The organism is Carboxylicivirga litoralis, assembly GCF_025499605.1.
Classification (GTDB): Bacteria; Bacteroidota; Bacteroidia; order Bacteroidales; family Marinilabiliaceae; genus Carboxylicivirga; species Carboxylicivirga litoralis.
The window spans coordinates 1-57,671 of the sequence record NZ_JAFMVC010000007.1; the positions used below are offsets into that span (position 1 = coordinate 1).

At 39.3% G+C, this 57,671-nt stretch carries 44 protein-coding genes (1 of these 44 running past the window's edge); 27 read left to right on the forward strand and 17 right to left on the reverse strand.

Features of this window, described 5'->3' with window-relative positions; translation table 11 throughout:
• Positions 1-142: 142 nt before the first annotated feature.
• Together J1N10_RS08540 and J1N10_RS08545 are read right to left on the reverse strand one after the other, a co-directional pair.
• Positions 143-1,375 carry an MFS transporter gene (locus tag J1N10_RS08540; RefSeq protein ID WP_262326277.1) on the reverse strand — a complete coding sequence of 411 codons (1,233 nt, stop codon included), beginning with the start codon at positions 1,373-1,375 and terminating at the stop codon, positions 143-145.
• 368 nt (positions 1,376-1,743) lie between these two features.
• On the reverse strand, positions 1,744-3,186 hold the full coding sequence (locus tag J1N10_RS08545) for a DUF3078 domain-containing protein (protein WP_262326278.1): 1,443 nt from the start codon (positions 3,184-3,186) through the stop codon (positions 1,744-1,746).
• 571 nt (positions 3,187-3,757) lie between these two features.
• Here J1N10_RS08545 and J1N10_RS08550 point away from each other — a divergent pair.
• Positions 3,758-5,149, forward strand: a complete 1,392-nt coding sequence (locus tag J1N10_RS08550) for a tryptophanase (protein ID WP_262326279.1) — start codon at positions 3,758-3,760, stop codon at positions 5,147-5,149.
• Between the two features lie 343 nt (positions 5,150-5,492).
• Positions 5,493-6,830, forward strand: coding sequence for an MATE family efflux transporter (locus J1N10_RS08555; RefSeq protein ID WP_262326280.1), 1,338 nt, complete (start codon positions 5,493-5,495; stop codon positions 6,828-6,830).
• 2 nt (positions 6,831-6,832) lie between these two features.
• Here J1N10_RS08555 and J1N10_RS08560 read toward each other — a convergent pair whose 3' ends face one another.
• Entirely contained in the window at positions 6,833-7,717 is an 885-nt protein-coding gene (locus tag J1N10_RS08560) for a MerR family transcriptional regulator (RefSeq protein WP_262326281.1), read from the reverse strand.
• A gap of 258 nt (positions 7,718-7,975) precedes the next feature.
• Positions 7,976-9,355 (reverse strand): fasciclin domain-containing protein, encoded by a 1,380-nt coding sequence (locus J1N10_RS08565; protein WP_262326282.1) that lies wholly within the window; start codon positions 9,353-9,355, stop codon positions 7,976-7,978.
• Between the two features lie 245 nt (positions 9,356-9,600).
• Between J1N10_RS08565 and J1N10_RS08570 the strand changes: the two genes are divergently transcribed.
• The 3 genes from J1N10_RS08570 (at position 9,601) to nadD (ending at position 11,904) form a co-directional block, all read left to right on the forward strand.
• Positions 9,601-10,476 (forward strand): YicC/YloC family endoribonuclease, encoded by an 876-nt coding sequence (locus tag J1N10_RS08570; RefSeq protein WP_262326283.1) that lies wholly within the window; start codon positions 9,601-9,603, stop codon positions 10,474-10,476.
• Positions 10,477-10,713: 237 nt separating this feature from the next.
• Positions 10,714-11,322 carry a guanylate kinase gene (gene gmk / locus J1N10_RS08575; RefSeq protein ID WP_262326284.1) on the forward strand — a complete coding sequence of 203 codons (609 nt, stop codon included), beginning with the start codon at positions 10,714-10,716 and terminating at the stop codon, positions 11,320-11,322.
• 6 nt (positions 11,323-11,328) lie between these two features.
• Positions 11,329-11,904, forward strand: a complete 576-nt coding sequence (gene nadD / locus J1N10_RS08580) for a nicotinate (nicotinamide) nucleotide adenylyltransferase (protein ID WP_262326285.1) — start codon at positions 11,329-11,331, stop codon at positions 11,902-11,904.
• Between the two features lie 82 nt (positions 11,905-11,986).
• On the opposite strand, the gene J1N10_RS08585 is transcribed toward nadD, so the two are convergent.
• Complete coding sequence (locus tag J1N10_RS08585; protein ID WP_262326286.1) at positions 11,987-13,033, reverse strand: endonuclease/exonuclease/phosphatase family protein; 1,047 nt, start codon at positions 13,031-13,033, stop codon at positions 11,987-11,989.
• 305 nt (positions 13,034-13,338) lie between these two features.
• Between J1N10_RS08585 and J1N10_RS08590 the strand changes: the two genes are divergently transcribed.
• The 3 genes from J1N10_RS08590 to nspC all read left to right on the forward strand — a co-directional run bounded on the left by J1N10_RS08590 (position 13,339) and on the right by nspC (position 17,786).
• Positions 13,339-14,532, forward strand: a complete 1,194-nt coding sequence (locus J1N10_RS08590) for a saccharopine dehydrogenase family protein (protein WP_262326287.1) — start codon at positions 13,339-13,341, stop codon at positions 14,530-14,532.
• 413 nt (positions 14,533-14,945) lie between these two features.
• Complete coding sequence (gene asnB / locus J1N10_RS08595; protein ID WP_262326288.1) at positions 14,946-16,532, forward strand: asparagine synthase B; 1,587 nt, start codon at positions 14,946-14,948, stop codon at positions 16,530-16,532.
• 111 nt (positions 16,533-16,643) lie between these two features.
• A complete protein-coding gene (gene nspC, locus J1N10_RS08600) occupies positions 16,644-17,786 on the forward strand; it encodes a carboxynorspermidine decarboxylase (RefSeq protein WP_262326289.1) in 1,143 nt (380 codons plus the stop codon).
• A 54-nt stretch (positions 17,787-17,840) separates the two neighbouring features.
• On the opposite strand, the gene J1N10_RS08605 is transcribed toward nspC, so the two are convergent.
• Complete coding sequence (locus J1N10_RS08605) at positions 17,841-18,359, reverse strand: DUF4136 domain-containing protein (protein ID WP_262326290.1); 519 nt, start codon at positions 18,357-18,359, stop codon at positions 17,841-17,843.
• Between the two features lie 36 nt (positions 18,360-18,395).
• Positions 18,396-19,904, reverse strand: coding sequence for a DUF3300 domain-containing protein (locus J1N10_RS08610; protein WP_262326291.1), 1,509 nt, complete (start codon positions 19,902-19,904; stop codon positions 18,396-18,398).
• A 229-nt stretch (positions 19,905-20,133) separates the two neighbouring features.
• On the opposite strand from J1N10_RS08610, the gene J1N10_RS08615 reads away from it, so the two are divergent.
• Positions 20,134-20,988 carry an SDR family NAD(P)-dependent oxidoreductase gene (locus J1N10_RS08615; protein ID WP_262326292.1) on the forward strand — a complete coding sequence of 285 codons (855 nt, stop codon included), beginning with the start codon at positions 20,134-20,136 and terminating at the stop codon, positions 20,986-20,988.
• A 38-nt stretch (positions 20,989-21,026) separates the two neighbouring features.
• Here the strand turns inward: J1N10_RS08615 and rlmD are convergent, their stop codons facing one another.
• Positions 21,027-22,436 carry a 23S rRNA (uracil(1939)-C(5))-methyltransferase RlmD gene (rlmD, locus tag J1N10_RS08620; RefSeq protein WP_262326293.1) on the reverse strand — a complete coding sequence of 470 codons (1,410 nt, stop codon included), beginning with the start codon at positions 22,434-22,436 and terminating at the stop codon, positions 21,027-21,029.
• Positions 22,437-22,816: 380 nt separating this feature from the next.
• Between rlmD and queF the strand changes: the two genes are divergently transcribed.
• Positions 22,817-23,257, forward strand: coding sequence for a preQ(1) synthase (gene queF / locus J1N10_RS08625; RefSeq protein ID WP_262326294.1), 441 nt, complete (start codon positions 22,817-22,819; stop codon positions 23,255-23,257).
• Between the two features lie 95 nt (positions 23,258-23,352).
• Here queF and J1N10_RS08630 read toward each other — a convergent pair whose 3' ends face one another.
• The 5 genes from J1N10_RS08630 to J1N10_RS08650 form a co-directional block, all read right to left on the reverse strand.
• Positions 23,353-23,550 carry a hypothetical protein gene (locus tag J1N10_RS08630; RefSeq protein WP_262326295.1) on the reverse strand — a complete coding sequence of 66 codons (198 nt, stop codon included), beginning with the start codon at positions 23,548-23,550 and terminating at the stop codon, positions 23,353-23,355.
• Positions 23,551-23,586: 36 nt separating this feature from the next.
• Positions 23,587-26,946, reverse strand: coding sequence for an Ig-like domain-containing domain (locus J1N10_RS08635; RefSeq protein WP_262326296.1), 3,360 nt, complete (start codon positions 26,944-26,946; stop codon positions 23,587-23,589).
• A gap of 138 nt (positions 26,947-27,084) precedes the next feature.
• Positions 27,085-27,807 (reverse strand): class I SAM-dependent methyltransferase, encoded by a 723-nt coding sequence (locus J1N10_RS08640; RefSeq protein WP_262326297.1) that lies wholly within the window; start codon positions 27,805-27,807, stop codon positions 27,085-27,087.
• A gap of 637 nt (positions 27,808-28,444) precedes the next feature.
• The gene (gene rpe, locus J1N10_RS08645; protein WP_262326298.1) at positions 28,445-29,101 is read right to left on the reverse strand and encodes a ribulose-phosphate 3-epimerase; all 657 of its coding nucleotides are present in this window, start codon (positions 29,099-29,101) and stop codon (positions 28,445-28,447) included.
• Between the two features lie 88 nt (positions 29,102-29,189).
• On the reverse strand, positions 29,190-30,056 hold the full coding sequence (locus J1N10_RS08650; protein WP_262326299.1) for a sigma-70 family RNA polymerase sigma factor: 867 nt from the start codon (positions 30,054-30,056) through the stop codon (positions 29,190-29,192).
• 303 nt (positions 30,057-30,359) lie between these two features.
• Here J1N10_RS08650 and rho point away from each other — a divergent pair, with 303 nt between their 5' ends.
• From rho to J1N10_RS08720, 14 genes are all read left to right on the forward strand, one after another.
• Positions 30,360-32,096, forward strand: a complete 1,737-nt coding sequence (gene rho / locus J1N10_RS08655; RefSeq protein WP_262326300.1) for a transcription termination factor Rho — start codon at positions 30,360-30,362, stop codon at positions 32,094-32,096.
• A 431-nt stretch (positions 32,097-32,527) separates the two neighbouring features.
• Entirely contained in the window at positions 32,528-33,076 is a 549-nt protein-coding gene (locus J1N10_RS08660) for a DJ-1 family glyoxalase III (RefSeq protein WP_262326301.1), read from the forward strand.
• Positions 33,077-33,266: 190 nt separating this feature from the next.
• The gene (locus J1N10_RS08665) at positions 33,267-36,488 is read left to right on the forward strand and encodes a sensor histidine kinase (RefSeq protein WP_262326302.1); all 3,222 of its coding nucleotides are present in this window, start codon (positions 33,267-33,269) and stop codon (positions 36,486-36,488) included.
• Positions 36,489-36,635: 147 nt separating this feature from the next.
• Positions 36,636-37,121, forward strand: a complete 486-nt coding sequence (locus J1N10_RS08670) for a porin family protein (RefSeq protein ID WP_262326303.1) — start codon at positions 36,636-36,638, stop codon at positions 37,119-37,121.
• A gap of 94 nt (positions 37,122-37,215) precedes the next feature.
• Complete coding sequence (locus J1N10_RS08675) at positions 37,216-37,797, forward strand: RNA polymerase sigma-70 factor (RefSeq protein WP_262326304.1); 582 nt, start codon at positions 37,216-37,218, stop codon at positions 37,795-37,797.
• A gap of 203 nt (positions 37,798-38,000) precedes the next feature.
• Complete coding sequence (locus tag J1N10_RS08680; protein ID WP_262326305.1) at positions 38,001-38,945, forward strand: FecR family protein; 945 nt, start codon at positions 38,001-38,003, stop codon at positions 38,943-38,945.
• Positions 38,942-40,513, forward strand: coding sequence for a carboxypeptidase-like regulatory domain-containing protein (locus tag J1N10_RS08685; RefSeq protein WP_262326306.1), 1,572 nt, complete (start codon positions 38,942-38,944; stop codon positions 40,511-40,513). The genes J1N10_RS08680 and J1N10_RS08685 overlap by 4 nt, the downstream gene beginning before the upstream one ends.
• Entirely contained in the window at positions 40,500-41,195 is a 696-nt protein-coding gene (locus J1N10_RS08690; RefSeq protein WP_262326307.1) for an ATP-binding cassette domain-containing protein, read from the forward strand. The genes J1N10_RS08685 and J1N10_RS08690 overlap by 14 nt, the downstream gene beginning before the upstream one ends.
• 1 nt (position 41,196) lies before the next feature.
• Complete coding sequence (locus J1N10_RS08695) at positions 41,197-41,922, forward strand: hypothetical protein (protein WP_262326308.1); 726 nt, start codon at positions 41,197-41,199, stop codon at positions 41,920-41,922.
• A 180-nt stretch (positions 41,923-42,102) separates the two neighbouring features.
• Positions 42,103-42,657: a TlpA disulfide reductase family protein gene (locus J1N10_RS08700; protein WP_262326309.1), complete on the forward strand. Its 555-nt coding sequence runs from the start codon at positions 42,103-42,105 to the stop codon at positions 42,655-42,657.
• A 382-nt stretch (positions 42,658-43,039) separates the two neighbouring features.
• A complete protein-coding gene (locus J1N10_RS08705) occupies positions 43,040-45,304 on the forward strand; it encodes a S9 family peptidase (protein ID WP_262326310.1) in 2,265 nt (754 codons plus the stop codon).
• Between the two features lie 19 nt (positions 45,305-45,323).
• Positions 45,324-46,715 carry an aminopeptidase P family protein gene (locus J1N10_RS08710; RefSeq protein ID WP_262326311.1) on the forward strand — a complete coding sequence of 464 codons (1,392 nt, stop codon included), beginning with the start codon at positions 45,324-45,326 and terminating at the stop codon, positions 46,713-46,715.
• A 9-nt stretch (positions 46,716-46,724) separates the two neighbouring features.
• Positions 46,725-47,687 carry an ornithine cyclodeaminase family protein gene (locus J1N10_RS08715; protein WP_262326312.1) on the forward strand — a complete coding sequence of 321 codons (963 nt, stop codon included), beginning with the start codon at positions 46,725-46,727 and terminating at the stop codon, positions 47,685-47,687.
• Positions 47,688-47,897: 210 nt separating this feature from the next.
• Entirely contained in the window at positions 47,898-48,938 is a 1,041-nt protein-coding gene (locus tag J1N10_RS08720; RefSeq protein WP_262326313.1) for a proline racemase family protein, read from the forward strand.
• Positions 48,939-48,954: 16 nt separating this feature from the next.
• Here J1N10_RS08720 and J1N10_RS08725 read toward each other — a convergent pair whose 3' ends face one another.
• The 4 genes from J1N10_RS08725 to J1N10_RS08740 all read right to left on the reverse strand — a co-directional run bounded on the left by J1N10_RS08725 (position 48,955) and on the right by J1N10_RS08740 (position 54,158).
• Entirely contained in the window at positions 48,955-50,136 is a 1,182-nt protein-coding gene (locus tag J1N10_RS08725) for an exo-alpha-sialidase (protein ID WP_262326314.1), read from the reverse strand.
• A gap of 96 nt (positions 50,137-50,232) precedes the next feature.
• A complete protein-coding gene (locus J1N10_RS08730; protein ID WP_262326315.1) occupies positions 50,233-51,054 on the reverse strand; it encodes an FKBP-type peptidyl-prolyl cis-trans isomerase in 822 nt (273 codons plus the stop codon).
• 32 nt (positions 51,055-51,086) lie between these two features.
• Positions 51,087-51,671, reverse strand: coding sequence for an FKBP-type peptidyl-prolyl cis-trans isomerase (locus J1N10_RS08735; protein WP_262326316.1), 585 nt, complete (start codon positions 51,669-51,671; stop codon positions 51,087-51,089).
• A gap of 180 nt (positions 51,672-51,851) precedes the next feature.
• Positions 51,852-54,158 (reverse strand): family 20 glycosylhydrolase, encoded by a 2,307-nt coding sequence (locus J1N10_RS08740; protein WP_262326317.1) that lies wholly within the window; start codon positions 54,156-54,158, stop codon positions 51,852-51,854.
• A 189-nt stretch (positions 54,159-54,347) separates the two neighbouring features.
• On the opposite strand from J1N10_RS08740, the gene era reads away from it, so the two are divergent.
• The 3 genes from era to J1N10_RS08755 all read left to right on the forward strand — a co-directional run.
• Entirely contained in the window at positions 54,348-55,232 is an 885-nt protein-coding gene (era, locus tag J1N10_RS08745; protein WP_262326318.1) for a GTPase Era, read from the forward strand.
• A gap of 132 nt (positions 55,233-55,364) precedes the next feature.
• Entirely contained in the window at positions 55,365-56,669 is a 1,305-nt protein-coding gene (gene der / locus J1N10_RS08750; RefSeq protein ID WP_316044922.1) for a ribosome biogenesis GTPase Der, read from the forward strand.
• Positions 56,670-56,843: 174 nt separating this feature from the next.
• Positions 56,844-57,671 carry the 5' portion of a putative porin gene (locus tag J1N10_RS08755; RefSeq protein ID WP_262326319.1) on the forward strand. The gene runs 1,197 nt beyond the window's last position, so only the first 828 of its 2,025 coding nucleotides appear in the window; its start codon is at positions 56,844-56,846; its stop codon lies off the right edge, out of view.

The following is a 57,671-nucleotide window of genomic DNA, read 5'->3' on the forward strand; positions in this document are numbered from 1 at the left end:
TTTTGTAAGATACTGAATATCAAGGTTTTAAGCAAGCAATTTAACTACTTAATTAATTGATTTTCAATTAATTATACTTTTGTCATGTACTGAACTAAAAGCCATAAACTATTTTTCATCATACATTACGTTTTTAAGTAATCTAAACCTTTATCCATCGAAAAGCAATCGACACGATTATTAATAATACAGACAAACAGGCGATTCCCCACCCCAATCCAATAACATCGACTAAAATTCCTAATAAAAATGCCAAAATAGAAGCAAAAAGTGTTTCGCTCTGACTTTCTACTGACATAACACTAGCCATTATCTTTTCGTCAAACTGGGTAGTAATATACTTGACTGCTAATGGTCTTCGTAAGTTTTGAATAATCAGAATAGTGGAAAACAACAACAAGGCTGAAACGACATTGTCCATCATGAACAACACACCTGCTGCCAGACCAAAAACATAACCTGAAATTTGCAGCCAGCCCAGACGGCTTGTTGCCTGTGTAAAAAAAGTTTCTAGACGATAAGCATTCCGCGAGGCGTATGAAGTAATTAAATAAATGACAAAATAAATAAAACCAATATAGATAGACGTATTTTGCTCTTTAGTAAACGAATCAGACAACACATATGCAGTTGCCAATGTTGTAATTATTATCTGAATATAATCACGTATAGCTTTATAATAACCTGTAAATCCACTGGTTAACACAATAGCTTTTAAGGCCGAACGATTAACAATGGCCTTGACCAGCTTGCCCATATGCAATCTAAACCCTTGAACAACCGATCGTAATGTCCCACTTGTATCTCCATTTAAATAAGAAGGGTAGGAACTTAAGAGCAATAAATCGAATAAATATGGAATAGTTGTCATCAAAAACATTAATGCATAATCTCCAGTATACAACACCAAAGCTGCGCTAATTAATGACGATATTGCGGAACCTTTCTGCGACCACGATCGGGTCATGCCGTAATAACGTGTTTTTTCGGCCTGCCAATTGTTTTTAACCAGGTAAGCATGAATCATGGCCTTATGTGTGCCCGTTCGAAAAGCATCTCCTATTCCATAAAAGAAAAAAGCCAGCAAAAATCCCCAAAAACCAGAAAATAAATAAAAGAGAACAAAACTTAGCAAATAACTAGTAAAGGCACTCACCATAGCCCTCTTACGACCTAGGACATCTGCAATCACACCAGAAACTACCTCAAGCAAATTGACTACTAACTCACGAAAAGCATACAAAACACCAATCTCAGAGTATGAAATTCCACTTTCGACGAAAAACAACAACAGAAAGGGATCGAAGAGTTTAAGGTTCTTGAAAAAACCGTAGAAGCTAAATTTATAATACTGCTTGTCCTTTTTAAAACTCAATTCAAGATTATTGAAGAATAACTAATAAAACAACAAGCTAATTTAAGAATTGGTTCTTAACAAATCATATAAAAAAGAAAGCCGCCTTAAAGCATTCTTTAAGACGACTTTCAACTTTTAACCAAACCTAACCCTAAACTATGAGAAAACTTACTCAATATCTTTATTGGCACTTAGTGCCTTAATTTCAACTTCTATTACGCAAGAAAAATAAAATGGTTACAAATCTTTTCCCTAAACTCTATTTGTTTTTCCCTTATTCTTACACTGCAAATTTAAAGCGTTTTATCACTAACACATAATAACTAAAGTTAAAAGAAGTTAAAACGAATGTTAGCTATATATTAACACTTGACTTTCAGCTATTTTTAAAAATTATAACTAAAAGTAATGTTAAAACTTTCGCGTATTTGTACCCTATTCGATTCGTTGGTAAAGTAACGCAAATGAGCCAATATTCGAGTTGTCAAAAAACGATTAATACGCATATCGGCAATAACCTCCCAGTCTATTTGAACCTGACGCTCTTCTCCTTCTCTTACTTTACCTAAATATTGGTAAAAAGCATCTAACATTGACGATAGTTTTACCTCTTTTGATACTTGATAGGCAAGGTTATTGACAATAGAGATACCATTAACCACATTGGTTTTTTCACCTTCGGCAATACCATAATCTGTTTCGTCAAATTTGTCAATATCATTAACAAGCGTAACACGTGTGGTAATAGGAGACAACAGCAATGTATATTTACTACTCGGCTTAAAGTCCATACCAATGGCAAACGACATATAGGCCGGAGCTAAAAAGCCGGAGATTGGAGTTTCTTTATCAACGTCATCCTTATTATAACCATAAAAAAACTGCGTTTTAAAATTATACAAGAAACTGTAATACCATTTTTCTGAAGCTTTATGACCATACTTAGTGTTGAGTTCAATCAAATCAGTATTAACCCGCCCCGGATCATTTTCGGTCGAAACAACGCCTATTTTATGAATTATATAGTTATCCCATTCATGCTTTCCTTTTTTATAGTTGGCAATTAGGCGCAAGTCACTACCAAGACTAATACTACTTTCTCCCCCTTTCACCCAGTTTTCAACATATCCCTGCGATAGCAGAATATTCTCTGTTCCTTTTAATGTCCACGGCCCTGAAGAAAATTTTATTTTTTCTAAACTTGGGTGCGTATCATAGGCATTATCCCGCAAAAGCAAGTTAATACCGTCACGAGCCGAGCGCCGTTTTAAAAAACCACCTCGCCCAAGTCTTGGAGGCTCAGGAATTGAATCCCATGAATGCATTATATTTTCAGGATGTGTAAATACGTAATTATCACGCGCCTCTGATATAAAAAACCGTTCACTAAACTTCTCTTTGTGTTTATTGGATAAAGCTGTCGACCGCATTAACTCTTCATATTCGCGCAACTCTTTTTTTGTGTAAAACTGCGGTTGATACCATATATCAGGCAGAATTGGCATCCTGAATTTGGGCTCAAACTTATAAGTTTCAATGCTGTACTTTTTTAACGGAGGAAACAGGTAACTTTCAAATTCCTTTTGCTCTTCAACTTGCTGTCCAATGTATTCGGCAATGTAAAGTTGATTGAATTGAGGGTACCTATCTACATCCTGATATTTAAATAACCTGCGTTGCCATGGTCGATGCAAAGATGGCTCTTCGGACCAATAACGCCAATCAAAACCAACCCCTTGCCATTGTGCTTTTATTAAAGTGGACAATCCAAAGCAGAAAACCAGCAAGATAATAACTAACCTTTTATTTGTAACTGAAGAAATACTCATAAAACTGATGCATGTATTGATGTGCAGGCTATTTTATTGGGCAAAAATAACAGGATTATCCGTAAACCCGAAGCAATAAAGTATTCAAAATGGTATAATTTTAGTATTAACATGTTCATAAAAACACGGTATATCCATAGAATAATTAATAAACTACAACTTTCAGTCCCATAGAAGCTTTCATTTTAAATCTCCTCTTTAAAAATCATAAAACACTAAGTAAATGTCAATTAATCAGAAGTTGCTTAATATGTAAATATGATTTTCAGCATAAACCTTACAATTTAACACCACTTTTTTTTGTCAGTTATTTTAGTTTTTTACATTTGCATCAATTAATAGATGAAAATGGTGAATAACTATATACAATCTGCATTGTCGAATCGGGTTTTTATAAACATTAAAAACCGCGACGAATTCACCTATTAATGGCCGTTAACAAACGGCACTCTCTACCTTAATATTTCAATACTATTTTATCAATACGAATTGCACTGTTGTTGTAGCATGCAATTTGATTTGTTAGTTATTGGCACCTGCTATTTCTAAAAAAACTAAAAATACATATACAATGGAATTACCTTTTTCAGAATCTTTTAAGATTAAGATGGTTGAACCCATCCGTAAAAGTACACGTGAAGAAAGAGAAGCGTGGATCAAAGATGCTAAATACAATTTATTTAACCTTCGTAGCGACCAAGTTTTCATCGACTTATTAACCGATAGTGGAACCGGTGCTATGAGCGATCGTCAGTGGGCTGCAATGATGTTAGGCGATGAAAGCTACGCTGGTGCTTCATCGTATTACAACCTTAAAAATGCTATTAAAAACATCCTTGGTTTCGATTACTTTTTACCAACTCACCAAGGGCGTGCAGCCGAGAATGTATTATTCTCTGCTTTAGTTAAAGAAGGTAATGTTGTTCCGGGAAACTCACACTTTGACACAACCAAAGGCCATATCGAATTCAGAAAAGCCAGCGCTATTGACTGCACCATCGATGAGGCTTTTGATACAACAGTTGATCATCCATTCAAAGGCAACCTTGATTTAAATAAACTGGAGCACGTTTTACAATCGCACCCCAAGGAGAATATCCCGATGATTATTGTGACAGTAACTTGTAACTCATCAGGAGGTCAGCCTGTTTCGATGCAAAACATGCGCGAAGTATACGCCTTGGCTAAAGAATATGGCATCCGCGTATTATTCGATTCTGCTCGTTTTGCTGAAAATGCTTATTTCATCAAACTACGCGAAGAAGGCTATGCCGATAAGAGCATCAAAGAAATTGTAAAAGAGATGTATACTTACGCCGATGGCATGACCATGAGTAGTAAGAAAGATGCTATCGTAAACATGGGTGGTTTTATCGCATTACGCGAAGAGGACTTATTCAAAAAAGCCAGCCAGTTTAATATTATTTACGAAGGATTTGTGACTTACGGAGGTATGTCGGGTCGCGATATGAATGCTTTAGCTCAAGGACTGGATGAAGGAACCGAGTTCGACTACCTGGAAACACGCATTAAGCAAGTGGCATACCTTGGTAATAAGCTTAAAGAATTTGGTGTACCGGTTCAAGAGCCATTTGGTGGCCATGCTATTTTTGTAGATGCTAAGCGCTTCTTACCACACATCTCTAAAGAAGAATACATTGCCCAGACATTAGGCATTGAATTGTATAAAGAAGCTGGTATTCGTGGCGTAGAAATTGGTACTCTATTGGCCGACAGGGATCCTGAAACACGTGAAAACCGTTATCCGGACTTGGAATTATTGCGTTTAGCCATTCCTCGTCGCGTTTACACCAACAATCACATGGACGTTATTGCCGTAGCATTGAAAAATGTTTACGATCGTCGTGATGAAATTAAGAGCGGATATACCATTCTTGAAGAAGCGCCATTAATGCGTCACTTTACTGTGGAGTTAGCGCCTTCTGTAAAAGAAACAGTATAATATAACAATTACTCAATCACGCACTTAAAGGTTGGTTCCGTTTTGGAGCCAGCCTTTTTTTAGTGCTAGTTTTGCATGCCCCTGTTTTTTTATCTTGCTTTGCACTCGGCTTAAACCCGGATTATACATTAGATTTTGTGATGAACATTGAAAATACAATAAAACAAATACTTACTGAGACGATTCATAGCACGGCTATGGTGAGTTGAAGCAAGTGAGTAAAACGTTTTGTTTTGAAGTAGTTTCAAGATGCAATAGATTAGCTAATGCATATTGCGGGTTAAAATAAACCAAAGCAGCCATCAATTGGTTGTACTTGTCAATACTCAATAGAAATATCTACATGAAAGACCTGACCGTAGGCAATGAAGCTAAACTGATTTTTAAATTTGCATTACCTATGGTGCTGGGCAACCTACTTCAGCAGCTTTATCACGTAGTTGATAGTGTTATTGTTGGTAATTACCTTGGTAAAGAAGCATTGGCCGCCATAGGAGCCTCCTCTCCTATTTTCTATGCATTGATTGCATTTGTTATTGGAATTGGCAGTGGTGCAACTATCATTATCAGTCAGTATTTTGGCGCTAAAAACCTGGAAAAAGTAAAAAGAGCCATTGATACCACCTATATCTTCTTATTTATTGCCTCAATCATTATTACCAGCATTGGTATTTTCTTTAGTGAAGAGATTTTTAGGTTGCTGCATGTCGAAGAAGCAGTAATCCCGTTAGCTACCGATTACTTCAACGTTTTTATGATGGGTATGATAGCGTTTTTTGGTTTCAGTGGAACATCTTCCATCTTACGTGGTTTAGGCGACTCCATGACCCCTCTGTATTTTATGGTTATTGCCACCATTGTAAATATCGTTCTGGATATTGTTTTTATTGTTGTTTTTGAGTGGGGCATTAGCGGCGTTGCCTATGCTACATTGATTGCACAGGCTGGAGCTTTTATTTCAGGAGCTATTTACCTGAATAAGAGGCATCAGATCATCTCCTTTAATGTCTTTAAATTTCGCTTCGACAAGGAATTATTTATGCAGAGCATTCGAATAGGTTTACCTACGGGCTTTCAACAAACATTCGTTGCCCTGGGAATTATGGCGCTTATTCGTATTGTTAATAATTTTGATACCGATGTTTTGGCCGCCTTCTCTGTTGCCAGTCGAATTGATGCATTAGCTGCTATGCCAGCGCTTAATCTGGCCAGTGCCCTATCGGCCTTTGTTGGGCAGAACCTTGGAGCACAAAAAGTAGATCGCATAAAAAAAGGACTACGCGCCACTTTGTTTATGGCCTGGGGCATATCTCTGATTGTAATGCTCACCGTTATCTTTTTTGGCGAACTAATGATGCGAGCTTTTACACAAGATGAAGCGGTCATTTCTCATGGCGCCAACTACCTGGTAATTGTCAGCTCATTTTATATGATATTCTCAACCATGTTTGTAATGCATGGCGTATTACGAGGTGCCGGCGACACATTAATACCAATGTTCATTACATTATTTTCGCTTTGGGTTATTCGTATCCCTTTTGCAGTGGTCTTATCCAAACACTTTGGAGTAAACGGCATTTGGTGGGCCATCCCAATTGGCTGGAGTATGGGACTGGCAGGCTCTTTTATCTACTATTTTACCGGAAGATGGAAATACAAGGGGGTCGTTAAACCCCAATAAGTTTACAATTGACTAATTTTCTCTTTAAACTCTTTCGATGAACTTATTATTTGACAAGATGATGGAATAGCCGGCTGTATTTCTCGCACCTGCAAACCCATCATATAGAGAGGGATATTAGGAATTGTTTCAACTATGTCTATCAACAATTGCTCCAATTCTTCTTTCTTTCTCGCTGACACAAATGAAGTAAATAAAGCATCAGCTCCTCTTACATCAACCACTACTTTTAAATCTTCAACCGGGACAGATGCCCCTAAATAAACAACATTATAGCCCTCTTTACGGGCAATCAAACTGTAAAACAACAGGCCTATTTCATGCAATTCGTTCTCAGGCAAGAAGAAGACTATATTCTTATTAGCCTTTGGAACAAAATTCTGCATTTCATTATCAATCGCGACTATTAGTTTCTGACGAATCAGATTAGATATAAAGTGTTCCTGAGCGGGATTAATAGTACCCGCCTGCCATAATATACCTATCCTATCCAAAAATGGGAATAAGATAGTTTCAACAGTGGATTCAAAACCTAGTTTGATAATTGAATTGGTGAGTACATTGGTGAATTTGTTTTCATCCATTTCGAGCATAGCAACCAACAAGCTTTCAATCTGAACATCAGTATTTCGGGTATCCAGGCACAAATCAATCACTCGTTCCCGAAGTTGAACCTCAGACATCATGGCAATTTTAGATATCTTATAGCCATTTTGGTTCAGGATAGAAACATTTAATATTCGTTTTAAATCATCATCGTTATAAAAACGAATATTTGTTGTTGTTCGTTGGGGCTCAATCAGGTTGTAGCGACGCTCCCAAATTCTGATTGTATGGGCCTTAATCCCTGAAATCTTTTCTAAATCTTTTATTGAATAAAATGCCATATCCGGTCTATCTATAGTCTTTCTTGCTTTAATAACCTGAGTTCGACGTAAAATTTTTCGAACTAGCTCGCTAGCCCTCCAAAATTTGCCTTGTATATCAATTCTTTATGACAATCTGAATTCTGAAATTTAAATCGGACTCAGGTTAATAGAACTTTAAACGCTTATTTGGCAAATAATGTTCAGCAATTTCAGAAATATAAGCAACAAAAAAGGGGACACCCAATGTCCCCTTAAGCTCAACGCCAGAGCCGATTATTAAGGAACAATCACCTTGTCAATAACGTGAACTATTCCATTATTACCCTGTACATCAGCAGCAACTACATTGATAGCACCATCAATTGAAACACCACTATCGATGTTGATTGCCAGTGTTTTTTGCTCATTAAGTGTAGGCACATTTCCGTTACTTAAATCAGTTGAAGCGACGTTTCCACTAACAACATGAGCTAAAAGAATCGGAGTTAAATCTTCTTTGGATAAATCTGCAATACCTGTAACTCCAATCGCGGTAAACAATTCTTCAAAAGCAGCATTGGTTGGCGCAAAAACTGTAAACGGACCATCTCCTGACAAAGCATCAACCAACTCAGCCTTAACAACAGCTTCCACTAAGATGGAAAAGTTTGCATTATCAATGGCAATATCTACAACGCTTGGAGGCATAATCACTTTATTAATCGCATGAATCACTCCATTCGTAGCAACAACATTCGTAGCAACAACCTCACTATCTGAGTTTAAAAACACACCCCCTTCGGTATCGATTTTAACACTCACATTTCGGTCAAATGCAGTACTCAAGGTTGGAAAATATCCGGCTTCTACCATCGATGCAGGTATAAAGTCGCTCATGGCATGGTACAAGATAACTGAACTTAAAGTTTCTGCACTCAGGTCATCCAATGTGAGATCTGCGTCAGTAAAAAACATATTAAATGCATCATCCGTAGGTGCAAAAACCGTATAAGTTGCACTTTCATCGGCTAAAGCTTCTACTAAACCTGCTTTAGAAACACCGGCTACCAGTGACGAGAAAGCTGGATTCGCAATAGCATGATCTGTAATACTCATCGGTAAAATAACTTTATCAATAACGTGTATAACACCATTATCAGCCTCTATATCCGTCGAGGTGATATTAGCCCGACCATTTATCATCGTATTTTCCATATCTACGTAGAATGACAAACCATAACCATCCATTGGCCCAGTGCTAAGCGTTGAATAATAACCGCTTGAAATCATTGATGCTTTGTTTGTACCTGCAACAACATGGTACAATAAAACGCTAGTCAAAACATCGTCTGGAATATCATCCAAACCAGATACGTCCAGTTCATTCAATAAATCGCTAAAAGCTGCGTTTGTTGGAGCAAATACAGTGAACTCACTTGTCTTTGTAGCCAAATCATCGTCTAAGCCTACCTTTTGAAGCGCTGCCACCAGAATACTGAAATCGGCATTACCTGCGGCAATGTCAGTAATAGTCATCGATTCTTCAGGCATAGGATCCATATCGCCTGACTCATCTTTATCGTCGTCGTCTTCACAAGATACATTTACAAATGCTAAACCCAATAAAAGCATTATTACCATTAGGTTTCTTCCAAAAATGTCAATAAATCGTTTCATGTCCTTAATATTTAATGGTTTTTAAAAGGTGATTTGTAAGGAAAACTCAACTCAATCATTTTTGTTTAATCTTTTATTCTTTTTCTTAGTCATTTAACCTTCTTCTAAATAAAACTCATTGATTGTTTGATGTTTAATAATTTTATTTAGACAAACATATTTTCTATTAAGAGCCTCTCTTATTTTACTTAGTCAAATACTGGAAAAAGATTACCTTTGAGCTTTACTTGTAATATTAGAAACTTATGATTCAGTCGATGACCGGTTATGGGAAAGCAGTATGCGAGCTCCCTAATAAAAAAATAAGCATTGAAATAAAATCACTCAACAGCAAACAGTTAGACCTCAATACACGTCTACCAAACCTGTACCGGGAAAAAGAAATTGAAGTCAGAAGTTTATTGGGCAAACAATTATCAAGAGGCAAAATTGACTTAAGTTTTTATGTGGAAGCTGCCACCTCAGATAAAATTACCAAAATCAATCAGCAGGTTATCGCTAATTATCACGAGCAATTGAAGAATATTGCCAATAACCTCGGCCTCGATAACTCTACCGATTATCTGAAGGTTATTATGCCTTTGCCCGATACGGTAAAAGTGGAACTGGCTGAGCTGGATGAGGAAGAGTGGAAAGCTATTTCAAACACGTTAAGTGAGGCGATTAAGGACATTACAGCATTCAGAAGAAGTGAAGGTCAGGCCCTTGAAGCTGATATTAAAGACCGAATTAAAATGATTGGTGAACTTTTAAACGAGGTTCCTAATTATGAATCACAGCGCATTGAAAAAATCAAGACGCGTATACGTGAAAACCTGGAAGAACTTGGGCAAAGTAACAAAATAGATGAAAACCGCTTTGAACAGGAAATCATCTTTTATTTGGAAAAACTCGATGTAACCGAGGAGAAAGTAAGACTGAGCAATCACCTTAACTATTTCATGGAAACCATCGAAAGCACTGAACCCGTTGGTAAAAAACTCGGTTTTATCAGTCAGGAGATTGGCCGGGAAATAAATACCCTCGGATCAAAAGCCAACGATGCCGATCTGCAAAAGATAGTTATTCGCATGAAAGACGAGTTAGAGAAAATTAAAGAACAAATATTAAATGTGCTTTAAGAAACTGTTTAAGTTTTATCCTTCGGTTTATTTTGACGACTTAAGCCCTCATATTTCTGCAAAACTTCTTTAAATAGCGATGCTATTGTTCATTCTGTGTCTATTGTTTATCGCATTCACGAATTTCATTTCGCATTAGTTTTGCTTCATCTGAGAACATAATTCATTCAAAATAACTCACAAAAACAAAATTTAAACAGTTTCTAAGTAATCGTCCAACACTACAAAAACTCCCCAGTGAAAGATTTCTGTTACCATACGACCGTCAACAAAACAAAAAAAGAAGGTAAACTCATTATATTTTCAGCGCCATCAGGCTCGGGCAAAAGTACTATCGTACAAGCCTTGCTAGACAAAGGCTTTAATCTGGAATTCTCTATATCAGCCACAAGCCGGGCACCTCGTGGAAATGAAAGAAATGGGGTAGAATATCATTTCTTGTCGCCAGACGAATTCAGAGCTAAAATTGCCGAAGGTGCTTTCCTGGAGTGGGAAGAAGTGTATAAAAACACCTATTATGGCACATTGAAAAGTGAGGTAGATCGCATCTGTACAGCCGGTAACAATATTGTTTTTGATGTTGATGTTGTTGGAGGAGTTAATATCAAAAAAATGTACGGCGATAAAGCACTGAGTATATTCGTTCAGCCCCCCTCTATTGAAGAGTTGAGAAACAGGCTTACCAGCAGAGGTACTGATTCCTCTGAAAAAATTGATATGCGCATTGCCAAAGCTGAAAAAGAATTGACCTTTGCACCAGAATTTGATAAGGTTATTGTGAACGATAAGCTTGAACAGGCTCTTGAAGAAACAGAGAAAGCACTTGCCAGCTTTTTAATTAAATAAACTTCCATGAAATCAGTAGGTTTGTTTTTTGGCTCATTCAATCCCATTCATATTGGGCATTTGGCACTTGCCAACTACATGCTTGCTTTTGAAGACCTAGATGAAATCTGGTTTGTCGTTAGCCCCCAAAACCCTTTTAAAAAGGCCGATGACTTATTAAGTGCAGAACATCGTATAGAAATGGTGCGATTGGCAATTCAGCACCAAAAGAGCTATCGGGTGGAAGCCATAGAGCTCAGCTTACCTGTCCCATCTTATACTATTGATACGCTGAAAGCACTTGAGGGTAAGCACCCTAACTGTCAATTCAGTATTATTATGGGAGCTGACAATATTGTTCGTTTCAACAAATGGAAGGCGGCAGATGAAATTATGGACAAACACCAGTTATTGGTTTATCCGCGGCTGGGCTACTCCATCAACGATGGGCAATTACCTGCTAATTGTAAATTAACGAATGCTCCCTTGGTTGAATTGGCATCCACCGACATTCGCTCATGGATCAAAGTGGGAAAAGAAGTACCCTACTTAATTCCTGAAGTGGCCTTTGAGTACATCAAAACAAACAATCTCTACAAATAAACCTTTTTAAAACAGAGATGGCCGGAAAGCACTTTTGCCATCCGACCATTCATCCATAACTAAAGGTATAAACTAATAAATACTATTCTAATACGATAAATACGGGAAAGTGATCGCTATATCCTCCCATGTATCTATTTCCCACATAAGTTCTTAATGGATAGCCTTTATACTTCCCATCCTGTTCACGCAATTGCTCTGAGTCGTATATATAGGCATTGCGAAAACGTAAACCAGTCGTTTTATTTAATAGGTTCTGCGAAATAATAATCTGGTCAAACATATTCCAGTAGCCCCGATAACAAAGTGTTCCCACTCCCTCCTGGTGCTTTTCGGCAAGAGGGTTATACAAATCATTACCGCTTAAATCATTTTTAACAACAGCCCTCAACTCATCTTTAACGCTAACATTATTCGGATCATCATTTAAATCTCCCATCACAATAATATTAGCATCCTTATCCAGAGTTTGCAATGAATCAACAATAGAGCGCGTCAATTGCGCCGCTGCTTTTCGCGATGGTCGACTTCGCTCCTCACCGCCATAACGTGAAGGCCAATGATTAACAACCACATGGAATTGCTCTCCTTTTAATTGACCACTTACTAACAATTGATCGCGGGTAAAAACTCGCGCTCCATCTTCCTGATCATATATATAAAGAGGTAGTGCATCAACATTATCCACCTTGAAATAATTTGATCGGTACAACAAAGCAACATCTATACCTCTTTTATCAGGCGAATCCTGATGCACTATCTGATAATTATAAGCTTTTAAGTTGGGATGGTTTACTAAATCTTCCAAAACACTCCTGTTTTCAACTTCACACAAACCAATAATGGCAGGCCCCGCATTTAATACAGTATCCCCTAAAGCACCAATAATAGCTGACATATTTGCCAATTTAACTTCATATCGTTCCGCATCCCATGCCTTCTTGCCCTTAGGTGTAAACTCCTCATCACGAACTTCGGGGGTATCAATTGTATCAAATAGGTTTTCCAGATTATAAAAACCAATAACAACTGATTCAGAAGCCGCATTATTCTTTTCTCCTGACGAAAAACACGACGACAACAGGGTTATCGAAGCCAATAAAACAAATACAAATCTATATTTTAACATATTCAATTTCATTTATCGGCCGAAAAGTACAAAATATAGATTTAAAAACACAACTTCACACACTAATATACAACACTTTAATATTTACTTAACAGCACATTCAATAATCAAAACAGACCTACTGGTCTAGTTGATAATAAATTAATAGCCATTTCTTTCTTTGCTAAATTCCCTCAAATATTATTCGAAAAACCTATTGCTACTTTTCTATTTTTTTTGTCAATTTGCACTGATGCCATAATCACGTGCGCATCGTTTATTATCATCAATAATACAGTACATTACGTTTTATTATTTCTTATAAAATGGGTAAAGTTTTAATCATTGGAGCTGGTGGTGTTGGTACCGTAGTGGCTCACAAGATGGCTTCACTGCCATCTGTTTTTACTGAAATTATGCTTGCCAGCCGCACAAAAAGTAAGTGCGATGCTATTGCTGAGCGTATTGGTGGAAATCGCATCCAAACAGGACAAGTGGATGCTGATAATGTACCTGAATTAGTTGAACTAATTAATGAGTTCAAGCCTGATATTGTAGTCAATGTGGCACTTCCTTATCAGGATTTAACCATTATGGACGCCTGTCTGGAGACTAAAACAGCCTACCTGGACACAGCTAATTACGAACCAATTGACGAAGCCAAATTTGAATACAAATGGCAATGGGCCTATCAGGACAAATTTAAAGAAGCTGGTATTACCGCAATTTTGGGTTGTGGTTTCGACCCAGGTGTAACAAGTATTTTCACCGCCCATGCGGCTAAACATCACTTCGATGAAATTCAGTATCTGGATATTGTTGATTGTAATGGAGGTGATCATGGAAAAGCGTTTGCAACTAACTTCAATCCTGAGATTAACATCCGCGAAGTCACACAAAAGGGCAAGTACTGGGAAAATGGCCAGTGGGTGGAAACAGAACCACATGAAATACACAAACCTTTGAACTACCCCAATATTGGCGAACGTGAATCATACGTTATTTATCACGAAGAGTTAGAATCATTAACCAAAAACTTCCCATCATTGAAGCGTGCCCGTTTCTGGATGACCTTTGGCCAGGAGTACCTGACTCATTTGAGAGTGATTCAGAATATAGGCATGGCAGGCATCGAACCAATTATGTATGAAGGTAAGGAGATTGTACCTATCCAATTCCTGAAAGCCGTATTGCCAGATCCGGGTGATTTAGGTGAGAACTACACGGGTGAAACATCGATTGGCTGTCGCATCAGAGGTTTGAAAGATGGTAAGGAGAAAACCTATTACATCTACAACAATTGCAAACACCAGGATGCCTATAACGAAACGGGTGCACAAGGCGTGAGTTACACAACAGGTGTGCCAGCAACCATTGGTGCCATGATGTACCTGCAAGGCCTTTGGAAAAAAGAAGGTGTATATAATGTAGAAGAATTCAATCCAGATCCGTTTATGGAACAGCTAAACAAACTTGGCTTACCATGGGTTGAACAACACGATGTTGATATTGAGTTATAAAGCAATAACTAAGTATACCTAAAAAGCTGTCCAAAGGACAGCTTTTTTTTTGCATCCCTACAAATCACTATGACACATAACCACCTTTACATTTTTCATTTTGTAACTAAATAGTGTGTTATTGTAATAATTTGCATTTTTAATAATTATTGAGATACCCCCCTTTTTTTATTATTTGAACCAACCACCATTCACTCAATTCCACTCACACCCCCTTTTTTAAGCTCTTTCGCACAAGCATTAAAATAACAATACTCACAACCACCCCCACAATTTAGATATTACTATTTGTTATTTATTTTATCTTTTTACTTATTTTTTGATAGTTTTTCTTGTTTTTAAATAATGATTCATTACTTTTGAATCAGAATATAAAACAATTTACTCCATTACTAATTAAAAATATAATTGTCATGTGTGGATTTGCAGTTTATACAGGAAGCGACAAAATGGACAAACTTAAGTTTGCCAGAGAGTTTAAAAAGATCCAATACCGTGGACCTGATAACTCAATAACAAGAGATTTTGATGATAATGGCTGGATGGGATTCCACCGTTTAAGCATTATGGATGTTTCTGCAAATGGTAATCAGCCTTTAGTTTATAAGCACATTAATTTGGTATGTAATGGAGAAGTATATAATTACAATGCGCTTAAAACAAAATATGAGAATTCGTTTGAATTTAAATCATCAAGTGACTGCGAGGTAATTATTCCTTTGTTCCTTGAAAAAGGCATTGAAGAAACAGCTAAATCACTGGATGCTGAATTCGTATTCGTCATTTACGACTCAGTTGCCAAAAAATACTTTGCAGCACGCGATCCTATCGGTATTCGTCCGTTATTTTACGGTCACGATAAAGATGGTGCCATCATGTTTGCCAGCGAAATGAAGTCATTGCACGACCTATGCGATGATGTAAAACCATTTCCTCCGGGGCATTATTATGACGGTGAATCCATCAAACAGTACCGCGACATTTCTAAAGTTGAGAAGTTTGTTGATCACGAACAGGATGAAATATTTATGAACATCAATCATTACCTGACAAAAGGTATTGAAAAGCGTTTGCATGCTGATGTTCCGGTTGGTTTCTTATTGAGTGGCGGTCTGGATTCGAGCCTGGTGTGTGCCGTAGGCGCCCGCATGCTGAATAAGCCAATACGCACCTTTGCCGTTGGTATTGAAGACGACCCGATTGACACTAAATATGCCCGTATTGTAGCAGATTACTTAGGAGCCGATCACACCGAAGTGCTATTTAAACGTCAGGATATTTTTGATTCACTAAGTCACTTGATATACTGTATCGAAACCTACGACATTACCACCATTCGTGCATCTATGGGTATGTACATGGTTTGTAAATACGTTTCGGAAAATACCGACATCAAAGTACTGATGACCGGCGAAATTAGTGATGAAATTTTTGGTTATAAATACACCGACTTTGCACCGTCACCGGAAGCTTTCCAGCAAGAAGCAGAGAAGCGACTGAAAGAAATTTACATGTACGATGTATTGCGGGCCGACCGAAGCATCTCCTGTAACGGCTTGGAAGCCCGCGTACCATTTGGCGACCTGGATTTCGTAGAGTACGTGATGAGCATTCAACCTGAGAAAAAAATGAACTTCACAGGTATTGGAAAATACTTGTTGCGCAAAGCTTTTGAAGGTGATTATCTGCCAAAAGATATTTTATATCGCGAAAAAGCAGCCTTCTCTGATGCCGTGGGGCACAGCGTCGTTGACTACTTAAAAGCTTATGCAGAAGAAATGTATAGCGATGAGGAGTTTGAAGCCAAAAAAGCAAAATATACGCATGCCACTCCTATTTCTAAAGAGTCATTAATGTATCGTGAAATATTTGAACAACACTTCCCAGGCAGGAGCCAATCAGTGAAAGATTTCTGGATGCCAAACAAAGAATGGGAAAATTGCGATGTGAATGACCCAAGTGCCCGTGTGTTGCCTAACTACGGAAAAAGCGGAGAATAGACAAACATTAGCCATAAAAACAAAAGTCTGCTAAAGGCCGTTACCTGCATGGGTAGCGGTCTTTGCATTTTAATTCGTTTGATTTCTTATTTTTGCGTAAAATATGATGCTATGCCAATTGATTATTCACAAATAAAGACACCCTGCTATGTACTTGATGAGCAGCTCCTTCGAAACAACCTTCAACTCATCAAATCGGTTCGTGATAGAGCCGGAATAGAAATTATCATGGCGTTTAAAGCTTTTTCGATGTGGAGTGCTTTCCCCATTGTGCGGGAATATATTCCTAAAGCAACTGCCAGTTCTGTTTTTGAAGCAAGATTGGCTTTTGAAGAGATGGGCAGCAAAGCACACACCTATTCTCCTGCCTACAAAACAGAAGATTTTAAGGAGATAATGGCCATGAGCAGTCACATCACCTTCAATTCCTTATCGCAATTCAACCATTTTAAGCAAAACATTAAAGAACATACAGATAAAATTTCTGTTGGTTTGCGCATCAATCCACAGTTTAGCGATGTGGAAACCGACCTTTATAATCCATGTGCGCCGGGTTCCCGATTAGGCATAATTGCCAGTCAACTGCCTGAACAACTGCCTGAAGAAATTGAAGGACTTCATTTCCATACTTTATGCGAATCATCGTCTTATGATTTAGAGCTTACCCTCAAAGCTATTGAAGAGCGTTTTGCCAACCACCTCACTCAGGTTAAATGGATCAACATGGGAGGCGGTCACCTGATGACCCGAAAAGGTTACGATACGGAGCACCTTATTCAACTATTAAAACGCTTCAAAGAAAAATGGAACCTGCACATCATCCTGGAGCCCGGCAGTGCTTTTGCCTGGGAAACCGGTGATTTAGTGTCCTCAGTAGTAGATATTGTTGAGAACAATGGCATTAAAACAGCTATTCTGGATGTGTCGTTTACAGCACATATGCCCGACTGCCTCGAGATGCCTTATCAACCCAGGGTGCGAAATAGTGAACAAGGAGTCATTGAAGGCAAATACCATTATCGCCTCGGCGGCAACAGCTGCCTGGCTGGCGACTACATGGAGTTTTGGTCATTTAACAAAGAGTTACAAATTGGCGACCAGCTAATCTTTGAAGACATGATTCACTACACGATGGTGAAAACCACTATGTTTAATGGTGTTCCTCACCCAGCCATTGCTATTTGGGACAATAAAAAAGGCTTGAACGTGGTTAAAGAGTTTGGTTACGACGATTACAAAGGACGATTAAGCTAAAAAATGACCTTAAGGCTTTAGAAACCTTAAGGTCGATATAATTCTATGATTTCGTCATTTTATCGGATATTCTAAAAAGAGTTGCTTCATAAGTTCATCGGTGGCTCTGGTGCGCTTTTCACCACGCGAAGGAGGAATAAAACCTTCGGCTCTACCTTCCCAAACCAATTGCTTCTGGCGTACATCAATCAAACTAATTATCAAGGTACCTTCGCGGTATTTATTAACATCGGTAGATGTATACCAACCTCCCCAACCATAGTAATATGGTCCACAACCACCATAATGCGTGTTGGTAACTACCGTTTTGTCAACAGCTGTGACATAACCGTTCACTAATAGGTCTGGCTGTTCAGAAAGCGAGTATCCACGTTTCTCCATTTCCACTTTAATGGCATTTTTAATCCGGCGCTTATCCAAATCACTCACCTTTACCTCACTAAAACTCTGACTAAAATTAAATGTTTGATAAGCCCTGAAATCAGCAGATGGGTCCCAATCCGCGGTCGTACGAATAGAAGAACATGATCCTAACAAACTTCCTATCATTACTAAAACCAATAACTTTTTCATATGCCCAAGCATTTAAGGTTCAATAATCAGATAACTTTACCGCCTTCTAAAACCTCCAGAAGGGCGAGCAGCTGGTCGTGCTGCAGGTGTTGATGGCCGACTCCAACTCTGCCTGAAACTCTCATTCGAACGATAGTTATTATAATTCGTTCGTGGCGCAGGTCGGGTTGCCGGACGTGTTGTTGGCGTACTTGGTCGCGTAGCAGGTCCGGTAGAAGGTTTCGTTGTTGGCTGCGTTGGCCTGGTCGACGGACGAGTAGACGGCCTTTGGGTTGGTTGCGTCGGGCGTGTCGATGGACGGGTTGCCGGCCTGGCCTCTGGTCGTGCCGATGGACGAGCATCCGGCCTTGCTACCGGGCGCTGGCTGGGCCATTGCCTAGGAATAATCTTTCCCCGGTTGTTATCAATACGTGCCAGGTTACTACGGTCAATATTCATATTGTTTTTGATATTGACATTCACTGTACGGTTAAAATTATAATAAGAGTGCGGATGGCGATACGAATGACGATAATAATGATACGTCAGGTGCGGATAGCGGTTCGGATAATAGCGGTGGTGCCATCCCACATACCAATAGGAAGGCATGCCAATAAACACAACGCCTCGTGGTCCATAATAAAAACCCGTATGATAATACCATGGATATGGTCGCCAATAAGGATAACTGTACCAATAGGGATAACCATACCAATAGGAGTAATGGTTAACATGCACCACTTCCACCTCTTTTGTCACCGGGTCAGTAATACTTTTGTTACTCATCTCTTCTGCTGCAAACTGCTCTGCCGCATTCAACATCTCCTGGTAAGCCTCCGGATCTTCTTTTAGTTCCTCCTGATAATCAGCTAGCTCCTGCTCCTTTTGCGCTTTTATTTGGTTATGCAGCACTTCCAGCTTTGCATCCACATCTTCGGGATATTGCTTATATACGCTTCCCGCCAATCGTGTAAACTCAATATTTTCGGCCATAGTCGATAAAACCTCTGGTGTATCTATTAGGCGTTTTATCGATGCCTGAAAATCAGTATCGTATTTACTAATCAAATCATCAAAGCCTTTTTGGTTCTTTTCATTCAGGTGCTCAATCGAAGCCAGTGCTTTGTAGCACTTTCGTCCATATTTCAAAGCTGCTTCATGAATATCTTCAGGATAAGACAAGATTATATTCTCTATCTCTTTCTTCTTCAGCTTCCCCTGGATGGTTAATTCTTTAATTAAATCAGGATAACGACTCAATTCATAAATACCAAATTGTGTATCACGATCATAATCTCCTATAATATTCTGAAACGATTGTTGTGCCGCTTCCTGCTGGTCTTTTAGCCGATTGAGCACTTCAGGATGTTGAGCAACTATTAAAATATCATTTCGAACAGGAGCATCATATCCAGCCAAACCGTTCAACAAGGTACTGTCCTCTTCTATAACTTGTTTCAGTTTGATAAGATCGGTTTGAGCCATTGAGCTCACAACAACGACCTGCAGTATCAATACAAACAGAAATCTCGTGCTAATTACTTTACATCTATTAATTACCCTCATAGCAATAAAATTAAGTTTTGTTTAGGTTCATAAGAATGACACAGAAATAGCAATTTACATGCCATGATGAAGATAGGTAAAATCAAGCATTGTTAAAATAAAGCTTTCTTTATGATATACTCCATACAGTCACATGCAACTTTCGCCCTTGTATATTGTCATTTTAAACAGAAAGCCAAACAGAACTACCTAATATTAATTAACTTTATCAGTAGGAAACACCATTAAAATGATTGCACACAGAAAATTTGCCGTATTGACAGGTCCAACCAGTGGCATTGGTCTTGCTTTTGCCAATAAGCTTGCCCAAGAAGGTTATAGCCTACTATTGATTGGCAGAAACAATGAAAAGCTTCAAAAAACAGCAGCATCATTATACGATCAATATCATGCAATAGTCGATTACATGGTTGCTGATTTATCGAAGGAAAGGGATATACTGAAAGTTGAACAACAATTAAAAGAACTACAACGCATTGACCTACTTGTTAACAATGCAGGATTTGGCATTGCAGGCTTTTTTATGGAGATTTCACTGGAAGAACAGCTTAAAATGCTGAATGTACACCTTGTCAGCACCATTCGATTTAGCAAAGCCGTCCTTAAAACAATGATACGACAGCATAAAGGCTACATCATTAACCTGGCTTCTTTTGCTGCATTTATGGAACTTCCAGGAAGCGTCATGTATGCCACCACCAAAGCAGCAATCATTAAATTTTCGCAAACACTTCAGAGTGAAGTAGCACCATATGGTATTAAAGTGCAAGCCCTAAGCCCTGGTTTTACGCCCACTGCTTTCCATTCGTCAATCAAAAGGGAAGCGGAATTTGTTGAACGTGTTCCGCGCTTTTTATGGACACCCATAGAAAAAGTAGTTGATACGTCATTAGCAAACCTTAACAGCGATAAAGTCATTTGTATCCCTGGGTCAGTAAATACCTTATTGTTTTGGATGAATAAAACACCATTTTTATCCAGATGGATGCAAAACATTGCTATTAAACGCCAGAAAGAACAAGCAAGTTCAAATGCGATAATTGCTAATAACACCATACAAAAAACCGCAGCTACCATCAGATAAACGATAGTAGGCTGCGGCTTTGTATATTTGTCTGCTTCTTACTTCCTTTCTAAAAGCACCACATTTTCAACATGATGTGTATGTGGAAACATATCAACGGGTTGCACTTTTGTTACTTTGTAACGTACATCCAACAAGTTTAAATCACGCGCCTGAGTAGCTGAATTACAACTAACATACACAATACGATCCGGAGCTGTGGTTAAAATGGTCTCTACAACATCGGCATGCATACCGGCACGAGGTGGATCAACAATCATCACATCGGGATGACCTTGCTTTTCAATAAAATTAAAGTTCAGCACATCCTTCATATCACCCGCAAAAAACACGGTGTTTTCAATGCCATTAATAGCCGAATTGACTTTTGCATCTTCAATCGCTTCAGGCACATACTCCACTCCCACTACTTTCTTAGCTTGCTGAGCTACAAAGTTAGCAATGGTACCCGTTCCGGTATATAAATCATAAACAACTTCATGCTGCTTGATATTCGCAAATTCACGGGTTACTTTATATAACTCATACGCTTGCTCCGAATTCGTTTGATAGAATGATTTTGGGCCAATCTTAAACTTTAATCCTTCCATCTCCTCAAAAATATGATCACGACCACTAAACAGAATTATATCCTGATCGGTAATGGTATCATTCTTTTTAGCGTTAATCACATACATCAATGAAGTAATCTCAGGAAATTGCTCTTTGATATGAGTCAACAAAGCCTCCCTGTTTTCTTTATCCTCATGAAACAAAGTCAGGATAACCATTAACTCACCTGTAGAACTTGTGCGGATGATTAATGTTCGTAAGAAACCCTCCTGCTTTTTCAAATCAAAAAAAGTTAAACCATGCTCCAGTGCATAGTCCATAATGGCCAATCGAATAGCATTGGATGGATCCTTTTGAAGATGACACTTCTTCACATCTTCTACTTTATCAAACATGCCCGGTATGTGAAAACCAACTCCATTGCGATGTTCTATTGGTTCTTCACTTTGCAGCTCTTCCTCCGACAACCAACGGTTATTCGAAAAAGTAAACTCCAGCTTATTACGGTAAAACTCTGTTTTTTCAGAGCCCAAAATTGGCATTGACTCAGGTAACTCAACCTTACCAATGCGCGATAGGTTATTCAACACCTCGCGCTCTTTATATTTTAGCTGATGTTCATACGGTAGTGCCTGCCATTTGCAACCGCCACAAACACCAAAATGCTCACAGAATGGTTCTTGCCGAATAGAGCTGTATTCGTGAAAAAAAACAGGAAAACCTTCGTAATAGCTCCTGCGCTTTTTAGTCACCTGCACATCAACAACATCACCTGGCACTGCGCGTTGCACAAACACCACACGGTCTTCCACCCGGCACATAGCTTTACCCTCGGCCGCTACATCTGTTATGGTTACCTTTTTTAATAAAGGTTTACTTCTTCGTGATCGTCCCACTTCTATATCGTTTTTCGGGCGCAAAATTAGTTAAAAAAGTCCGAAGTTTTCTTAATTAGATGTGAGTAGTGAGATGTGAGTAGTGAGACGATTGACATAGCAGAAAATAACCCAACATCTTAAAACAACATAAGCTACTCTATTTCTATCAATTAAGGACATCAAAAAAACATGAAGTCCGAAGAGAATTTAGATAAAATCCATATAGCCTCCTTGCCTCAGTCTTTGGCAGCAGTCTTCGGTCTTCCCCTCACCTCTGCCTTCCATCCACTCTCTTCTACCTAAAAAACTAACATTTATCACTATTGCCCTCTTCATCCGCTATAAATCACTATTTTTGTGCTTCATAAAGCAAAACATAAACCGAAATTATTTAATTAATGGAACAAAAAGTATTAACGTACAAAGACATTGATGCATCCATCTTAAAGTCTTTACCAAACCCAACCGGGCAGGCCTACGAGATTAAGATTAAAATTCCTGAATTCACCTTTTTAGGCGTGAAGAACCAGCCGGATTTTGCGGATGTATTTATTACATTTTACCCAAAGAAGCGCATTATTGAGCTAAAGTCGTTGAAAGAATATGTACACCACTTACGTAACATTACAGTTTCTTACGAGCGCTTAATCAATGTATTTTACGATCATATGGTTGAAACCTATGAGCCGGAACGCATCCGTGTAACGATGATTTGCAATCCTCGTGGCGGCATCAGCTCTAAACTGACCGTTGACTCTGACTGGAAAGTACGCGGTGGCAATGAGAAATTCAGCGATTGGAAAAACAACCTGGAAGACACCTGGCAAGTAACAATGTAAGATAGTTAATTAGGCTATTAGGTCATTAGAGATTGATAGATTTCAAAATAAAAATAACAAAGGCGACCGTTGGTCGCCTTTGTTATTTTTATTTGCTATTGTAAATTGTTTTCGTCGAAGGGGTTTTCTTGAAGAGCACTACTCTGTGTTGCTGCAGCCGTCGGTACAGGATCTTCTCCACCTGGAGGATTATCAGGATCAGTCCATGACATTAAGACCAATGAAATATCACCATCAATCACATATTCCTGTACAGTTGGCGTTTTATATATCTTCTTATTCTTTATTTTCATTCTAATCAAATAATAGACAAAGGAAATATTTTTTCTCTACTTAACAAAAACCTTTTCAGAAATTACACTTTCCTCACTTGATACCTTAACAACCACAACACCCTTATAGTTAGTATTTACAGAATTTAAGGCATTACTATTTAATTGCCCCTGCTCTAACAATTGTCCCGACAATGAATATAGTTGATATATTGGCTCAGTCAAGTTATTAACATCCATATAAATAACATTCTCAGCTGCATATATTTTAATATTGTTTTCATCAACAACATCAATATCGGTTGTCACACCAGGAACTATATGTAAGACAAATCGTTCATTGAAGCTTCCGGCAGATGAAGTAAATTTTAAATCTTCCGCCTGAAGGTCAACATATCTATCACTTTCATCCACGGCCTCTTTATCTTCAATCTTTACGGTATAATCCGAAGGAATATTTTCCAATTCAGAAAGCGATACTACATATTCACCTTCCGCCGGCACTTTAACTCCTAATGGAATGGCTCGTGCAACTCCATTTAAAGCCGAATATGAATCGATTGTTAGTTTCTCACCGTTATTAAGACTATATATTTCAAAATAATTGGCATAGTCTGCTGCAAATCGCTTCTTCGAATCATAGCTGTCAAAAGTATCCTTAGCATCAGCATTGAAACCAAAAACTAATTCATCCTTTTTATCACCATTAATGGCAACTAAACGTACAACGCCCTGGTCAACTTTATTACTACTTTTAAGGTAGGTTGTTGTATTATGAGTACGTGCCGAAGAAGGTATTGTAACAGTTCCCATAGTTGCGTCATTATCAACTCTCACCCAAAATGCCTGATTGGATGGTATTACCGCCGGTGAAATTGGTGACAAGTTTGTTCCAAGCAATGCATTTCCATTATACGTTCCATATATTGATTGGTCATTAATCCAAATCCAGAAAGCATCTAACAATCCTGTAGTACCAATTCCACTCCAATCAATCGAACAAGGATAAGGATTACCTACTAATTCCCATCCGTATGGATTTGATGAGGATTGGTTGGCATCATAAGCATAACTTCCTGCATCATTTATGGCACCACTAAATACCATATCGGTGCTCGACCAGCTTCTATAACCACGTGCTGCGGTTAATGTTACTCCCGAACCAATCTGAGAAAACAAACCTGTTGGTGTATCCCACAATTGAATACCACCACTAACGTTCATTGTATTTTCACTAGCTCCTGAAACAGGCGATGAGATATAGTACCACTTGGCCGGTGATGAAGAGGCATTCTGCTGAATTTGAACATTGCTTGGTACTATGATACTCAAGGTTCCTTCATTTATTAACGAAGCATTTCCAGGATCGGAGTATGAAGATTCCATTACAAAAGCACCTGTAACGGTCAAACTACCAGACGACGAAATTTCCAGACTGGCGCCAGCCTCAATAACGATATCTCCAACCACATTTTCTGAAAGACTACTGGTTATAACAGGCATCGATCCCACTCCGGACGAAGGGATGATTACATTTAAACCGGAAGAATATGGTGCTGACCAGTTATCGTCATCATTCCAGTCACTTGATGCTGAACCATCCCAGGTGATATAGCTGGAAGTTGTGAAACTAAACGAATAAACCGGCGCAACCTGCTCATTACCAAGATAATCCTCAACCAACCCTAACACAACAGTATAGGTTGTATTTCCATCAAATGGCGTAATAGGTGAAACGGTAATTATATCTTTACTGGCATTAATGGTTGCATTAAAGTTGATAAAGCCAGGTATTGAAATTAAATCCGCAACATTCGTGTCATCAATGACTGAACCATCCAAATTACGAATTGGCTCATCATATGTAATCACAATATCAGAACTAATTGAAATATCTGTTGCTCCATCCAACGGATTGGTTGATTCAACAACTGGCGCATCTCTCTCTACTGTTGTAAAGCTTGTCGCCCCAATTTCTGAATCCAAACCACTATCGGACGTAGTTACAAAAAAGACATAATAGGTCGTCGGGCTTGAATCAATGCCTGTAATATCCAGCGATTCACTAAATTCAACATCTGCGGTCATAGTTCCAGGAGCAGCTGAATTTTCATACATGGCTGCATCACCATTTTGATCAACACCGCCTTTGATTTGTGCAACTGAAGGCGTATTAGAGTTAGTTGTTACAATATAACAATATGTCCCATCCTTATCAGTCTGTCCAACAATATCAACATTTGTTGGTGACAAGTTTTGCGTTAACGGGTAACCTGTTGCCCACGTTGGCGGACCAACTGTTGTAAAACGCCAGTTATTATCAACGCCATTATTAATACCAACAAAATCCTCACCACTAACTGCTTCCAACATATTATTAGGAATAGTCACATAGTAAGAGGAGCTCTCAAGAAAATTCTTTGTTAAATATATTGTAAAAGTATTTCCCGATGGCACCACATTACCGTTGGGAGTAGTTGGTGACTGATAATAAGTAATATAACGCTCTCCACTTCCTTGCTCCCATATGTATATATCCCCGTCATTACCTGTCCACTGGATATCCTGATTAAAAGTAAGAACTAAGTCTTGATTCAATGCTACATTTGTCGCATTTTGAGCAGGACTATATGAACTTATTTCTAATGGAGCCGCAGTTGTAAAATGCCAATATGCATCATCAGTTAATACATCCCATGCACTCCCATTAAGAAGAATTGCTCCAGCATCTGAATAAACAAGATACTCTGTTGATGAATCAAGTGTCTCACCGGTAAAATCTATAATTAGGTCACTTCCACTCACAGATAATCTTGAGTCTGTTGATATTGGAGGAGTTGTTCTCCCCGTTGCTAAAGTATAAAATGAACTCCAATCAGATTTAGCAACATAGATATTTACACCTTCACCTAATGTAACAGTTCCAGGAAGAGTTAATGTAATTAAAGGGGAACTTGACACACCAATAGCATCGCGTTCTGGAGAAAACACTGGGTCTGCTGTTTCCGTTGTAAATCGATAAAAACTATCATCTGTTAAACTATTCCAACCAACTCCTCCCACTAATATAGCATCAGTATCAGTAAACACAAGATACTCTGTACCTGGCGTTAATGATTCTCCTGACAAATCAATGGTTAACACGGTGCCTGTTGCATCTAACCTGGAATCCGTAGGAATTGCAGGAGGGGGTGGCGCCGACTTTCCAGTAGTCAAAGTTATATATTCTGACCAATCAGATTTTGCCACATAAATATTCTTGTTATTACCCAAAGTAACTGTTTGTGAAAAAGTAATGGTAATTGTTGGTGAAATAGAAACTCCAACTCCGCCTTGTGTAGGTGAATATGTCTGCCCCTGAACACTACTAAATCCTACTAAAATAAGCAATCCTAAAACAGCGTATATATTTTTCATAACCTCTTATTTTTCAAACTTCAAATGACTTTCGAAGATACTAATTTGCATCCAACTAAAACACAATCGTTTTGCTAAACATATAACAACTACACATTCTTTGACGAATGTCAACATTATCGTTATAACTAGGCAAATTTACTTGATAAGTGTCAAACTTGTCAAGTAATCGTAGTGCTCACCGTCAGCTAATTTATTAAAGTTAAAACCATTTTCTTTAGCTTTAACAGTTAACAGAACCGGATCAATAAACAACCACTCGAAGGGATTTGTTTTATGACCACCATAGGCCATGGTATACATAACCTCTCCGTAATAAGCTTCTTCAGGCACTTCGCAATAGCTATCCTCATCGATGTAGAGATAACGCAAATCAGAGCTATCGAGTATAATTTGACCTCCTGGTTTTAACAACTGTTTTGCTTTGTTAAAAAACACAGGCAAGTGATCAATCGCGGCTGCCAGCCCAATACCATTCATCATCAGCAATAAGGTATCGTATTGTCCTGAAGGCTCATAAGTATAGAAATCTTCATTAACAACTTGCTTCACCCCTCGCTGTCGGGCCACCTGGCAACAGCCATACGAAGTGTCCAGCAAGGTAACATCAACACCTTTCTTTTGAAGCTCAAGTGCATGCGACCCCACCGCACCTCCTATATCCAATACTTTCCCAACACAATGATTCAGAGCTCTTTGCTCCAGGGGCGGCATTTGCCTATAATCTCTAAAAAGATAATCCACCGGAATAACATCGTCCTCAACAATATTCGATTGCACTTCAATTTCCAGTCCCCGCTTACCACTCAAATAATCGAGTGCCGCCTGCCCCAATGGGTCATTTTTTAATTTTTCTCCCATAATAAAATGTGTGCTACAAAAATAAGATTTAGAAAAATGACTACCAAGTTGTTCGGCAGATATCAAATCTCATACGTTTAATATTCGCATCTGCATGCTACCTGCTTCGTAACACAGTCGTACCTGCTTCGTATCTTCTTCGGTTCTTGTTCGGTAGTTGTTCGGCATACGCGCGTTGCCGAAGAACTGCCGAACAAGAGTCGATAAAAGGGCGTTCATGCTACGATTGTGGTACAACGCCGACACGTTCAAGGCTCGAACAAGACTCAAACACAAATCAGCTAACTGGCGAAACTCAAAACTGCCTACTTTAAATAAAGCGATTTAAAGACATCTTTCAACACGCCTCGACCTTGGCATCCAATTTATAATTTGAGTGAAAATCCTTCCAATAATTACCAAACGAATTTTTGATGTTATAAGGTGAGTTAATACCTCAAATATTCAGACATAAAAGAGGGTGTTCAAAAACATTACTATTTCTCGCAAAGTGCGCAAAGCAAGAAAATCACAAAGAACGCAAAGTTTTGAATAATAACACTCTATACTTTGCGTCCTTTGCGAAATCCTTAGCGTTTTTAGCGTGAAACTTTATTTTAGGCCACCCTCTTGTACCTTACTTTTATCTCTTTTTTTCTTAAAAACGCAAGTCCTTCAGACCTTTAATCGTCTCTTCCGGATTGGGCGATTTAAACACATAACTTCCTGCTACTAAAACATCAGCACCTTTTTCAACCAACTGGGCAGCATTACTATTATCAACGCCTCCATCAACCTGAATCAATGCTCGGCTGTTCTTCTTTAATATCAGCTCTTTTAATTGCTCTACCTTATTATAAGTGTTCTGAATAAACTTTTGTCCCCCAAACCCCGGGTTGACTGACATTAACAGAACCAAATCCAGCTCACTGACAATATCTTCCAATACAGCAATGGGGGTATGCGGATTCAATGTTACACCAGCTTTCATATTAGCAGCATGAACTGTTTGTACGGTGCGATGCAAATGCGTACTTGCTTCATAATGCACATTAAACAAATCAGTTCCTGCATTCTTAAACATTTCAATGTAGCGCTCAGGCTGCGTAATCATCAGGTGTACATCAAATGGCTTTTTAGCTAAGGGTTTAATCGACTCTAAAACAGGAATTCCGAATGAAATATTGGGCACAAACACGCCATCCATAATATCCAGGTGAAACCAATCGGCTTCACTGTTATTTATCATTTCAATATCCTTTTTCAGATTACTAAAATCTGCTGCCAGTAACGATGGTGCGATAAGATGTTTCATTGCCCGATTGCTTGTTTTAATCAATAAAAAATGTGTTGCAAAAATACAACACATTCAGTTATACGGATATGATATTTTACATTATTTACTATTGCCCGAGGAAAGAACGTAATATTTTACTTCTGTAAGTATTCTTCAAACGCTTAATGGCTTTCTCTTTTATCTGCCGCACTCGTTCACGGGTTAAATTAAAGAGTTTGCCAATTTCTTCCAATGAATAAGGAGGTTCACCACTCAAGCCATAGTACAATTTAATAATATCCGATTCGCGCGTTGAAAGCGTTGCCAATGAACGGTCAATCTCCTGACGCAATGAATCATCCAATAAATGCGTATCCGGACTTAATGAATCATTGGATAATAAAACATCATATAAAGTGTTGTCTTCATCCTTTTTCAAAGGCGCATCCATCGATACATGGCGTGATGATACTTTTAATGCTTCCTTCACCTCTTTGGGTGCAATTTCCAATATCTGCGCTATCTCATCGGCTGTTGGTTCACGCTGGAAATCCTGTTCTAAACGTGAGAACGCATTGTTAACTTTATTAATTGAACCAATTTTATTAAGCGGCAAACGAACAATGCGTGCCTGCTCAGCCAAAGCCTGAAGTATCGATTGACGAATCCACCAAACAGCATAACTAATAAACTTAAAGCCACGTGTTTCATCAAAACGCTGAGCTGCTTTTATTAAACCGAGGTTCCCTTCATTAATCAAATCGGGCAAGCTCAAACCCTGATTCTGATATTGCTTAGATACAGATACCACAAATCGCAGATTGGCATTTATCAGACGTTCCAAGGCTTTATTATCCCCCTGACGGATTTTCTTGGCTAAAACAACTTCCTCATCAGCATTTAGAAGCTTTACTTTCCCAATCTCATGCAGATACTTATCCAACGATGGCGTTTCGCGGTTGGTTACCTGTTTAGTAATCTTAAGTTGTCTCATATCGAATCAGTTATATTTGGTCCTGGCTAATTAAAACAACGTCGCATCCACGCTTTTTGTTTAACCGTACTTTAAAAATGCATTTTTTTTTGCGATTGACAAAGTGATTGATACTTAAAAAAATAAGCTCAATTCATTAATTTGACGAATATGTTTTGCGAGTAGATAAACTTTGCATACATTTGCATCAATCATGTTGACGCCTGTCAGGTGGTCAATCCTAAATTGACTTTCGAGTACAAACAATTTTCAGAATACAAATTAATCCAAAAAGATATTTCTTAAAATATTGTTTCTATAGTTATGTATGATATACTAGAACTAAACAAAAAGCTATTGACCGAATTGCGTCAAATAGCTAAAGAACTTAATGTTAAGCGCGTTGAGTCCTTTAAAAAACAAGATTTGATTTACAAAATTCTTGACGAACAAGCCATTCAGGTTTCAGGTGATAAAAAAGCCAAAAAAGACAAGCCTGCCGAAAAGAAACCAAGAACCAAGCGTCCGCGCACGCAACGCAACGACGGACCTATTGCTTCATCGGTTAAATCAAAAGTAGCGGAAGCTGCTGGTGCTATTAACGACAAAGAAGAAAAGACAGAAGAGGTTAAAGAAGCCAAAGAAGCTCCTGTTGTTAAAAAAGTCACTAAAAAAGAGCCGATCAAAGAAGCTAAACCTGAGCCTAAACCAGAAGTTAAAGCAGCTCCTGTAGAGGAAAAAGCAGAAGCTAAAGAGCAGACGGAAGAAAAAACAGAAGCACCACGCGAATTTAAGCGTCGTGATGATCGCGACAATAGAGATAATCGTGATAACCGCAACCGTGACAACCGCCAGCAGGACGATAAACGTCGTTTCCAAAATCGCGATAACCGTGATAACCGTCGCCAGAATGAGCGTAACAACGACAAGCAGTACGAATTCGAAGGCATTATTTCTGCATCCGGCGTATTGGAAATTATGCCTGATGGCTATGGTTTCTTACGTTCGTCAGACTATAACTACCTGAATTCACCAGATGATATTTACGTTTCTCAATCTCAAATCAAGTTATTTGGCTTGAAAACAGGCGATAGCGTATTAGGCACCATTCGTCCGCCAAAAGAAGGCGAAAAGTATTTCCCTCTAATTAAGGTAGAGCAAATTAACGGACGTGAGCCTGCTTTTGTACGCGACCGTGTGCCATTTGACCACTTAACGCCGATTTTCCCGGATGAGAAATTTAATTTAACAACTGGTCCTAAAGCCAACTTATCATCACGTGTTGTTGATATGTTCTCGCCTATTGGTAAAGGTCAGCGTGGTTTGATTGTTGCCCAGCCTAAGACAGGTAAAACGGTTCTGTTAAAAGATGTCGCAAACGCCATTGCCGCTAATCACCCTGAGGTTTATATGATTATTTTATTAATCGATGAACGTCCGGAAGAGGTAACAGATATGGCGCGCAGCGTTAATGCCGAGGTGGTATCGTCTACATTTGATGAGCCGGCTGAACGTCACGTGAAAGTAGCTAACATTGTGTTGGAGAAAGCTAAGCGCATGGTTGAATGTGGCCACGATGTTGTTGTTCTTCTTGACTCTATCACCCGTTTGGCTCGTGCTTACAACACGGTTTCTCCTGCATCGGGTAAAGTATTATCTGGTGGTGTGGATGCCAATGCATTACACCGTCCAAAACGATTCTTTGGTGCTGCCCGTAATATTGAAAAAGGTGGTTCGTTAACAATTATCGCCACGGCATTAACCGAAACTGGTTCAAAAATGGATGAAGTCATTTTCGAGGAATTTAAAGGAACCGGTAACATGGAACTTCAGCTTGAGCGTAAGCTTTCGAACAAGCGTATCTTCCCTGCTGTTGATGTTAACTTATCAAGTACACGCCGTGAAGATCTGTTGATAGAGCCAGAAATGATGAACCGCATCTGGATTCTGCGCAACTATCTATCAGACATGACTGCTGTAGAAGCCATGGAGTTCTTGCACGACAGAATGCGAAAAACAAGCTCAAACGAAGAGTTTTTGATTTCGATGAATGATAATTAAATCAATGATTTCAAAATCATATAACGAGGGTGTCGAAAGGCACCCTTTTTTTTGTCCAGACATTCCAGGAAAATTGAGTTCTTTGGTTTAAACGGATTATCAACAAAACACCCCTATAGGCTATAATCTGACTTGTACTCCACCCCGCCTCCCTTTCCTTCTTCATATACTTTCATTACTTTTATGGTGCAGAAGGAAAACTAACTCATTTAAACCACATGAAACGACCATGCTAATTCAATCTATATACAAATGAATGGGTGATTTTATTTGGGCGTTTCCCGTTTGCCAGCAGGCAGGCATCTGACCAATCAAAATAAATTCAACACATGAAACGAGGATGTAAAATTTAATTATCCAATTTTACACACAGGTGGACGATTAAATTTTCTTCGGAGTTCCATATGGCAAATGAAAGAAAATACAAACATATGAAACAAATTGCCTTATTTTTAGCCGATGGTTTTGAAGAAGTTGAAGCCTTAACACCAGTGGATGTTTTACGAAGAGCCGAACTGCAGGTAACTACTATATCAATTTCAGAGACAAAAAACGTTTGCGGCGCTCATAACATTACTGTCATAGCCGACCAACTATTTTCTGAAACTAACTTCTCTACATTCGATGCTCTTGTTTTACCAGGAGGAATGCCAGGCACCAATAACCTGAATGCACATGAAGGGCTTAAAAAGGTCGTCCTGCAATTTGCCAAAGATGGTAAACTGCTTGGTGCCATTTGTGCGGCTCCACTTGTTTTTGGTGAATTAGGTTTACTGAAGAATAAAGAGGCGACTTGCTATCCTGGCTTTGAAGACAAACTAAAAGGGGCACGTATTTCGAAACAGCAATCCGTAAAAGACGATCAGTTTATTACAGCGAATGGTATTGGTGCCGCCATGCAGTTCTCGTTGAATTTAGTGAGCGAGTTATGTGGCATTGACAAAGCCAGTGAACTGGCCGGTAAAATGTTAGTTAGATAGTATTAAATAAAAAAAATGGGACCTAAACCGTTGCTTATAATCCCATTTACTAACCTAACCCAAATCTATGAAAAAAATCTATCAGGTAAATTCCAATTAGCGTGCCAAGAATATTGATTCACAGTTATTAAAAGTTAATTTGAATTTTAATTTGTTAATTAGGAACACGAATACCCAAACAACAATACTAATGTTAAAACGCCTCACATATATTTTCCTCATTAGCTGCTTAATCTCCTCTTATGCAGTTGGTAACAATTTAAAATTCAAATCCTTTAACACCGATGATGGCCTGTCGGGCAGCACAGTAACCTGCTTTTATAAAGCCAACAACAATTTGATGTGGATTGGAACAGATAAAAGCATTGACCTATTTACCGGACAGGAATTTATCCCACTAAAGAACTTTATTGTTGATTCGATTAGTACGCTGCAAGTATCTGTTACATCAATTGCAGAGCATCAAAAGAACACGATATGGGTTGGTACCTGGGGCGATGGTTTACTTAGTGTTAATATTGAAACCGGTGAATACAATCACTACTGGATGAATGATAACTTGAGCAACACAACCATTAGTGATAACTACATTAACTGCCTAACTGTATTTGAAGAACAATTATGGATAGGTAGCAATTATTGCCTGAGTCAGAAGATTGGAGATACCTTCACACACTACTCATTTGAAGAAGTGTTGAGTAAAGGCATCCCGGATATACGGGCAATTATTCCCAAATACAAGCATCTACTAAGTATTTTCACCAATGCCGGAGAAATTATTGAGCTAAATACGCAAACTGGCACCTACCAGAAGGTGGCTGAAATTAGGGCTCCAATTAAAAACATTACCTGCGTTGTTAAAGATAAAAACAACCAATACTGGATTGGAAGCGAATACAGTGGCCTTATGATCCTGGATGAAAACTACCAGCACATCAATTCGGCGGGTGAACTAACCAAAGAACTGTCCAATTCGCATCTGTCCGATATTATTGCGCATCCTGAATATGGCATTTTTATCAGCTCCGATGGTGGTGGACTATATATCGTTAATCCGGATGATTATAGCTTTCAACACCTCCAACACTCCTACTCCAACATGTATTCTTTAAGAAGCAATCAACTCGAAAGCCTTTTTTTAGATAAAGATGGCTTATTGTGGGTAGGCTATTTTAAAGCTGGATTTAGTCAATCGATGTATGAAAGCGATGGTATTGAACACATTTACAAAACAACTACTAATGGTGGAATTCTGCCTAATAAAAACGTGAATTGCTTTACTGAAGATAAGGCGAAAAACGTTTGGGTAGGAACTGAAAATGGCCTGGCTATATTCGACAGCCTGCTCAGTACAACCAACCATTCTTCTTTTTATAAAAAAGTACTAAATCAACTTAAAAAGCTCCCTGTTACTGCTTTATCCTCTTCAATCGATAAGAAAACCATATACGCCGGAACCTACAACAATGGCCTTTTCATCATTGATCCTGAGCAAAAGCAAATCACTAATTTTAACACCATTAATTCAAAGCTGGAAAGCAATTTCATCCGCAACATAAAACAGCTAAATGATTCAATACTTTATGTAGCCACTGTAGATGGTGGTTTTTATAAATACCACCATAATAAATTTGAAAAAATAAAAGTCTACTATGCCAATGAGTATGAAATCCAGGACTTTTTCCATATTGAATTAATCAACCAGGAAAAACTTTGGCTGTCGAGTGCCGGAAAAGGTGCTTTCCGAATCAGCACACCAAGCGGCTCGGGTGAAATGTTTAATTCAATCATCACCACCATATGCTACAGCACGAGTATCACATCCGATTCAAGTACTTACATAGCTAGCAATAAAGGATTGTTCGAATTCAATAATAATACAAATACTTTTGATCCAATACACACGTCTAACGATGCCATTGATTACTATGGTATCATCGAAACAGATCCAACGCATCTCTGGATAAGCAGCTCTTCAGGATTGTATCGATATAACAGGACAAATGAAAAGATGGAACGTATTGTTAGTCCCAATATCCAGAATAAAGAATTTCATCCGGGAGCCTACTACAAACGCAGTAACGGCCAACTTCTATTTGGCGGAACAAACGGTTTCAATGTCATTTCCCCAGAGAACTATTCGCCTGGTAGCAGTTCACCTGATGTATTTATCAGCGAATTAAAAATTTACAATACGCCAATAAAACCTGGACAACTATACGATGAAAAAGAGATACTGACTCAACAAATTAATTACACTGAAAAAATATCCTTATCGCATAATATTGACTTATTTAGCATTAAGGTTAACACAATTGATTATCGCAACAACAATACCAATATTGCCTATACAATCAGCAAAAACGGCATTGAAAGCGAAGTTTTTTATACGGTTGATGAAATAGCGTTTTTAAACATGCAACCTGGCAAATACAAGCTCAGGATATATCCAATAAACAACCTTAGCTTCGATATTAATCAGGATGCTGCCAAAGAAATTACGATTATTAAAAATGCGCCATGGTGGCATTCCATATGGATATATTTTGGACTATTGGTATTTATTGTTATCACCATCTTATCGTTGCATTTCCTGAGGATTCGTGAGTTAAGCCGAACCAAAAGAATGCTACAGAAAAAAGTAACCGAACGAACAGCTGCCATATTAAGTCAAAAGGAAAGGCTGCAACATCAGAAAAATGAATTGCAGGGAATTCTTGCTCAAAATAAAAAGTTAGAGTCGTTTAAAGAAAGCATCATTAGCATGATTGTTCACGACTTAAAAAATCCACTTAACGGCATTATTGGTCTTTCATCATTGAATGAAGTAAAATACCTTGAACACATCAACAGTGCCAGCCGCCAGATGTTGTGCTTAGTTGAAAACATACTGGATGTCAGGCGTTACGAAACACATTCCCTCAAATTGTTCTATCAGCAATGTGATATCCGTCAACTGGCTAACGAGGCGATTGATGAAGTACGTTTCCTACTCAAAGACAATCAAATAGAAATTATTAACCTCACCCAACACCTGCAATTATCCGTCGATAAAGATATTATTCGCCGTGTTTATATCAACCTGCTAACCAATGCTATTAAATACAGTAAGGTTAGTGGTAAAATAACCCTCCGAAGCAAACTTTCTGATGAAGCTAAAGAAAACACTTTACTTCTGTCAGTACAGGATGAAGGCATCGGGATACAAAAGGAACACAGAGAAAGCATCTTTGATCTTTACCTGCAGGTTAAAACCCAAAAATCGGGCATGGCTAACTCAAATGGACTAGGTTTGAACTTTTGCAAAATTGCCGTTAACGAGCATGGTGGCAAAATTTGGGTAGAATCAGAAGTTGGCAAAGGCGCTACCTTCTTTTTCGAGATACCTTTGCAACAACAGTCTTCGAAATAGTATAATATTTTTTACCATTATTCGTTTTACCTTAAGCATTATTCATTCATATGTCATTTATTATTTTGTATTGGCATATTGATGTTTATTTTTACAGCTCTAATTATACAATTTGATTGAAAATTATTTAATAACCTTAATAAAAAGATGAAGAGACAACTATTGACACTAGCCGTTTGCCTATTCAGCATGGCTGCCTTTAGCCAGGTTAAAAACCAGCACGCTATTGGTGCTCGATTGGGAGCCGGAAACACGTTTGGTTCGCAAGTAACTTATCAGTATGGTTTATCGAACTACAACCGTATTGAGGTTGATTTGGGATTTCACTCCAACACCAATGGTAATGGCTTTAACCTTTCTGGTGTATACCAATGGGTGTGGGACATAGAAAGCGGTTTTAACTGGTATGCCGGTCCGGCTGCAACGCTTGGTTCATGGAGCTATAACAATGATTACTCTGGTAGCGGTGATTCAGGCGCTTACCTTGGTATTGGCGGGCAGATTGGTGCCGAATATAACTTTGAAGAGATACCGCTTAACCTGAGTGTAGACACCATGCCTCAGATTGGCTTTGGCCCAACAAACAATAATTTCAACATGGGTTTATCCATAAGTGCCCGATATACGTTTTAAACTGTATCGCAAATGATATAGAGGCTCGGCAATTTGTCGAGCCTTTTTTGTTTTTCATCTGTTTAAACTACTTTTGAGTTCAACCTAATGCAGGATGGACAAGACCAACAACCCTCAAATACTATGGAATGCACTTAAGGCAAATGACAAAGCTGCTTTCGATAAGCTATTTAAAATGCTTTATCCTTCCTTATGCCGTTTTGCCCACACCATCACCCATTCTACTTTATTAGCAGAAGAAGCCGTACAGAATATTTTTGTGACATTGTGGGAAAAGAGGCTACAACTAAATCAGGTGGACAATATCAAATCCTATTTGTTCAAAACCACATACAACCAGTGCCTCTGGCTATTAAAGAAAAACAAAACACAAAAATTCTACGAAAATCAATATGCTCTCGAAGCTCCGTCTGAATTGAGCCTCGAAGAAAAAGAAAACTGGGAAGCATTCAGACCTCATATAGAAAAAGCTGTCAGCAATCTACCCGATAAGTGTCGCCAGATATTTTTATTACGCCGTTATGAAGGATTAACCAATGCTGAAATTGCCGACTATCTTAATATATCGGTTAAAACGGTTGAAAATCAACTATCAATTGCCATCCAGAAATTACGCACTGAGCTGCATCCTTTCATAAAAAGCCTGCTTATTTTATTTTTTATTGAGAATCTTTAGGGGTATTTGGTTTGGGCTTCCTCTTTAAAGAAAAAGCGATACCAAAATGTTAAAAATGAGAAGTATTCTGAAGCCCAACGGGCTTCAAATATCAGCATAGGACATCGTCCTATGAGTCTTGTTTATAGAAAACCTATTGCCCCTTTGGGGCATGCTATCAACCAATATTACAACCTAAAGACGAAGCAAGAAACCAAAAGCTCATGCAAAAAGAAGCTCCCATTAATAAAATATTATCTAAGCTAGACAATTCTATTGGTTCTGAAGCCGAAACCGAATTAAATGAGTGGCGCCACGCATCTAAAGAAAATGAATCGTTCTTTAAGGCCTTTTTGTTTTTCTGGGACGACAAACAAACCGGAATTACCACATTTCAGCCCAAAACTGATCAAGCTTTAATAAAAGTTCATCAACGCCTTTCCCGTCTACAATTCATAAGGCAGACGATAAAAACAGCCGCTGTTTTCATCGCATTGATTTCAGTTGGTAGTGTATTATGGCTATTAAAACCCGAAAACAAAACCATTCGAATAATAGCTACTACACAGCAAGAGACACTTCTACCTGATAGTACGAGGGTTATTTTAGCTAAAGGCAGTGAATTAATCTATCCCGAATCATTTAAAGCAGCAAAACGAACGGTTAAGCTCAATGGTAAAGCCTGGTTTGACGTGGTTCATGATCCCGAACACCCTTTTATTGTTGAAACACACAAGGCTTACACCAAAGTCTTGGGTACTCAATTTACCATAACAGCCAAAGACAATACGCCAACGGCAGTTTTTCTTGATCAAGGAAAAGTGTCTTTTAAACCTAAGCAATGGTTAGCTCAAAAACAGATATTAGAACCTGGCGAGATGATAAGTTATTCCAATGGAGCTTATCACAAAACAAAGCAACACAATCTGAATGCTTCGTCGTGGGCCACATATCAACTGAAGTTTAAAAGCACAGCTCTTGATGATGTTATCCTTGAGCTAAAGGCCTACTACAATGTTGATATTGAACTTCAAACAGCACAGATTGGGCAATTGCGCTTTAGCGGAACCATAAAAGACAAAGACCCTTACAATGCCCTTGAAATAATTGCTTTAACCCTTAAACTTAAATTAATCCAAAACGAAAATACCTTCATCCTAAGTCTATGAGAACAACATTCCTTCTTCTAACCTACTTGTTTATTTGCATTTTCAATACAGAAGCACAAAAAACCACCCATTTTTATCTGGACAGTGTTGCCCAGGCTAACCAGCTGGAGTTGTGCTTTAGCGAGGACATGGTTAACCTGCAACGAACCATCTATCCACCTAAGGATAGCCTGCCCTTAGACGATTATCTAAAACGACTGGCTTACGAAAGTCATTTAGATATTCAGCTCAAAGGCAGCAACCTGATTGTGACCAACCCCAATGAGCAGACCATCTTAGTAAGTGGCCGTTTAAGAGATTTAAACTCGAATGAACCTCTGCCCTTTGCTCATATTTTGCAACGCGACTGGGGCACTGGCTCCATCACCAATGCCGAAGGTGGTTTTGAGCTACACGTGCCATCTGTTTTAAGCGGGCTGCCTCTTGAGTTTTCGTGCATGGGCTATTCTGATACGACCATCATCATCCCGCAAGGAGACAGCCTGAACTTAAACATCGCGTTACGACCCAAACCCTACAACCTCAACGAAGTATTGGTACTGCCCAATGGCAACACAGCTGAAGACCTGGTGCGTATGGCCTGCAAACGTATCAAACGTAATTACCACCGAAAAACCGCTCAGATGGACGCTTTCTATCGCCGTACTGGCTTTCGCGACTCCACGTTTGTTCAGTTGATTGAAGCGGCTTTATTAGTCGAAGATAAGGGCATTGATATGCCATCATCAACAACCAAAATAAAGATTAGAGAAATTCGGAAAAGCCAGAATTACCTGGTGCCAATGGATGCAAAATACAAATGGGCTTTTGAGAGAACTGAGAAATATTTATTTGGTGGACACCGGAACATGTTTTACCGGGCTATTGGCAATCCCGTTCGTACGTATAAAGCAGATTGGTGGTTCAGGCCTTTGGTTGACTACAATACATTCAAATACGAGTTTGAAGGCGCCATGTGGCTCGATTCTACCAAGGTTTACAAAGTGAAGTATGAATACGACGCCTTATACCCCAACGGCAAACGCGCATCTGAGGTTGGCGATGATTTCTTTGGTGGCTATATCTACATCAATGCATCTGATTATGGCATCTTAAAAATGAACCGGGTTGAAGAATACTATGGTGACGACAAGCAAAAACAGGTATTTCGGATAGGTAATAAAACGCTTTGGGATAATGAGTATAGTTTTCAGCAGATTAACGGCAAGTATTATTTAAAGTACATTAAAGACCTTGATTGGTCCAGGGCTAAATCTTTTATCTATGAAAACCCCGATGCCGATGATAAAGACAAAAAGGTGAAATCGCGCCAATGGGCTGAGCAATTACTGGTTATCACCAATGTTGTTACTGAGCGTCAGCAACGCGAACGCATCCGGCAGAAAGAACTGCTTGACCGGCACGAAAACTCCTATGAAACAAATTATCCTTACAATCCTGAATTCTGGGAAAACTATAGCATGATTAAACAAAAGCCATTACCGGGTAAAGCCATTGAAGACCTGGAATGGGAAAAATCACTGGAAATTCAATTTGAAGAAAACAGTACAGCCAATGTTGAAGATTAAAAACTTAAACCATCAGTTTGGGAAACAGGGAGTGATAAAAGATATTACTTTTCAAACTAAAGAAGCAGGCTTGTATGTGTTTGCAGGCGCCAATGGTTGTGGCAAATCCACCTTGTTTCGATTAATAGGAGGTTTGTGTCTTCCATATAGTGGAAGCATTGAACTCAATAATGTCACTTGTGCCAATGAGTATCGCCGCCACCTAGGCCTATCGCTCGAGCCTTTTAAAACAGAACCCAACCTTAAATTGGGTCAGATTTTAAAAATGGCACAAGAAGAAAAGTACATCAGCGATGACGAAATAGACTATTGGCTTGGCTACTGGCAATTAAAAGAGGCTATTAACAAAAAGTTTAAAGCCCTGTCGGTAGGCATGGTTAAACGGCTTTCGCTAATAACGGCCTTCCTCGGCGAGCCCCCGGTTTTAGTACTCGACGAGCCTTTTAACGGCCTCGACCCACTGGGCATTGAGTTGCTTCAAAAGGTATTGGAACGAAAAATAGTGGAAGGCAAGCTCATTCTTTTATCCACCCACCTGTTAAGTGAATTATCAAACACCATGGAACAAGTGATTATTATGGAAAAAGGGCAAATTAAAAAAGTGCTTGATAAAAACGAGGTCTCCAACTCAGAAAACAAATCAGTTATAATGCAATGGCTACAACCTCAAACCCAACTTTAATATGAAACGTTTTATTCGTCACGAAAAACAAATACTGAGCAGTTGGCGAGTTGCTATTCCCCTTTTAGTTCTGGGGCTAATACTTTTCTTCTCAGCACTGCTGGCTCTTTGGTCTGGCAATAATAATCACCTCAGTGGCATTGATTTGGCTCGCCACCTATGCCAAAGAAGTATGAGCGCCTCCCTACCCGGTTTATTCTTCACCATGTGGTTGATACAAACCATTTCTCATTACAACACAAGTAGCTACTATACAAGCTTGTTGCTTTTTGGAAGCAGCCGACTTCGTATTTTTATGTATTGCCAGGTTCAGTTAGTGGTGTACACAATTGTTTTCCTGGCTCTTAACTTCCTGATGTCTGCAGTGGCAGGCCTTATTTTTGGCATCTATCCCTGGCAATTGCTAACCGAACTTAACCTCAATAGCCTGCTGGCTTTTATGCTCTTCTTATTTGCGATTGGTAATCTTGCCATATTACTGAGCTTCTATCAGCCAGGTCACCTGATTATTTTGCCATTTTTCTTTTACTGGCTGCTAGAGTCTTGGTTGGTGTCCTACGCACAACGACAGTGGGAACTAGAATACTTTAACCTGGCACCGCTGAGTAGCTTAAAAGCCATCATTGGCCAATCCATTCTAAATATACCGCAGCTAGTTGCCATAAGCATCTACTTCTTTGTCAGCATTATCTTATTGCATCGTGTTATTCTGAAAAAACAATTTTGATTGTCCATATTTACGCATAATGATAAACGCAGAGACACAAAGACGCAGAGCTTTTTATGAGTATCTTATATAATTCTCTGCATCTCCGCGTCTCTGTGTTTAGGCTTTTATCTGATAAATATTCTATCCACATTTTATACAAGATTACGAATATTCAAAAACAATTTTAATTACTTCACAATGAAAACCAAAGTCATTCCATATATTATTACTTTCTGTTTTATCGGCTTGTTAATAAGCACGAATGCCATTTCGCGCTGGCAGCAAACGGCCATATTTCGCCATTATGACAACATTGACGAACCCATCCGAAAAGTACTGGAACAAGATGATTTTCTGACAGATGAAAGCCATAACAGCATCTTTGTCATCAACCTCTGGGCTACCTGGTGTCAACCCTGTGCTAAAGAAATTCCACACCTGAATAAACTCGTGGATAAATACGAGAAAGATGGTGTTTTATTCCTAGCCATCAATGCCGAGAAAGAAAAAGAAGTGATTGAATGGCTCGACCTGCAAAAACACGATTTTATCTATTTCCACCTGCATAACCATACTGACCTTGCTAATTACCTTTTTCAACTCAATCCAGATACTCAATACAAAACCGGTCAAAAGCCACAACATTTACCTACCAACCTCATCATTAAAAATGGCGAGATTGTTTATTATAAAACCGGTTATAGTGAAAACAACATACAGTTACTGGAAGAAGCAATCAGAAATTGTATTTAAAACTGAGTTTAATTATTTAATTTGATGTTATATATCAGGTTCTAAATATTTTTCAGTACAAAATCCCCTGATATAACATGAATTTATTACATTGCGCTTTCCTAAGTCAAAATGTATAATGAATAAAGCTACAGCGAATAACTCTGTTTCTATAAAGTGCAAAAACCACAATTTGCACTGCATTATGCGTTTTTTATTTTCATCCTTAGCATTAATAAGTCTATATGGCCGCTTCGGCATAGGCTTATTCGAGTGCTGGATCTCCTGATTAAATACCATCATAACTGATAATAATTAGTGACCAACGGTCATTAACATACTTGCATGTACCTGTGTATATGCAAATCAACAATCCAAACAGTTTATAAGTAAATCAAATTCAATGAAGCAAATAATCATTCTTTTATGTGTTGTGTGCAATCTGACTTCGGCAAAAAGTCAGATTAGCATCGACACAAGCGACTATCGACGTGCCGAGCAATTCATCTCGTCGAATATTACAAAAAAGTATTACCGCTCATGGGTCAATCCTCAATGGGTCAAAGACACTTCTTTCTTCTGGTACTCGATTAATACTAAAAAGGGAACCGAATACATTAGATGCGAGGTGAAAAACGGTAATAAAAAGGCTTTATTCAATCAGGAAAAACTCGCGACACTTCTCACCAAAGAATTGAATAAAGAAGTGAAACCTTATAACTTACCCATTACATCCTTAGAAATGAACAAGGAAGGTGATACCTTAATTTTTAAGGCCAACAAACAATGGTATAAATATCTGATTGCAGATAATTCAATAAGCAAATTTGATAAGACCGAAATACAAAAATTATCATCGGTTTCTCCTGACAAAAGTAAAACGGTTGTGGTGCACGATTACAATATCTGGCTAAAAACAGGAACGGATTCTATACAAATCACCACGAATGGAACTCAGAAATATGGTTATGGGGTATCACCGTCGTGGTATTCCACCAAAAACATTGAGTTAGAAAACGATCATCCGCTCGAACTGGACATTAACTGGAGCCCTGATGGTAAATACATTATAGCAGGCAAATATGATCGCCGACAAGCCCGTAACTTATACTTGTACAAAATATTGCCCGATGAAGGCCATCGCGCTGAAGTACGGGAATACGAGCGCCCTATTGCTGGTGACAGCATTGTTCCGACAGTTGAGTACATATTGATTGATGTTGAGAAAGGCAGTTATCAACAGTTAGACATTCCGGCCAAAGCAACTTTTCTAGCATATGGCTTCAATTGGACGAAAGATGGTTCAAAGGCCTACCAGGTGAGCTTTGCACGTGGCTATCAGTCTGTGGAAATATTTGAAGTGACAGCGCAATCGGGTAAGACCAGAACTGTCTTCACTGAGAGTGCCCAAACCTATGTAGACCCTAATATTAGTGATTTGCGAATTCTGGATAAGCAGCAGCAGTTACTTTGGTTATCAGAACGCGATGGATGGCAACACATTTACCGAATCGACCAAGCCAGTGGCCGAGTTATTAACCAGGTAACAAAAGGCAACTATGTTGTCCGTGAAATAAAATACATCGACGAGAAGAACCAGCGCATCTTTTTCACAGCAGGAGGCAAAGAAAATGGCATCGACCCATATTACCCATTGCTCTATTCTGTCAGATTTAATGGCTCAGGCTTAAAGAAACTAACAGCCGAAACAGCTCACCACACCGTATTTTTCGATGAAAACGGTCAATATTTTGTTGATAATTACTCAACCGTACAGGAGACCAATGTTGCCGTTCTGCGTCATAGCAAAGATGGACGTATTATCACCAAACTGGAAACAGGCGACATCTCTGAAATACTGGCTATGGGCTGGCAAAAACCAGAACCTTTTAAAGTAAAAGGACGTGATGGCAAGACGGATATTTACGGTGTGCTATTTAAACCGGCTAATTTCGATCCCAATAAAAAATACCCGGTGATTGAAGGCACCTACAGCGGTCCGCAGACCATCAGAGCACCCAAAACGTTCTGGCGTGGATTGTCCAATGATGATACTCCCCTGGCCCAGCTTGACTTCGTATTGGTTAATATCGATGGTATGGGTTCTGCCTTCCGTTCTAAGGCTTTTCACGATGTGTCGTATCGGAACCTGGGTGATATTGGTGGACCTGATAAGATGATTGCTATTAAAACATTGGCTGAGAAATATCCATGGATGGATGCCACTCGTGTTGGCATCTTTGGTCATTCTGCCGGAGGATATGATGCTGTGAGAGCCCTTTTAGCTTATCCTGATTTTTATAAAGTTGGAGTAGCCACTGCTGGTAACCACGACCACCGCTCAGCCAAAGCCTGGTGGCCCGAACTATACATGGGTTATCCTGCTGGCAAAAACTATGATGAACAAAGCAATTACACACACGCTGGAAACCTTAAGGGACAACTGCTTTTAGTTCATGGCGATCAGGATCAGAACGTAAATCCAACAGCATCCATGCGCCTGGCTGCTGAATTGGTAAAGGCCAATAAGGACTTTGAGTTAATATTGATTCCCAATAAAGACCATGGGCAGGTGTATTACGATAAGTATATGACACGCAAACGTTGGGACTTTTTCGTGAAGCACTTACATGGTACTCAGCCGCCTAAAAATTATAAAATCCAATAACAGTAAAACCACAATTCCTATGTTCTCAAAAGAAACCTATATCAAACGCCGTCAGCAACTGGCAAAAGATGTTGACAAAGGTCTCATGTTGTTTATTGGTAACACCGAAAGCCCAATGAACTACGCAGACAACACCTACCGCTTTCGTCAGGATAGTAGCTTTTTATACTTCTTCGGACTGAGTCATCCTGATTTAGTGGGCATCGTTGATGCTGAAAGTGGTGAATCAATCATTTATGGCGATGACTACACTATTGACCACATTGTGTGGATGGGGAATCAGCTAACTATTGCAGAGCGTGCTGCCACTTGTGGCGTTAATAAAACCGGAACAACAGCTGATCTGATGGCCACATTAGAAACTGCAAAATCCAATGGTCGCCCCATTCATTTCCTACCTGTTTATCGCGGTGAAAGCAAAATCAAGCTGCTAGAATGGTTAAATATCATGCCATCAGCCATTAAAGATAAAGCCTCTTTGGAGATGGTGTTGGCCGTTATCAAACAACGCAATTACAAAACAGATGAGGAAATTGTTGAAATAGAAAAAGCCGTTAACACCACCGTTAATATGCATTTAGCCGCCATGCGTATGGCTCGACCATGTATAACGGAGGCACAGATTGCTGCTGAAGTAGAAAAAATAGCATTAGCGGAGAATGGCGCTATTTCTTTCCCCGTTATTGCCACTGTAAATGGTCAAACCCTGCACAATCACTACCATGGCAATACATTAAAAGATGGTCAGCTATTCCTTTTAGATGCCGGAGCCGAGACAACCATGGGCTATGCCGGTGATATGTCCAGCACTTTTCCGGTCGGTAAGGCTTTTACATCACGACAAAAAGACATCTACCAGGTGGCTTTAAATGCACATGAGAAAGCCATTGCAATGTTAAAACCGGGTGTGGCCTTTAAAGAAGTTTACCTCGAATCGGCACGTGAGGTGATGCGTGGCATGAAAGACTTGGGCTTCGTCAAGGGAAACATTGATGATGCAGTTGCCTGTGGCGCTCACGCCACGTTTTTCCCTTGCGGCTTAGGGCATATGATGGGCTTAGATGTACACGATATGGAAGATTTAGGCGAGCAATATGTAGGTTACGATAACGAAGCGAAAAGCACACAGTTTGGAATGAAATCTCTACGTCTTGGTCGTAAGTTAGAACCAGGTTTTGTATTAACCATTGAACCAGGCATTTACTTCATCCCTCAACTCATTGACAAATGGAAATCAGAAAAGCATTTGCTAGAGTTCTTAAATTTCAATAAACTTGAAGAATACAAAAACTTTGGTGGTTGCCGTAACGAGGAAGACTTTTTAATTACAGAAAATGGCTGTAGATTATTAGGTAAGCCTCTACCAAAAACCATTGAAGATGTTGAAAAAGAACGCTTAAAAGCATTTTAACCCAGAATTATGCGAATTCTTTCTGCACCAATCATTGAGCAAATAGCCGAACCCACTTTGTGGACAGACATCATGGAATTAGCCCTTAAGTCATCATACGATGAGGACTATTTCACCCCAGAGCGCATGCATGTCGACATCAATGATAATACTTTACTGTTGATGCCATCGTTTGGCCCGGATATGTTTGCCACCAAGCAGGTTTCTGTCTTTCCTGAGAATATAAAAAAAGGAAAAGCTGCCATCAATGGAACAGTTGTTTTAAACGATGGCGCTACAGGCGAAGCTTTGGCATTGCTCAATGGTGCTAAGCTAACGGCCATGCGCACAGCAGCCGTTGCTTGTGTTGGAATTCGGCATTTATCAGATCCTTTAGCAACTACATTAGGTGTCATTGGTGGTGGTCCTCAAGGTCGTCATATCGCTTGGATGGCGAGTCATGAGCGCGATCTGGAACGCGTGTATGTGTACGACCGTTCACCACAAACCATAAGTGAATTTATCAATTTTATGGCCACTAAATGCCCCAATGTAGATGTAGCACTTTGCGAAGATGAGCAACAGGTAGTGGTCAACAGTGAAATTGTGGTGACCGCCACCAACTCGTCAGAGCCGGTTATTCCTAACCTGGAAGACTTGATTGTGGGACGATGCTTTATCAGTGTGGGGTCTTACAAGCCTGATATGCGCGAATTACCAGAGTCGGTTTTTCGCTTGATTGACAGCGTGTGGATTGATGCCGAACATGGTAAAACCGAAAGCGGTGACCTGATTTTCCCCTTAGAAAACGGACTGGTTAAACCAACGCAATTCAAGCATATATCAACGCTTATAGAGCAACCCAACGAACTAGGATTCAGGGAAACCCGGCTTTTCAAGAGTGTCGGTCAGGGTATCTTTGATTTATTTGCGGCTAAGTTGGTGTTCGAAAAAGCATGCGAAGGTAATTTGGGAGAAGAAGTTGATTTGTAGCTATTTGCTAATCACTCCAACTGTTTGCAAGGAGCATGATGAATAAAATTGCCCCCATCGCCTAACGGCACTTCCCCCAGGGGAAGATTACTCTGCACTAAATACTCCCCAAAGGGAGAGGAAATGAGGACCAATACTATTCAGTCTTTGCTCTTTAGGCTTTACGCTCAGTTCAAATTTTAAAATCAGTCAACTACTAAACATACAGCCATGCTCAATCTCAATAACTGGAACTGGCAGCCACCAAAGGACTGGCTCCAGCTTAAAACAGTTGATTTACACACCGGCGGTGAACCATTGCGCGTATTATACAGTGGCTTACCTCAAATTAGAGGTACAGACATCCTTGAGAAACGACATTATTTCAAAGATAATTTAGATTATATCCGCACGGGCACCATGTTCGAACCGCGTGGTCATGCCGATATGTATGGCGCCATCATTACAGAACCAATTACTGAGAATGCAGATTTTGGCACATTCTTTTTGCATAACGAAGGCTACAGCACCATGTGCGGTCATGCCATTATTGCTTTAACCAAACTGGTGTTTGACACCGGTATGATTACAAAAGATGGTAATGAGCCGGAGTTAATTATTGATGCGCCTCCTGGCTTGATTCGCTCAAAAGCCTTTCGCAGGAATGGCAGCGTTGAAAAAGTATCTTTTCTGAATGTACCCTCTTTTTTATTGCTCCAGGATGAAACAATTCTGGTCGATGGCATTGGTGAGGTGACATTTGACGTGGCTTATGGCGGTGCTTTTTATGCCTTTGTGGATGCCGATAATCTGGGCATAGGCATGGAAGAAAAAGACTATAACCAATTGATTGATTGGGGACGCCGTATAAAACATGCGGTTATGGAAAAATACGACATCACACATCCATTTGAAAAGGATTTAAGCTTTTTATATGGTACTATCTTCACAGGAAAACCACAAAATCCGAAGCACCACAGTCGCAATGTCTGCATCTTTGCCGAGGGCGAAGTCGACCGTTCCTCAACGGGTTCTGGTGTGAGTGCACGTGCTGCTCTTCATCATGCTAAAGGCGAGTTAACAACCGGTGAGTGCATTACGATAGAAAGTATACTGGGCACCACCATGGATGTGATGGTTACCGGAGAAACAACTTATGGACCACATAAGGCCATTATACCTGAAGTAAGCGGAACAGCTCATATAACTGGAAAAAATGAGTTCTGGTTCGACCCAAACGATCCACTGAAAGAAGGCTTTATTTTCAGGTAAAACTGCTCGTTTAATATTATTTCAAACTGCTTAAAGGCACCCTGGTAAATTCGACTCTTTCTTTATTGGTAGCGTAGGATACATACAAGTAATTTTGCCAAACCATTGATTTGGGATAATGATAGCCTACTCGCTTATATTTACCTTCATATTCTAATTTAGGCAATGTCTTTCCTCCTTTTCTTAACACAAAGGCTTTGTTAAAACAGTGACCATCCTCACTTAGTGTCAATACCAATGGGCTTCTTCTTTTACCATCAACAGGGTTTCCAACTAGGTAACAACTTCCATCAGGTAAATTACCTGCGCTTTGTTTGGTTCTCGAATCAGGCATATTTGTTAGTATTGGCGTTGACCAATTTGCGCCTTCATCTAAGCTAATTGAGGCTAGCTTTTTATAGGAGCTTTTTTGATCACGAAATACCATGACCAGTGCACTGTCTTTCCTGACAAAAGAACTCGGTTCAATTTCTCTTGAAACATTATTATCTACTGACAAATTGTTAAAATTAGCCCGACTCCACCCTCTTACCCCGGACCGATCATCAGTGTATATGGGCGAAACAACTAAACCCGGTTGAAAATGTGCAGCACATATCATCCTCCCTGAAGCCAGAACCTTTGGGTCTTGTTCAATGACAGCCCGCATGGTATCTCCGTTAGCCATTAACACCGGCTCTAAATTCGACCAATGAATACCGTCTCCTGTTTTGGTGTAAAAAGTATACCCTCCCCGAGGCTTAACACTCACAGGCCATACATGAATATAAGCTATTAATGTATCATTGCACGTCCACCAACCGCCTGATGAACAATAGCCATCTTTTATGGATGGCACCAATATTGCCGGTTTAGACCACTGTTCACCGTCATTGCTTTTGGAATACGCCACCCAGGTATCCGGAGCATCTTCATCATCCTGTGAACTTTGCCATTGGCAAAATAACATCCCTTTAAAGCTGGTCATCACCACGCCATTACAATAATGATCATTTAAACTATCGGCTGCATATATGGTAATCGTTTGTGTTCCTGAAAGTGTGTCTAAGCCTAAGTCATCCAATTCATCCTGATCAAATAACTCTTCTTCAACCGTAAAAGGAATTAAATTTGGCTTTACCTGGCATCCTATAAGCATAAAAAGGATACCCAATAACTGCATATGCCTGAAACGTAAAAATCGTAACGCTGTCTTCATAAAGCTTTAAGAAAGTGATATTTAATTACTTTGAAAAACAAAAAAAAGAGGCATGTCCGGTTGACAGCCTCTTCTTTAGCTATAGAATACATTTAATTACTTCTTCTGAACCACCTCAATTAAATCAAGGTCGAAAATAAGTGTTGAATGAGGGCCAATTTTAGCACCTGAACCACGCTCACCATAAGCCAGGTCAGCAGGGATGTATAAACGCCACTTACTTCCTTCAGGCATTAGCTGTAAAGCTTCAGTCCATCCTTTGATAACACCAGTCACAGCAAACTGAGCCGTATCCTGACGCTCCACTGAGCTATCAAAAACAGTTCCGTCGATTAATGTACCATGGTACTGGCACTTCACACGGTCGCTTTTAGTTGCAACAACACCGTTGCCTTCTTTTAACACTTCGTATTGAAGACCCGACTCTGTTGTTTTCACCTCAGAACGTTTGGCGTTATCTTCCAGAAACTTCTGTCCTTCAGCCAGATTAGCAGCCGCTTTTTCTTCACGCTCAGCATCTTTTACTTTTTTGATGGCTTCCATCACCTTACGCAGGTACATATCGGCAGTCATCTCAGTAAAATACGACTTATTGTAAGCAAACTCGTTTAAGAAGCCTTTCATAAAAGCAGCTTCATCAATCTCATTGAACATGCCTTCCAGGTGCTCACGATTTGCTTTTTTCATTTCAGACTTAGCCAATGTTTTTGCCAATCCTACACACGATGCAGAATCAACTTCTATAGGCCAACGCTCAAATTGTTTTTTCAAATTAGCAGCCTGAAGATAACCAAGTGCATAACTCACACTATCCGTTTGGTCTGCAAAATCCATTTTTCCGGTATTCGGAACTTTAGTACACGATGCCATCACCATCACAACCAAGGTAAAGGCAGCTAGTAGATTTGTTACTTTCATCTGATAATTATTAAAATTTATGTAAGAATTGATTATTTAATAGCCAATAGCTCAACTTCAAAAATCAATGTTGTGTGAGGGCCAATGTGCTGACCTGCACCGCGCTCACCATAAGCTAAGTCAGATGGAATATATAAACGCCACTTACTTCCAACTGGCATTAACTGTAACGCTTCAACCCATCCCTGGATAACGCCATTAACCGGGAATGTTGCAGGCTCTCCACGCTGTACTGAACTATCGAAAACAGTACCATCAATTAAAGTACCGTGATAGTGACACTCAACCTGGTCAGTAGCCGATGGCTTGTCACCATTTCCTTCTGTGATGATTTCGTATTGTAATCCACTTTCAAGAGCAGTAACACCTTCTTTCTTTGCATTCTCAGTCAAGAAATCTTTTCCAGCCTGAATAGCGGCTTCAGCTTGCTTAGCCTGCAGCTCACCAAAGAATTGCTGTAATGTTTGATTAGCTTCGTCAGCTGACATTTGAGTTTCTTGTCCTTCAAAAGCAGCTTCCAGCCCTTTTGTAAATTCTGAATATTCAATCGTCTCGATACCTGAAGCTTTAAGATTCTGAGCCAGGTTCATCCCAAGGGCATAACTAATTTTGTTCATCTATGTATTTATTTTAACTGTTTAGAATAAATCAGCTGCGAAAATACATTAATTAATGAAAAATTGAAAACATGGTTTTCAAGTACATCAGAAAGAAACAAAGGATCGCATCTTAATAGCCATAATGCTAATAAAGATGCGATCCTTAAACCATCCCTAAATTACGCTTTTTAATCCTTCTTAGAAACTATACATCTCGTTTGTCACACGGATAAATTTCTCGTCTCCTAACTTCCTATACTCCACTTTCGGCCCATTCCAGGCTTGAGGCCAGCCGCCAATAACATTGTTAAGATACACCAGTTTTACCGGGTGTTTGCCCTTTGCCAAGGCAATCGTTGTGTTATGACGTGAGAAGCGCTTGACTTCTCCATCGTTATCAATCAATAACTGCCCTGCAATATAAAACTGGTCAAGATTGGTTTGAAATTCGTAAACACCATCTTCTTCAATGGTAAGGTAACCAGTAAATATATGCGATGACGGTTGTTTATAATCGGTCTTCCTGTATTTACTCCCCCGGTTTTCAACCAGTCCATCCCTTTCTTTCCAGTCCGTCACTTTATCTATATTTGCAGCATACACAAATGTTTTGTCAATGTATTGTTCAGCTAATCCCTCTTTGGTAGTTTCAGCACTTACAGCCCTGTGTTTATTAGTTTTATTAATTTCAATAGTTCTGGCTTTACTCATTTTACCATGCGGCAAAAGTGTTGCAATCTTAATGGTTTTATCTTCTGTGAAAGTAAGTACGTTTTTATACACATCTGACGTTGTTGTTGGTTCAGAACCATCAGTGGTATACACCATAGGGTAATTACGAGTATTCGTGAATTCTAGCCTGGCCTTATCAAGATACACCACTTTATCCACCGGTCCTTCGGGCAAAGGAATGTGATAGTTAATAGTGTGTAAATCCAATCGGACTAAATTGTTATCCAAGCGCTTAACAAAACTCTGATAGTCTTTCTGTGCTTTCGATGTCCAGTTTACTTCGGCCAGTGCTATTAAACGTGGATAAACGCGATATTCCACTAATGCTGGCGTATACATATACTCGGTCCACACGTTGCCTTGGGTTCCCAACACATGGTGCACCTTATCAGCTTCTAATTCGGCAGGCACAGGTTCGTAATTATAAGCTTCTTCGAGCGTGGTGTAACCACCGATGGCAACCGGTTCAATGCGGTAATCACCCTGATAATGGTCGAGGTAACACCAATTACCGGGCGTCATCACCACATCGTGTCCTTGCGAGGCGGCTTCAATGCCTCCTTCTTCACCACGCCACGACATAACAGCTGCTGATTCAGCCAAGCCTCCTTCTAGTATCTCGTCCCAGCCAATCATCTTTTTGTTGTGGGCTATCAATACTTTTTCAATGCGTTTTATGAAATAGCTTTGTAGCTCGTGCTCATCTTTTAGCCCTTCCTGTCTCATGCGCCTTTGACACTTTCGGCACTTCTCCCAACGTTCTTTTGGGCACTCATCACCACCAATATGAAAATAAGGCGATGGAAACAATGCCACTACTTCGTCAATCACATCCTCTAAAAACTGAAACGTATCATCGTTGCCGGCACAATACACATCGGGCTCTACCCCCCACACATTACGCACCTCAAAAGGACCTCCGGTACACGAGTACTCCGGGTAGGCGGCCAGAGCGGCCAATGCATGTCCAGGCAATTCAATCTCTGGCACCACGGTGATAAAGCGTTCGGCCGCATAGGCAACAATCTCTTTCACATCCTCCTGTGAATAATAACCGGAGTAAGTATGTCCCTCACCTTCAATACGTGTTGCTCCAACCTCAGTTAACCTGGGATATTTTTTAATCTCGATACGCCAGGCCTGGTCTTCAGTCAGGTGCCAGTGGAAAGTATTCATTTTAAACATGGCCATCATATCCAGGTGCTTCTTAATATTTTCCACAGGCACAAAATGACGGCATACATCCAGATGCATCCCGCGCCACTTAAAGCGAGGTTTATCTTTGATTTCAACGGCAGGAATAGTCCACATCGACTTCTTCACAAGGCTTGAGCTTTCAATTTCGGCAGGTAATAACTGTAGTAATGTTTGCAGACCATAAAAAAGGCCTTGCGCCGAACCGCCACTGATGTATACAAAATCTTTTGTCACAGATAAAGCATAAGCCTCTTTACCTCCTGGCAAAGCAGTATTGATATTTAGAGAAACAAAGTTATTGGAAGGTTCTTCTTTTGCTGTTTCTAACTCAAATCCAGTAGATTGCTTTATTTTGTCTGAAAAAAACGTAATTATTGAATCGGTTTCTTCATTTTGGACCACCCACTTGGTTGATTTGTTTAATACAAAGGAGCCTGCCATTGGAGTAATTTTTTCAGGCAATGGAATGACATGTGTTGTATTTGATTGCGACATCTTTTTCTTTTGTGGTGAGCAAGCCAGGCAAAGGCTTATTAGGAATAGGGAAATCCAACTGAAAATATTCATTCTTCTCATCGTTCATTAGGTTTAAGATTTATCACTGGCAAGTCGTTAAACTTGCAACAAGTGCCATGCATTGCATGTTACGTCACGTAAATATATTACTAAAAAAAATAAATTGCTTGCCGAAAAATTCTCCTAAAACGATATCTCACTGCACTGAACAAATAATCGTATCTTCGCAGCAGAAAAGAAAAAAGGATTATGACACATAAAGCAGGCTTTGTAAATATTGTAGGAAACCCCAATGTTGGAAAATCAACTTTATCCAACGAATTGGTGGGTGAGCGCTTATCGATTATCACATCAAAAGCACAAACCACCAGGCACCGTATTTTTGGTATTGTGAATAAACCAGAGTACCAAATTGTATTTTCGGACACGCCAGGGGTGTTAAAACCTAATTATAAGTTACAAGAGTCGATGCTGAAGTTTTCAAAATCGGCCTTGACCGATGCCGACATCATATTATATGTAACTGATACTTTTGAAAAGCCGGATAAAAACGATGATTTTTTAAGTTCGGTACAAAAAACTGATATCCCTGTTTTATTGGTAGTGAATAAAATTGACCTCATCGACCAAAATAAGCTGGATGACATTATGGACTTTTGGAAAGTACAATTGCCCAATGCGGAAGTTTTCCCCATGTCGGCTCTGCATAAGTTCAATGTTCAGAATTTATTTGACCGCATTATTGAGTTATTGCCCGATTCACCACCTTATTTCGATAAAGAATCATTGACAGATAAATCAGAACGTTTTTTTGTGACAGAGATTATCCGCGAAAAGATTCTGGTTCAATACAAAAAAGAAATTCCTTACTCAGTTGAAGTGGAAGTGGAGGAATTTAAAGAAGCTGAAGAACGTATTGATATCCGTGCAGTAATTCATGTAGCACGTGAGTCGCAAAAAGGCATTATTATTGGTCATAAAGGTGTCAAGTTAAAGTGGGTAGGCATTGAAGCCCGCAAAGACATGGAAGGCTTCTTTAAGAAAAAAGTGAACCTGACTACTTACGTTAAAGTAAGTAAAGACTGGCGCGATAAAGAAAACTTTTTGCGCGGCCATGGTTATGAGTTGAAGTAAAAAGACACGAGACGGAGGACGGAAGACAGGAGACGGAGGACAAAGATAAAAGGCAGAGGCTTTAATTAAAATTGGTGTATAGCAGTAGTTTAATTACCTTTGCAGCCCCGAAAAAACAAAAGAATTATCGTCATGGGAAATATAGTTGCAATTGTTGGTCGCCCTAATGTGGGAAAATCAACACTTTTTAATCGATTAACCGGAACGCGCCAAGCTATTGTGAATGAGGAAGCCGGTGTAACACGCGACCGCTTATATGGCAAAGCATTTTGGAATGGTGTAGACTTTTCGGTGATTGATACCGGCGGTTATGCAACCAACTCTGATGATATTTTTGAAGAAGCCATTCGTCGCCAGGTATTGATTGCTATTGAGGAAGCAGACATTATTGTTTTTGTAGTGGATGTTGTAACTGGCATCACCGACTATGACGAAGGCGTAGCAGATGTATTGCGTCGTTCGGAAAAACCGGTACTGATGGTGGTTAATAAGGTTGATAACAATGAACGTATCACCGAATCGAGTTACTTTTACTCATTAGGATTAGAACACCTCTATCCTATTTCGGCGATTAATGGCGCTGGCACAGGAGAGTTTCTGGATAAGCTGGTATCCATGTTTCCAAAAGATGAAAACGAGCAGGAACTAGACCTACCTAAGTTCACCATTGTGGGGCGTCCTAATGCTGGTAAATCTTCGATTATCAATGCCTTCATTGGTGAGGAACGAAATATTGTAACGCCGATTTCAGGTACCACACGTGACTCTATTTTTACACGCTACAATAAATTTGGCCACGACTTTTATTTAGTTGACACAGCTGGTTTACGCAAAAAATCAAAAGTTAACGAAGATTTGGAGTTCTATTCGGTGATGCGCGCTGTCCGTGCCATTGAAAACTCTGATGTTTGTATGCTGATGATTGATGCCACGCGCGGTTTTGAAGCACAGGATCAGAAGATCTTTAACTTGATTCAGCGCAACAAAAAAGGTATTGTTGTATTGGTTAACAAGTGGGACCTGATTGAGAAAGATACGCATACGGTTAAGAAGTTTGAGGCAATGGTGCGCGATGCCATGGCGCCATACACCGATTTCCCCATTGTGTTTACTTCAGCCATCACCAAGCAGCGTATTCACAAGGCCATTGAAGAAGCTTTGCAGGTATATGAAAACAAGGAGACGAAAATTACGACTTCTAAATTGAATGATACTTTACTGCCTTTAATTGATAAGTTTCCGCCTCCATCAACCAAAGGTAAATTCATAAAAATCAAATATGTAACACAGCTACCAACGCAATCCCCAACGTTTGCGTTCTTCTGTAACCTGCCGCAATACATTAAAGATCCATATAAGCGTTTCTTAGAAAATAAGATTCGTGAAAACTGGAATTTTAATGGCGTGCAAGTCAACATTGTGTTACGTAAAAAATAAGATCAGAGACACCATCTTTGATTAACTGTTCGAGGTGCCACTATTACCATTGGGTAAAAGTCGCACCTCGAATAATATAAACCATTGCAAACTTTTTGGCTATATTTGCCATTGGCTCAGCTTTTCGGTGCCACTTGTTGTATTATAATTCGAACGAATTGATTGATATAAATTATGACATTTAGCTTCAACAAATACCTTCTAACCCTAATAATAAGCCTTTTATTCGTCTCCTATTCATCTGCTCAACGCAAGCTTAGTAGTGGAGGCCCCGACCAAATGGGCATGGGGCAAGGCGATGGTCAAATGGGCGAAGGTGAACAACCACAAGGTGATTTTATCCCTCCTGATGTAAATGCATGGAAACTAAGAGACCATTTTACATTTAGTGACACGGTTGCTGTTGATACCATGTCAAATGGTTATCAAATTTATAACCCAATCTTTAAAAAGAGCATTGCTCAAAACTGGCTGGGAAACATGAATTCAGCTAACCAATCGATGATTTTTGATGAGCAGGAAAAGCATTACGGCTATCTGTTTTATAATTCGTTCCTGACCTATATTCCTCAGCCGCACGAAATATATTTCTACAACACTAAAACACCATACGTTAATCTAACCTATCATTTCGGTGGTCCCAAGCGTCGTTCTGAGGAGGCAATTAGTGCTCTATACACGCAAAATATCAATAAGCATTTTAATGTTGGCCTGCAATACCAGCTCAACTCATCAATTGGATTATACCAGGGACAAAAAGCTGAAAATCAAAACTTCAAATTCTGGAGTAGTTATAATGGCAAACGCTATAACATGCACATGGCCTTCATTTATGCTAAAATTGAAAACCAGGAAAATGGTGGTATTAATCTGACCGGTGCCGAAAATAAATTCAATGATCTGGAGCCCGACGAAATACCCGTCCATTTCCAAACAGCCTACACCAAAATAAACAACCTGCAGTTTTTTTACAACCATTCGTTATCAATTGGAAACATAAGT

Coding starts and splice junctions, on each gene's coding strand:
- J1N10_RS08610 (WP_262326291.1), bottom strand. CDS start 19,904: ATGAGGGTAATTAATAGATGTAAAGTAATTAGCACGAGATTTCTGTTT.
- J1N10_RS08675 (WP_262326304.1), top strand. CDS start 37,216: ATGGACAAGACCAACAACCCTCAAATACTATGGAATGCACTTAAGGCA.
- J1N10_RS08545 (WP_262326278.1), bottom strand. CDS start 3,186: ATGAGTATTTCTTCAGTTACAAATAAAAGGTTAGTTATTATCTTGCTG.
- J1N10_RS08555 (WP_262326280.1), top strand. CDS start 5,493: ATGAAAGACCTGACCGTAGGCAATGAAGCTAAACTGATTTTTAAATTT.
- J1N10_RS08740 (WP_262326317.1), bottom strand. CDS start 54,158: ATGAGAAGAATGAATATTTTCAGTTGGATTTCCCTATTCCTAATAAGC.
- J1N10_RS08695 (WP_262326308.1), top strand. CDS start 41,197: ATGAAACGTTTTATTCGTCACGAAAAACAAATACTGAGCAGTTGGCGA.
- J1N10_RS08585 (WP_262326286.1), bottom strand. CDS start 13,033: ATGTTAAAATATAGATTTGTATTTGTTTTATTGGCTTCGATAACCCTG.
- J1N10_RS08685 (WP_262326306.1), top strand. CDS start 38,942: ATGAGAACAACATTCCTTCTTCTAACCTACTTGTTTATTTGCATTTTC.
- J1N10_RS08715 (WP_262326312.1), top strand. CDS start 46,725: ATGCGAATTCTTTCTGCACCAATCATTGAGCAAATAGCCGAACCCACT.
- J1N10_RS08670 (WP_262326303.1), top strand. CDS start 36,636: ATGAAGAGACAACTATTGACACTAGCCGTTTGCCTATTCAGCATGGCT.
- era (WP_262326318.1), top strand. CDS start 54,348: ATGACACATAAAGCAGGCTTTGTAAATATTGTAGGAAACCCCAATGTT.
- rho (WP_262326300.1), top strand. CDS start 30,360: ATGTATGATATACTAGAACTAAACAAAAAGCTATTGACCGAATTGCGT.
- J1N10_RS08635 (WP_262326296.1), bottom strand. CDS start 26,946: ATGAAAAATATATACGCTGTTTTAGGATTGCTTATTTTAGTAGGATTT.
- J1N10_RS08730 (WP_262326315.1), bottom strand. CDS start 51,054: ATGAAAGTAACAAATCTACTAGCTGCCTTTACCTTGGTTGTGATGGTG.
- J1N10_RS08660 (WP_262326301.1), top strand. CDS start 32,528: ATGAAACAAATTGCCTTATTTTTAGCCGATGGTTTTGAAGAAGTTGAA.
- J1N10_RS08735 (WP_262326316.1), bottom strand. CDS start 51,671: ATGAACAAAATTAGTTATGCCCTTGGGATGAACCTGGCTCAGAATCTT.
- J1N10_RS08680 (WP_262326305.1), top strand. CDS start 38,001: ATGCAAAAAGAAGCTCCCATTAATAAAATATTATCTAAGCTAGACAAT.
- J1N10_RS08650 (WP_262326299.1), bottom strand. CDS start 30,056: ATGAGACAACTTAAGATTACTAAACAGGTAACCAACCGCGAAACGCCA.
- J1N10_RS08705 (WP_262326310.1), top strand. CDS start 43,040: ATGAAGCAAATAATCATTCTTTTATGTGTTGTGTGCAATCTGACTTCG.
- J1N10_RS08630 (WP_262326295.1), bottom strand. CDS start 23,550: ATGAAAATAAAGAATAAGAAGATATATAAAACGCCAACTGTACAGGAA.
- J1N10_RS08570 (WP_262326283.1), top strand. CDS start 9,601: ATGATTCAGTCGATGACCGGTTATGGGAAAGCAGTATGCGAGCTCCCT.
- J1N10_RS08720 (WP_262326313.1), top strand. CDS start 47,898: ATGCTCAATCTCAATAACTGGAACTGGCAGCCACCAAAGGACTGGCTC.
- J1N10_RS08665 (WP_262326302.1), top strand. CDS start 33,267: ATGTTAAAACGCCTCACATATATTTTCCTCATTAGCTGCTTAATCTCC.
- J1N10_RS08550 (WP_262326279.1), top strand. CDS start 3,758: ATGGAATTACCTTTTTCAGAATCTTTTAAGATTAAGATGGTTGAACCC.
- J1N10_RS08615 (WP_262326292.1), top strand. CDS start 20,134: ATGATTGCACACAGAAAATTTGCCGTATTGACAGGTCCAACCAGTGGC.
- J1N10_RS08710 (WP_262326311.1), top strand. CDS start 45,324: ATGTTCTCAAAAGAAACCTATATCAAACGCCGTCAGCAACTGGCAAAA.
- nadD (WP_262326285.1), top strand. CDS start 11,329: ATGAAATCAGTAGGTTTGTTTTTTGGCTCATTCAATCCCATTCATATT.
- queF (WP_262326294.1), top strand. CDS start 22,817: ATGGAACAAAAAGTATTAACGTACAAAGACATTGATGCATCCATCTTA.
- J1N10_RS08700 (WP_262326309.1), top strand. CDS start 42,103: ATGAAAACCAAAGTCATTCCATATATTATTACTTTCTGTTTTATCGGC.
- J1N10_RS08590 (WP_262326287.1), top strand. CDS start 13,339: ATGGGTAAAGTTTTAATCATTGGAGCTGGTGGTGTTGGTACCGTAGTG.
- J1N10_RS08560 (WP_262326281.1), bottom strand. CDS start 7,717: ATGGCATTTTATTCAATAAAAGATTTAGAAAAGATTTCAGGGATTAAG.
- der (WP_316044922.1), top strand. CDS start 55,365: ATGGGAAATATAGTTGCAATTGTTGGTCGCCCTAATGTGGGAAAATCA.
- J1N10_RS08605 (WP_262326290.1), bottom strand. CDS start 18,359: ATGAAAAAGTTATTGGTTTTAGTAATGATAGGAAGTTTGTTAGGATCA.
- asnB (WP_262326288.1), top strand. CDS start 14,946: ATGTGTGGATTTGCAGTTTATACAGGAAGCGACAAAATGGACAAACTT.
- J1N10_RS08640 (WP_262326297.1), bottom strand. CDS start 27,807: ATGGGAGAAAAATTAAAAAATGACCCATTGGGGCAGGCGGCACTCGAT.
- J1N10_RS08565 (WP_262326282.1), bottom strand. CDS start 9,355: ATGAAACGATTTATTGACATTTTTGGAAGAAACCTAATGGTAATAATG.
- rpe (WP_262326298.1), bottom strand. CDS start 29,101: ATGAAACATCTTATCGCACCATCGTTACTGGCAGCAGATTTTAGTAAT.
- J1N10_RS08690 (WP_262326307.1), top strand. CDS start 40,500: ATGTTGAAGATTAAAAACTTAAACCATCAGTTTGGGAAACAGGGAGTG.
- nspC (WP_262326289.1), top strand. CDS start 16,644: ATGCCAATTGATTATTCACAAATAAAGACACCCTGCTATGTACTTGAT.
- J1N10_RS08725 (WP_262326314.1), bottom strand. CDS start 50,136: ATGAAGACAGCGTTACGATTTTTACGTTTCAGGCATATGCAGTTATTG.